Here is a 57,671-nt window from a genome sequence, read left to right as displayed (position 1 = left end):
TTATTAAATGGTGCTAAAGAATTAAAATTTTCAAAAGGAAGATTAAATCATACTTTACAAGAAATCGCAAAAAATACCCTAAAATCATTAAATTACAATATAAAAGAGACAATCATAGATCAAGGATATGATATAGAAGAAGAAATGCAAAAACTTATGTGGGCTGATGTTTGGATATATCAAATGCCTGCTTGGTGGATGGGCGAGCCTTGGATAGTTAAAAAATATATAGATGAAATTTATATACAAGGTAAGGATAAATTTTTTATAAATGATGGAAGAAGTAGTGCTAATCCTAGTATAAATTATGGCACGGGCGGATTATTGCAAAATAAAAAATATATGTTTTCTCTTACTTGGAATGCTCCTATTGAAGCTTTTACTTTAGAAAATGAATTTTTTGATGGAGTTGGTGTGGATATGGTGTATTTGCATTTACATAAAGTTCATCAATATATGAGAATGAGTGCTTTGCCTACTTTTATAGTAAATGATGTTTGTAAAAATCCAAAAATAGATGAATTTATAAAAAATTATGAAAAACATTTGCTTGAAAATTTTAAAGTTTAGAAATTTGGGATTTGATATTAGAAATCATTGATTTTTTAATATCAAATTCGCTTTGTATATTTTGTATAAAATTCTTTTTATGTTGTATTAATTCTGCAAAAATTTGCATATAATTTTTATAAATTTTTAAAACTACAGGCTTATTTAAAAATAATTCTTCAAACTCATATACATTAAGTTCGGTTAATACTCTTTGATAAACCTCGCTTGCTTTTGGATAATACAAACTAAATTCAGTACTATCAAGCTCGTAAAATTCTTTACTCGCATTCATTTTAGAACTAAAAAAAGCCAAAGCAAGTTTAGTAGCACTCTCATAATTTGCCAAAGCTTTTAAATTTAGTTTTTCTAAAAATAAATCAAGTTCAAGCTGACTTTTAAATAATAATTGTTTAAAATCCTTTAAAAAAAGCTCTTCACTAGCACTAGCAAAACTTCTAAAACTAGCAAATTCTTCTTCACTTTCTAACTCCTCTTCTTTTTGTAAATTTGAAAATTGAGCTTTAAAAAGTAAAATTTGCTCTTCTAAATTAGTAAAAAATAGCGAAAAATCATCTTTGATTTGACCAAATTCTAAAGCAATTTCATTTTTTAGCTTTTTAAATTCTTTATTCATTGCTTCAGAGTTATAAAACATAGCCAAAAACGCATCATCACTTGAAAGATATGGTGCTTTATAAGTTATTTTTTCATAAAGATTTTTCTTAAATAAACCCTTAGTTTCTTTATAATAACTACTATCTTTTTCTTTGATAAATTTTAAAATCTCTTGAGCAATTTTTTCCCCAACGAGCTTTAATTTATCTATACAATCATGGTTTAAAATTTTAATTTTTTGCTCTAATTCATTCACTTGAGAAGTTTGTAAAATAGTATCAAATTTAAATTCTAATTGCTTTAAAATATCTTCAAAAAAAGTATATTGTTTTAGCAGTATTTCACACAAATTAATCAATTTTTCTTTAACAAAAGCTTTTTTGATATACTCATAATCAAGCCCTTGTAAATACTCATACAACAAAGGTAAATTTGACTTTTGCAAATCAATCTTTGCTTCCTTGCATGAAATTGCTATGATTTTTTCAAAATACTTATCAAACACTAAATGTGCATAATTTAAGACATTTTCTAACTCATCTTGATTTAGCTTATCTTTTTGATTTAAAACACAAATTCCACCACGCTCTAAAAGTTTGGCGTTTGCTTTTATAGCGTCTTCTTCACTCTTTTTACCCGCATTATCAACCAAACTAAGCCAAATAGCACTATGCATAAAAGAAAGTTCTTTAAAAGTGGTTAGCGTATCAATATCATTAGCATTTAATCCTGGAGTATCTATAAGAGTGATATTTTTTAAAAGTTCAATAGGTGCAAAAAGATGTAAACTTTTAGTTTCTTTTAATTCGTTTCTTTGATCACTAAATTTAGAAAGTTCATCTATATCTACAATCTCATCACTACCATCTTCATACTCTACTCTTAAAAAATACTCTTTAGCATAACGCAAAAAAGTAGGTTTAAAAGTCACTGGCACCACACCTGTTGGTAAGCATTCTTTTTCTAAAATCAAATTTAAAAGCGTAGATTTACCGCTAGAAAACTGACCTATAATGGCTATGTTAATAGCTTTATTATAACTAGCTATAATCATTTCAAGCTCTTTAAAAAAATCATCACTTAAATGTAAACTTGGTTCTAAAAATGCATTTTTTATGGCAAGAATTTTACCCTTAAAACTATCATCAAAATTTTTACAATAAGCATTTTCATAAGCTTTTAAAAAATCATCAATCATATCATTTTGCATTTAAAAGCTCCGCTTTTAAAATTGTTAAACTATGTAATTTTGTATTATTTTTATCTAAAAGTTCTTTTGCATTTTGCTCATTTTGTTCCATTTGTAAAATAATATTTTTTAAATCTTTGATTTGTTCTTCTTGTTCTTTTTCATAAAGAGTTAATTTTAAATCTAAACTCTCAAAAAAATCTTTATTATTTTTTAGATCTTGAGCTATTTTTTCCACGCCAAAACTTTGTAATTTTTCTAAAATTTTATTTTCTAATATACTTTCTAATCTATAAATTTCTTTATTTTGCCCTATAGTTTCTAAAAGCTCTAGTTTTAATTTAACAAAAATTTCCCCACTAAAAATACTTTCTATTTTCGTCTCAACCTTGCTTTTAAAATCATCACAATTTTGTTCTAAAACATTTTTTAAAAAATCATATTTTACACTCAATGTATTTTTAATCTCATTAATTTTATACTCACTTTGGTGTTTTAACTCTCTTAAAAGATCAAAAATTCCATCTTTTAAAGTCGTATCAATAATGGTATTTAATCTTTGATTATTATTTTTAATTTTATTACTTTGATTATATTTTAACTCATCTATGAGTTTTTCTTTTAATTTCTTAGCTAGCAAATATAAAAGCGTTGATATTTCTTGAGTGTTTTCATTTTTTGTGTTAAAAATAGCATTTAACTCTGCTTTTACCTGCATTAATTTTTCTTTTTTTGCTTTAAAATCATTTATAATAGCTTGATTTTGCTTATCAAGCTCAAAGCTTTCATAATTTAACATTTTATTAGAAAATTTAATTTTTTCTTCTGTTTTTTCTAAATGCAATAATAATTCTTTTTTATAGGCACTTAAAGCGATTTTGTTTTTATCATATAAGCTTTTAATTATAAGCTCTTCTAGTGCTAAAATATTACTTTGTTCTAAATTTCCGCCTTTATTTTGATAAAAATCATTAGCTAATTTTGAAGAAATACATATAAATTCTACATTTTCTGCTAAATCTTGACTTGAATACTTTAATTTTAAATTTTCTTTGAGTTTATTTTTAGTATAGTTAATCACCTCTTGTAAGTCTTTTTGGCTAAGCAAATCAGCCTTAGTAAGCACAATCAAAAGCTTGCTTACCCTTGAAGTTAATAAACACTCTATAATAAAATCACAATCTTTTTGACTTAAACTTTGGGAAGCATTCATAAGATGGATTAAAAAATCAGCTTTGCTTATATAATCTTTTGTTAAAAGTTCTCTTTGGATAATCACATCATCAAGCCCAGGAGTATCGACTATACAAACATTGTCTTTTAAAAAATCAAGCATAGAATAAAGTTCTATTTTTTTAATAAGTGCTGAAATTTTGTTTTTTGCACTAGTGTAATTTTTTAATTCTTCAAATTTTATTTCTATATTTTTATTTTCTTTTTCAATATACGCATTTAGATTAAAATTTTGTTCTAATTGCTTTATAAGCTCTTTCATATCTTGACTATCTTTAGAACTTTTTAAAATATTTTGCCACTCTTTTTCATTCCAAAAACAAATATTAGCTTTTTGCTCTTTGCCGTATTTTAAAATGGTTAAATTCGCAGTCTCTGGGACATTAGACACTCCTAAAAAATCTTCTTTTAAAAGTGCGTTTAGCATGCTTGATTTTCCTGCATTTACCACACCCGTTACTGCGATAGAAAAATCAATATTACTAAATTTAATTAAAGCTTCTTGTAAAAGTTTTTGAATTTTTTCATCTTCGCAAAGATTTTGTAAATTTTGGTTGATATGATCTAGTGTTTGATGGGAATTTTTAAATTCTTGTTTATAATCTTTTTGCATAATCTTTTGCTTAGAAACAAAGGTATGCATTAAAGTATTATCAGTGATTTTTTGAAGTTTTTCTAAAGCTTTTAAAAGCTCATTTTTATCCAAAATTCCTAATTTCAAAGCATTAATAAAACAAACTTGTGCATATTGTATACCATAAAGATCTAAGCGTAAATTTAAACTTTTCATCAAATTTTTAAATTCATTCAAAGCACTAAATCTTTCATAGTTGCTAAGATTTGCACTTAAAATAATTGCTGCTTTTTGAGTATCAATCAAGCCTTCATCAAAAAGAGTATTTGTATCAAGATAGACACTATGATTTTGCCAAATTTGTTCTAGTAATACTTTTAAAGCCCCCTTTTCTTGGGGGCTAGGATTATTTGTTTCTTTGAGCGACAAGCTGTCTTCTCATATAAGCGATTTTGCTTTGTAAAGGTAGTTCTTTTGGACAATTATCCTCACATGCAAGCAAAGACATACATCCAAATACCCCATCATCATCACCTACTAATTCATAAAAATCTTCTATACTTCTGTGATCATGTGGATCTTGTAAATATCTAGCTGTTCTTAAAAGTCCAGTAGCTGCGATAAAATCAGGTCTCATCAGCTTAGTAGCACAAGAAGCAACACAAATTCCACACTCTATACAACGATCAAGCTCAAAAGTCTCATCAGCAACTTCTGGCTCAATACGCTCTTCAAGTTTAGAGATATCTGTTTCTTTTTCATTATGCACCCAGCTTTCAACGCGTTTGCACATACTATCAAACCACTCACCTGTATTAACACTTAAATCTTTTATATGTCTAAAAGCAGGTAATGGCATAAGCTCTATAACTCCATCTGGATAATCTTTTGTTAAAGTTTTACAAGCAAGTTTTGGCTTACCATTGATCATCATAGCACAGCTTCCGCAAATCCCTGCTCTACATACAAAATCAAAACTCAAATCTGCATCCATTTTTTCTCTAATTTGAGTTAAGCACACAAAAATTGTCATAAATGGAGTTTCTTCAAGCTCATAAGTAACAAAATGAGGCTTAGAAATTTTACTTAATGGATTATATTTAAATGCTCTTATTGTTAATTTTCTACTCATAATCAACTCCTATTCTTTGGTTTGGTGCTTTAAATTTAGCCTGCAATTCATAAGGCATTAAAGCATGTTGAATTTCATATCTTCCTTTACCTTCTGCTTCCATTTTCTCACGGATTGCATCAACTTCAGCTTGGCGTTTTTCGCTTAATGGATTTTCTATGATATTTCCTTTAGCACCATAACCTCTAAACGCAGGTGGAATTTCCATTTTCATAATGTCAAGATCTTCATACTCAACTCTTGGCATACTTTCACCTTCTACCCAGTAAGTATTTGTTCTTTTCATCCAATTTAAATCATCTCTTTTTGGATAATCTTCTCTATAATGAGCTCCTCTACTTTCTGTTCTTAAAAGTGCTCCATAAGCAACACATAAAGCAACTTTTAACATTCTTGGAACTCTGTAAGCTTCTTCAAGCTCTGGGTTTGCACATTTTAATTCTTTATCATGAACTTTCAAATCAAGTGATTTTTGATATAATTCTTCAAGCTCTTTAACAGCTTCTTCAAGGCCTTGACCTGTTCTAAAGATAGCTACTTTTTCCCACATAATATCTTTCATTCTATTTTTGATTTCAAATACATCATGTTTTCCTTCTTTACTTACAAGAGATTTTAAATAATCATATTCTTTAGAAAGGAAGGATTTAACTATATTTGTATCAATATCATTGCCATTTTCTTTGCAATATTGAGCAAAATAATCCCCTACTATCATACCTGCAACAACCGTTTCTGAACATGAATTTCCACCCAAGCGGTTAAATCCGTGCATATCCCAACAAGCTGCTTCACCGCAAGCAAATAAACCATTTAACCATTGACTCTCACCAGTTGGTTTTGTTCTAATACCACCCATTGAATAATGCTGCATAGGTAAAACCGGCGCCCAACCTTTTGGACCCTCATCAGCAGGATCAATACCATTAAATGTTTTACAAATATCTTGAACATCACGAAGATTTTTTTCAACATGAGCACGGCCAAGGATAGAAATATCAAGCCATAAATGATCACCATATGGGCTTTTTACGCCTTTTCCTTTTCTAATATGCTCCATCATTCTACGACTTACAACATCCCTACTTGCAAGTTCTTTTTTCTCAGGCTCATAATCAGGCATAAAGCGGTATCCATCAACATCTCTTAAAATACCACCATCACCTCTACAACCTTCAGTTAATAAAATTCCACTTGGCACGATTGGAGTTGGGTGAAATTGCACTGCTTCCATGTTTGAAAGTCTGCAAAGTCCAGTTTCTAAAGCAATAGCTGCTCCAGTTCCTTCACAAATTACTGCATTAGTAGTTTGCTTATAAATTCTACCATAACCGCCCGTTGCTATCATAGTTCCTCTAGCAACATAAGCAATTAATTCTCCATTAGTTAAATCTCTAGCAATAGCCCCTAAACATTTTTTACCATCATGGATCAATCTTACTGCTTCCATTCTATCAATGATTTTTACTTGATGTTTAATCGCTTCATTTGCCACACCATAAAGCATACAATGCCCTGTTGCATCAGCTATATAACAAGTTCTCCATTTTTTAGTTCCACCAAAGTCTCTTGCATTTATAAGACCATGTGCTTCTTCTTTTTCTTCTATAGTTGTTTTTTGTGCATTAATTACAACTGTTCTTGGACCTTTTGTAACCCTAGTCCAAGGCACACCCCAAGCAGCTAACTCACGCACTGCTTTTGGAGCAGTTTGTGCAAACATTCTTGCAACTTCTTGATCACAGCCCCAATCTGAACCTTTTACTGTGTCAGCAAAATGCACATCTTCATTATCACCTTCGCCTTTAATACTATTACCTAAACTTGCTTGCATACCACCTTGAACAGCAGCAGAGTGTGATCTTTTAACAGGACAAATACTTAATAAAGTTACACTTTGGCCACTTTTTGCAACTTCAATTGCTGCCCTAAGTCCAGCAAGACCCCCACCAATAACTAAAGCATCACTATATTGTATATTCATATTTAGCTCCATCATAAGTTTTTACTATTTGTGCTACAGAATTATTTTGATAATTATTTAAACCTATTTTTGCAAAAGCAGCTAAGCTTAATAATCCTAAAACTAAGAAGAAAATACTAATAAACCATTTTGCTTTTTTTAGTTTTTTACGACTTTCTTTAGCATCTTTTCCTTCAAACCAACCCCATTTTACACAAAGTCTATAAAGACCAATACTTCCATGCAATTCAACACTAATTAATAAAACAAGATAAAAAAGCCACATAAAATGACTAACAACTCTATCGCCTGACATATCAGCGCTAATTTTGTCTGCATTAGTAATAACAAAAATTAAATGTGCCGAACCTAGGAAAAACATAATAAATCCAGTTGCTGCTTGAACCCACCATAAAGAAGAGTCGCCATGATTCATATATTTTAAATGAGTTCTACAAATTTGGTATTGTCTAAAATTTATAGGAAATTTTCTCATTGCAAGGCCAGCATGCACGAAGAAAATTACCAAAACACAGGCAGCTAAAAAAGATGTAATATAACTCATAGCTGGACTATTGATGATAAATTTGAGTTCTAAAAAATGAACAACTGAATCAAAAAAATCATCACTAACCAAAATGGTAGAGACGAAAAACATATGTGCCCACATGAATAAACCTAAAATTAAGCCCGTTGCACTTTGGATATAGTCAAGTTTTGCTGGCATTTTACTTTTTTTGCCATCAATGCTCTTGCCTAAAAAACCTTCAATGAGTTGGCTCATATTTGCTCCTTTTATAAAATTGATAATTTTTTATATCAAAATAATTATAGAACTTTTATTCTTAAAAAAATAAAAAATTATAAATTTTTTTTAATATTTCTTAAATAAAAAGATAAAAATACTCCTAATATAAGCATTAATAAGCTTAGAATTTGCCCCATACTCATACCAAAAGCTATAAATCCTATGCCAAAATCAGGCTCCCTATAAAATTCACACACAAAACGCGCCAAAGCATATAAAATCGTATAATATGCAATTAATTCTCCATTGTATTTTTTATATTTTTTTATAAATAATAAAATTATAAATACAACCAAACCTTCCAAAAATGCTTCATAAAGTTGAGAAGGATGACGCAGTACTCCATCTATATAAATACCCCATGGAACATCAGTAATCCTACCAAATAATTCTTGATTTAAAAAATTTCCTATACGCCCAAAAATATAACCACATGGCACACTAATGGCAACTAAATCAAGATATTTCCATAAATTTTGTTTATGCTTTTTACAAAATAAATAACTAGCAATTAAAAATCCAAACACAGCACCATGATAACTCATACCTCTAATTCCTATAAATTCTCCATTATAAAAAGGATTAAAAATTTGCCAAGGATGTGTGATATACCATAGCGTGTTTGCATCATAAATTAAGATATAACCTAATCTTGCCCCTAAAATCACGCCTATTTCAACCCAAATAAAATAACTATCAAGCATGGCTTTGGAAATTCCCATATTATCTTTAATGGCATAGTATTTTGCTACCATTAAAGCTACCAATAAAGCCAAAACATACATAATGCCATACCAATGCACTTTTAAACCAAAAATTTCAAAAGCAACTACATCAAAATTTGCATAAATATTTTGCCAAAAATCCATAAAATACCTTTAGTAAAAAAACAAATAATATATCAAAAAATTGTTATAATTATAAAAAACGAAGGAATAATAATGAAAAAAATTTTATTATTTTTTAGCGTAATCTTATTTTTTAGCGCTTGCACAAGTAATCAAAAAACATATCATATATCAATGCCCAATTTTAAAAGTTCCATACAAACGCAAAATACAACAAACGAAAATGCACCAAAAGTTAAAATTAGTGGTATTGAGATTGTTAAAAATACTTTTTATAGCTCGTATTTTGAAGAATCAACATTAAATCAAAGAATAAACAAAAGCTTAGAATTACTAAAAAATCAACTTTTAAAAGACAGCAAAGCTTTGCTTGAAAATAAAGGATATATAGTTAGCGATGATAATCCTGATTATACCTTTCATCTAACCATTAATGCAAATTTGTATGAAGATAAGGTTTCAAGAAGTTCAAGTTTTGGTGGAAATAGTGTGGAATCTTCTTTCATGATGATTTTAGAATCTCATAGCAATTTGGTTAATTTACATCAAAACAATACATTTAACACCTCAACAAGTTCTACCAAACTAGATGAGCCTATTATTATTAATTACCCTATAAAAGGTGATGCTAGTTTAGAAACTTTTCGCCAAGTATATAGTGCCATACCTACACAAGTTAATGAAAGTATGGCAGCTAGTGCATTAAAAATCGATAAGGTATTTATAACTTTTTATAAAGAAATTACTACGAATTTAAATACTTCATTACCTCAAAATGAAAATTTAGACAATCAATTAGAGCCAAAAGAAGAAAAAATTATCCAAGAACAAGAAAAATCCAAAAACGAAACAACTCCATATCAAAACAACGAAGTTATCATTTTTGAATAATAGGTGCAAAAAATACATTAATTTTAAATTCAAGATTAATGTATTTTTTTTCTGATTTAAACTTTACAGGGGTAGTAATTTCTACTAAATTTTTATATTTTTGCAAATCATTTAAAAAAGAATAAAACGCTTGAGGATTTAGCATTTTTACCTGTGCATGAAATTGATATTTAAGATATTGAGATGATTTTTCTATGGGTATTGATTTTAACGACACATCTTCAAAATAATTTTTCATAAATTTTATAAAATCATCTTGTGAAAATTCTGTGTTAATTTGTGCTAAATTTTTAGCATTTGTATTTTTAAAATTTTGTATAGTTGTTTCTATAGCTTGTAGTTCATTTAAGGCTTTTATGTTTTGACTTTGCTGAACTACTAATCTTGAGTGTTCTAGTTTATAATCCCTTAAAAAAGGAACAATTAAAAATAAAATTAAAATAGCACAAAGTGCAATAAAAGAAAAAGAATAAATCAGTATTTTTAATACATCTGCTTCTTCAAGACTCTTATCATTTTTATTCATTGTTTTCCTCTAATGTAGTATTGATACTTACAAAGCGATACCAACCATTTTCTAGTTGATAATAACTTGTTTGCGAATTTGTAAATACACTCCTTAATGGAGCTTCTAATAATAAAGCAAATGTTTCTTTAGTTGGCGTCACACCCCTTATAGTTAAAGAATTATTTTCCAACACAACCTCATCTAAAGAAATATTTTTAGGAACCAAGGTAAAAAGATTTTTAATACTATTTAATAAAATTAAATTTTTACCATCTTCGTTTATTCTGCCTAATACCATCTCTGCTTGATTATTTTGCCTTGATAATTCTTTGTATTTATCTTTATTTATTTGAATTTGCTTTGTAATGTGTAATAATTCTTCTTTTTTATTATTTAGCTCAAACGCTGCATAGTAGCTTTTAAAAACAACCACTATAAATACAATCAAAATTAAAGAAATACTAATCATAGTAAAGTAAATCCAAATCCTTGTAAAAAGGTTAAATACAGGTTTTATCTTAGGCGTAATTAAGCTGTATTTCATAGTTTTAAATCCTTTACCATAAGTTCATTCATCAAATCAAGTGTATCAACAAGCTCTACTTTAGGTTTGATAAATAATTCATTTTCTATATAATCTAAAGAAGTATGACTAAAACTTTCTTCATCAAAGATTACCATTTCTTCTAAAAAAGTATTATCATATAAAGGATTATTATAAAATTCTTTTACACTTGAAATAATATATTCTATCATTTTCATATCTGAGCTAAACCCTTCTAAAGAATCTTGGACAATTTCTTCACTTTGCTCTTCTTCTATCTCATCAAGCTTATCAAGCTCTTGGCTCATTTCTTCTAAGCTTTTTAAATCATAATTTTCATCATTGTTTTCACTAGTACTTTCTTCGCTATTATCAAAAATTTCATTTTTTTCTTCATCTTCTATATCTAAATCATACTCTTCTTTAACATCATCATAAAAATCATCTTGATAATTTGAACTAGCAATGTTAAAATAACTTCCAAATAATATATTCTCACCCTTGCAAATAAGTATAGCTACAAATTCATGATATCTATATACATAAAGCCCTATTTTATCACTAAAACCTTGTTTTTGCATACAATAATAAAGTATGCAAAAAGGAGAATAAAGCAAATCAAGTCCACCAAAGGCATCGTATTCTTTTTCATAGATATCTAAATAAGTATTAGAAGCATACATTAAAGCATTATTAAAAGTGATACATTTTACATTAGTAGAATCAACACCAAATTTTGAAAGCTCTTTAAAATTAGTACTTGGAACAATCCCTTGAGCAATAGGTGTAAAAAAAGCACAAATATAATAAATCTGAAAATCTTTTGTTAAATTTTTTACATATTCTATAGCTTTTTCTTTATCTTCAAAACTTTTTTCAAAAGTATTAATAGCTTGGGATTTTTTCCATGTATGACATCTTATAATGTATTGTTTTTCATCATAACATATGCAAACTAAAAGTTGTAAAATGTATTTTCTAAAAAAAGATAACATCTGCTTATCCTTTGTCTAATTGACTTATCATATCAAATTTTTCTTTTATCAATACTTTAGCTTCTTCTAAATTTAAATTTTGTATTTTAATTTCTTCACTTAATCGATATTTTAAAGTTGAAAAAGGTTTAGGTAAAATCATTTTATCCCAACTTTTAAATTCCCAATATGAACTTGCTTCGTAATTTAATAAAAAAAGTGGAACATTTTTTTTCAAAGCTATCATTACAGAACCATCTGAAATACTATGATAAGGTCCCCTTGGTCCATCAGGGGTAATGATAACATCATCTCCTTGATCTAAAATTTTAAAAGATTGCTTAAGCAAAGTTAAAGCACCTTTACTTGTACTTCCTCTTAAAGTATTTAAGCCAAAAAGTGCGATATTTCTAGCAATAATTTCTCCATCTTTATGATGAGATATCATCACATAAGCTTTTTTTTCTTTAATACCCATTTTTTTATACGCAAAAGGCATTAGAGCAAGACGTCCATGCCAAAAAAGTATTACACAAGAATTTGGTGGTAATTTTTGCCCTAAATATTTTTTTTTACAAGTTAAAAAAATTAGCCATTGTAATAAATAAATTCCAAAAGCTATAAAATTAATTTTAAAGGATTTCACCATTTAACACCATACGCCTAGGATTGGTGATTTTCACTTTTTTCATTTGCCCTAATAATTCTTCACTACCTTTAACTTGAACTAAAAAATTATTATCACTTCTACCTGCTACAAAACCATCATTTCTTAACTCTTCAAACAAAACCTCAAATTCTTTATCTTTTTGTTTTGCAACAATTTCATCTAAAATTTCTGTATGTCTAGCTTGCAAAATGCTTAATCTTTTAGAAGCTATATCATCAGGAATTTGATTTGGCATAGTTGCAGCTTTTGTTAATGGCCTTTTGGAGTATTTAAAAGAAAACATTTGCTCAAAACGCACCTTTTCAAGTACATCCATGGTATCGTTAAAATTTTCATCACTCTCACCTGGAAAAGCAACTATAACATCAGTAGAAATACTTACATCTTTACACATAGAGCGGAGTTTTAAGGCTCTATCTAAATACCATTCTTTAGTATAACCGCGTTTCATAGCTTTTAAAATTTCACTTGAACCACTTTGCAAAGGCATATGCATGGACTTACACACTTTAGGATTTTTAGAAAAAACCTCTAAAAATCTATCATCCATATGCAATGGATGTGGGCTTGTAAAACGAATACGCTCTAAACCTTCGATTTCACTTAACTTTTCCAAAAGATCTGAAAAATTAATCTTTTCATGTGCATTAGAAAATCTTTTACCATAGTTATTAACATTTTGCCCTAGTAAAAAAATTTCTTTAGCCCCATTTAAAACTGCTTTTAAAGCTTCATTTTTAATAATCTCAAAAGGTATAGAAATTTCATCTCCTCTTGTGTGAGGCACTATACAATAAGTACAATGTTTATCACAACCTATAGAGATATTAATATAAGTTTTATAAAGACTATTTCTAAAATCTGCAAAAGCATAATTACTTTCATCAAAATCTATATCATTGCCTAAAAATTTAGGAGTATTAACAGCTTTTGTGATTTTAGAAACATTTCTAGCACCCAAAACAAAATCCACATTAGGAGCACGCTTAAAAATTTCATCTCCCAAATGTGAAGCAGTGCAACCGCAAACTCCTATCTTAGCTCCATTTTTTTTAATTTTTTCAAAACTTCCAACTTCTGAAAAAAGTTTATGCACTGGTTTTTCACGCACTGAGCAAGTATTAATTAAAATCAAATCTGCTTCTTTTGCATCTTGAGTTAATTCATAATTTTCTTTTTCTTTAAGTTCGGCTATCATGTGCTCAGAATCTCTAACATTCATAGCACAACCTAAAGTCTGGATAAAAAGTTTTTTACTCAAAGAATATGCACCTCATACATGAAATCTGCATCGTCTAAACCATATTTAATTGTTCTATGATATACGCATTTTCCTTTTTTTTCAAAATGCTCTACCAAGGCAATTAATTGTTTATGTGCATTGTCTTTATCAAAATAAAAAAATTTTTGACCTTCTTTATCTATAGCCTTTTCAATACTTTCTAAACTTATGCTTTTTGGCTTTTCATCAACAGAGGTTCTTGCTATTTTTAAATCCATATCATCATCCTCAAGTTTTTTTAATCTGAAATTATAACAAATTTTACTTTTAATTAAACTTATTAAAGATATAATTTTATTCTTCAAAATTTAAAAATCCAAAATTAAGGTTGTATTGTTATTATGGAAAAAATCACAGATATAATAGAATCCATTGCTAATGAGAAAAATTTGCAAATAGAAGATGTAAGAGAAAGAGTTAAAAAAGCACTTATTAACACTGCAAAAAAAATTTATGGTGATAAATATGAATTTTTTGTTGATTCAGGAAAAAATTTACAGCTTTACCAAAAAATCATTGTTGTAGCTGATAATGATGAAAGATTGGAAAATGAAAATGAACATTTTATCGCTCTAAGTAAAGCAAAAACTGAAGCAAAAGATGTAGAAGTTGGCGATGAGTTAACTTATGAATGTTCTTTAGAAAATTTAGGACGCACTGCAGCAAATATATTACATAAAGAATTAGAATACAACATACAAAAACTTTTAGAAGAAAAAATCTATGAAAAATACCAAAAAATGGTAGGGCATATGGTTTTTGGTAGTGTTGTAAGGGTAGATAATGAAGAAAATACTTATGTAGAAATTGATGAATTTCGCGCATATTTACCAAGAAAAAATCGTATCAAAGGTGAAAAATTTAAAGTAGGTGATGTGATTAAGGCTGTAATTAGACATGTTTATATTGATAAATCAGGTATGAGAATGGAACTTAGTAGAACTAGTCCTAAATTTTTAGAAGCTTTGTTAAAAGCTGAAGTTCCTGAAATCAAAGATGGTCTTATAAATATTTATGCAAGTGCAAGAATTCCAGGTGAAAGAGCAAAAATCATCTTGCAAGCTAATAGCCCAAGCGTTGATGCAGTTGGAGCAACCGTAGGCATAAAAGGAGTTAGGATTAATGCAGTAAGTAAAGAGTTAAAAAATGAAAATATTGATTGTATAGAGTATTCTAGTGAAATGGCAATTTTAATCACGAGAAGCTTAGCTCCTGCTATTATAAACTCAGTTAATATAGAAGATAAAAAAGCCATAGTAACACTAAATAGCGAGCAAAAAAGCAAAGCCATAGGAAAAAGCGGAATTAACATACGCTTAGCTAGTATGCTACTTGGTTATGAAATAGAATTAAACGAAGTAAATGCAAAAGACAAAACTAGCAATCAAGAAGAAGCATTTAAAAATCTTAAAGCCTTGTTTGGAGAAAATTAAAGTTGCTTACCGACGGTTTGTTCGGTAAGCTTTCTTTCTAAAACTAAATCCACTATAGGTTGCTCTCTTTTGTTAGCCTTTTGGCAGTGATTTTTGTCAAAAAAATCTGTGATTTTTATGACTATTTTAGCCCATCTTTTATCGCGTTCTCTCCAAGCATGAGATGATAAAGACTCCCAAGCATAGCCATTAAACAAAGTAGCATTAACAAAATGATCAAGTGCCCTCACACCTTGTCTAACCCTAGCAGGGTTTCCAAAGGTTCCTACTACAACTATAAAAAGATAACTAATCACTGCCAAAGGAACAATAGCACAAAGTAGTATGGTTCCTGCTAATTTTTCTTTCATTTTTGCCTTTTTATAAATCTTATATTCATACCATTAGCTGATCTTATAGTAAGTCTTCCTACAATATCAGGCACAAAATTCTCTTGTAATTCTAACTTATAAGTCCTTAAAATATTAGCTAAAATCAAAATTGCTTCTTGCATAGCAAAACCTTGACCTATACACACACGCTCTCCCATACCAAAAGGCATATAAGTGTCTTTTTTAATCTTACTTTTATCTTCATGGCGAGTTGGATCAAACTCATGTGGATTTTCCCAAAAATTATCATGCCTGTGAATGAGCCATGGAGCCACTACTACACCAGAACCTTTTTTTATAAGTTTATCTCTCATTTTGCTTTCATTTCTTGCTTCTCTAGCAAAAAATCCAACTGGTGGGTATAGTCTTAAACTTTCTTTAAATACATTTGTTAAATATTTCATCGCTTTAATATGTTCTATTTTAAACTCATCATTACCTGCAATTTGCATGATTTCTTCATAAGCTTTTTGCTGCTCTTTTGGCGAAATACTTAAAATATAAAGCGTCCAAGTTAGCGAACTTGCAGTAGTTTCATGGCCTGCTAAGAAAAGCATGGCAACTTGATCTAAAATTTCATTAAAAGAAAATCTCTCATTTGTATCTGCATCTACTACCATAAGTAATGAAGACAAAATATCTTCATATTTTCCTTGATCATTTATTGCATTATCATATCTTGGTTTTATAATATCTGATAAAACCTTGCGTATAACTCCACCTGCTTTAAGTCTTTTTCTTTCTCCTAAAAGATTTGAAAGCCAAGTTGGAAAGCGAAACATTCTTCGCATAGCAGTTTTAACGGTTTCTTCTTGCACAGTTACAAAAGCATCTAAAACAAGTTTACCTTTTTGTTCATCAAGTTTTGAAGACATGATAGTTCTAAAAATCACATCTGCAGTTACAAAAGTCATAGCCTCATCTACTTCTATAATCGCTTTATCTTCATATTTTGCAAATCTTGCCATCATGTCAGCAGCAGCTTCACTCATCAAATTAAAAACCTTAGAAATCCTTGTCATTTCAAAAGAAGGTCTTAAAAGTTCTCTTTGTTTTTCCCACACTCTATCGTTTGTAGTGAAAATACTTACACCTAAAAGTGGCTCTAAAAGCTCATGCAAGAGTTGGCTTTTTGGATATTCTCTAACCTCATCTATCATAATGCGTCTTACTTCTTTTGGATCATTTACTACATAAAGATCAAATCCAGGCATTTTAACTCTACCCATCATCATTTTATAACTACGATCATAAAGTCCATCAAGCCATGATCTTCTTTTTAATAAAAAAGTAGTTAGCGTGGAAGCTTTGTTTTTATAAGGTTTTGGATGAAATGGACATTGCCCCATGATGTTTACCTCCTATTTGATTTTTTCTTCTAGCTTATTTTTCCCTATAATAAATTCAAAAAAATTATACACTCCTTGAATTTGTGTAGCAAACAAATACAAAAAATGTGCTTTATATTTGTCTCTTTTGATTTTTTTATAATCTTGCTTTGTGTATAAGGTATGAAATTTAGCCGAAAGGTATCTTGGACTAAATTGTGCTTTTACTCCACTTGTGCGTATGAAATCAACCTGTGCAAAACAAGCCCCATCGATAATAGAAGTAAAATCATACCATATTAAATTTTTACTTCCTAAATACTCTAAATCTTTTTTAAAATCATAAGATATTTTTTGATAACTTACTAAAGGTATACATTCACCTAAGGTTAAAATTTTTAAATTTTTAAAAGAGATATTTTCTTTTTCACATTTTTTTAACACTTTAGCTAAAACATTTATACAAAGCACCGTTCCTACACTATGTGCACTTAAGATGAGTTCGTAGTTTTTATCATTTTCATTTTCTTTTAGTTTTTCAAAGATAACTCTAGCAAAATCATCCATTCTTAATTCAAGCTCACCTTGAGAATTTTTCTCCCAATTAGCACAAAAAGAGCAAATTCTAGCTATCCAAAAAACAGCTAATTTTTTTCCTAATCTATAAAGCATTTTTGGTAAAAACACTAAACACGCAATAAAAGCTAAAATGCCAAAAATTATATGAAAATTTTGCAAATAAAATAAACTTCCAAAAGCACAAAATAAAGTAAAAATCAAACTCAAAAGCACATAAAAAAATGGGTAATAACCTGTAATAAGCTGATAAGGGGATTCTTTACCAAATTTTATAAAAAGCCCTGTTATAATAAAAATTCTAAAAACATCATAACAATCACTCAAGGCGTCTTTAATGCCCTCTGACCAGTTTTTTTTAACTATATCATTCCAGCTTAAAAAAGTATAAGTAGTGTTTGTATGCGGAGTTTGAATTTGCCAAAAAACATATGTATTAACTTGAGCTTTTGATAAAGTATAATCATAATTTAAAAGTTCATTTTGTAAAGCTAAGTTTTTTTTAAACATAGCATAATAATGCCTATATCCTCTAGGATCATAACCAGCTATATAAAAAACATCTCTTTTTTGGCACATTTTATCCATCAAAATCCTAAACTAGTTTAAAATGAATTCAAAAATATATCTAAAGTTATTATCTTTGTCAAATGCTTAATTTAAAAGGTTTAATGGAGATTTTTACTCTGAAATTATCTATTAAATAATATTTTATAAAATGAATAAATTTTTATAAAAGAAAGAACTTGAATGGATATAGTTTTACTAGGTGGTAGCAATAGCGTAGTAAAAAACGGACTTAGAGTAGGTCTTGAAGATAAAGATATCACTTTGCATAATTATGCTTTAGGACTTAGTTCTTCTTTGCAAAATCTTTATGAGTTAATACGCCATAAACAAACTATACAAAAAAGTGATTTTCTCATCAGTGAATCAAATATTAATGATTACTTAAGCCCTATAAGTTTGAAAATTATACTTAGAAATATTGACTATTTTTACGAAGAACTTTATAAAGCAAACAAAACTACTATAGTGCTTATACTTCCTATACCAGCTTGCAATGATAAATCAAAAGCTATCAATGAAACACATAGAAAAAATTGTGCTTATTATGGTTTTAATGTAATTGATGTGGATGTGTATTTTCACCAAAATAACCTTTATGCTTTTAGCAAAAATTACAATTTTCATCCTATGCCACTTGCTATGCAAGAACTTGGTAAAAACATTATAAAAAATTTAAAAACTTTTAAGAAATCTAAAGAAAATATCCCATGCTCTAAAAGGAATTTTTTTATATACTTCCCTTCAAATTTTCCTAAAATATGCCATAAAAATTCCTTCTTTTGCGAAGAAATAAGAAGAATTAATTCTAAAGAAAAATTGATTTTTCCAAAAGAATTTATTGGTAATCAAATTTTAGGTATACATACTTGGAATCACACTAGCTCATCAACCCATGCTATATCATCTATAAGCATTGAGAACTCATCTTTTAAATTAGTAAAAAATTTTGGACTTATCAATACTTTTCAAGATATACAAAATGAAAAAGCAATTTGTGATGAGCAAACCTTTTTGTATGTTAATACGCAAATTATCAAGCAAAGCGAGGAAAGTTCAGGCTTAAGCATAGCAAATGAAAAAACACCAAGGCTTGATTATGTAGACTTAATAGGAATTTTACTTTTAGAAAATGATAATGATAAAAAGATTGAATGTAAAAATTATCTTACAAATACCCATGATTCTTTAATACCACCTATAGCATTTTATAAAGAATTAGCACTAGAATACCATGAACTAAAAAAACTTGATATGCAAATATGCAAACTTTTTTACAAAGTCAAAATCATAATCTTTTGCGTTTTTTAGACCACAAAGACTTAAAAAACGAATATGAGATATTTATTCATCAAAACAATAAACTTTATGGAGCTAGCTTAAGGATAAAAGAAAGGCTAAGCTATAAGCTTGGGGAAGCTATCATGAAAAATAGCAAAAGTTATTTAGATTGCTTTAAAATACCTTTTGAACTAAGAAAAATCAAAAAAGAGCATTTTAAAAATCAAAAATATCAAAAAAACCTACCGCCACTAAAAGCTTATGCAGACTATAAACACGCTCAAATAGCCAAAACTCACTTACCTTATCTTTTAGGCAATGCACTTTTACAAGCCTCAAGAACCCCTTTTAAAATAGGCTATTTAAGCTTACCTTTTAAACTAAAAAAGATTGCAAAAAACTATAAAAAGAAAATTTAATCTAAACTAGTATTTTTGAAAAAATTCCCATTAACTTGGGTTTTATATATCACATAATTTCTAAATTTAGCGTGTAAAACAGCATCAGGCTTATATGCCCTGCACTCTTTCCAAAAAGTATGCAAGCTTTTTTGATAAGTCAAACCTTCTATATCATAAAAGGCTTTACCCATTACCTTTAAGGGGCTATTGTGATATAAAGCAGAAAGTCCCACTGTGCTGTTTATAACAATGGTTCCTTTTGTATTGATTAAAAGTGTAGGCAAGTGTAAATCATGCACATATAAGATTCTACCCTCGACATTGTATTTTAAACTCAAATCTTTTATAAGCTTAGTATAGTCTCTATAACCACGATCCATAGGATGATGTTTAAAAATTAGATAAGACTTTACTTTAGCATGATTTGCAAAAGAAACAATCACTTCTTCTATAAATTTTTCTGTAGTTTTTTTATAATGATGTGAAAGTTGGGTATCATTATGCACTTGTAAAATAGCTAAAAAATACTTTTGCTTTAATGAAAGAATTTTTTCATTGATTGCTTTTTCAGTAATTTTGTATTTTTTCTTTCTGTATAAAGATAAAAACCAAGGTAAAAAGTCAAATAATTTTAAGCTTCTATGGTGTAAAGAATTATTAAAATACCAAGAAAACAAAGCAGCAAAAAGCCAGTATAAAAAAGAAGCAAAAGCCATATTTTTAAATGAGCCAGAAAAATTCTTTGTTTTGAAATCTTTGTTGAATTTATTTTGGTTTATATAAAATTCTTTTTCTCTTGGTAAAGTTGAGTTTGCATTCACTCCGCCTTTTTCAAAAGTAATGAAATTTGGTCTTATATAGCCTTCTTCAAAAATCCATACTTCAATACCCATTTGCTTGGCAACACTAATGGCGATTTCATGCACTTTTCTACAATCATTATACATAATGATAACTTGAATTTGCTTTTCTTCAAAAAGCTTTTGATAAAAGTCTTCAAGCTCGGCTAAACTTTTAGTATAATTAATGCTTTTAAAAGGATAAAAGAAAAAATCCCCGCCATTAAAATTTACTTTATAAACCTTAGCTTGTGGAATTTTTGTAGCAATTTTACGAAAAAATCCTCCCACAGGTCCTTGGAGCAATAAAACATTTTTTCCAGAAAATTTTTTTAATTTTTTACTTAAATTCATCTAATCAAAATAAATTCTACTAATCTTCGTATTTTTCTTAATATATAAATTCTAACATCCATAAACCAACGCAAATAAAACTTGGAAAAATAATCTTTTTGCATTTTTAGCATTATATCTAATGCAAGCTCAACTTCACATAAATTTTTGCTCTTTGGGTGAATGTATCTTGGATAAAGGATCAAAACTCCCGCAACTAACTCTTCTAAACTAAGCACTCTTGTACGTCTTGGGATTTCATGCAAATCTGTAGTCAAACCCCAACCTGCATAAAAAGGCTTACCATAAACTACTACTTTTTTACCACGCAAAAGAGCGTCAAATCCACTTGTAGAAGTTATGGTATGCACTTCATCGCATGCATTTATAGCACTATCTATGCTGACATTTTCTATAATTTCATCGCAGTATTTTAAAATAATGCTTTTATCTTTTAAGCCTTTGCGGTTGCCACTTAAAACATCAGGGTGGGGTTTAAAAACTATGAAGGCGTTTTCATTGGCCTTTCTTACGCTTTGTAGAAGTTTTAAGGTATCAAAACCGCCACCCCCTAAAATCATAGAAGCATCATCTTCTACTTGAGCGGGGATTAAAATGATTTTTTTGTTGGTATTAAAATTTAGCTTTTCATGTTTTAGGCCATTATACTTTGAAAATTTATTTTGCGTGATGGTGGTGATAAGCTTTTTAGCTCTTTGTTTTAAACTCTCATCAAATTCATGATTTTGCAAAATATCTTCTAAATCACTTGGTTTGCTTGGATCAACATACAAACCTTTGCAATCTACTATCAAAGAAAAAGGGCGCGTGAGATCTGAGCCCAAAAAAACTGAGCGTAAAAAGCCATCTTCTACTAGAAAAATTTCATTATTAAAATCTTTAGCTAGTAAAGTTTTATCATGCTTTTTACCCCAAATAAAAATTTTATCTTCAGGATTTAAATTCGCTTTATAAAGCCCGTCAAGTGAGTTTAAAAAAATGATTTTATTGTTTTTGGCTTTGAAAAAAGGTTTTATATATTCTCTTTTCCATTTAGAAAAACCTAAAAAATATAAAGTATTTGAATTAGCTTGTTCTATCTTTTTATATTTTACTAGAGTATGAATAGTATCAAAAATATCGCTTTTTTGGTTTAAATAAGGGTTAAAATACTCACTATATAAAATATAAGCAGCATAAAAGATTTCTTCTAAAGCTCTTTTTCTAAGCCTTCTTTTGCATACTTGTTTATCTTGCGTTAAACCCCAACCTGCATAAAAAGGCATGCCATAGCACACGCATTCTCGTCCCACCATCAAAGCTTCAAAGCCCATACCAGAAGTTTTAGTATAAACTTTTTTAAAATGACTTAGCAATTCTATGGGATTGTAATTTTCTTTTATAACTACACATTTACTTGGTAAATCTTGTGCGTTAAAATCACTTTGCTTTTTACCACTTAATACATCAGGATGAATTTTAATGTATATTTTAGCATTTGGATTTTCTTTGATAGCATCATTTATGATATCTTGAGTTGAAAAATTCTCAGCTAAGCCAAATTTAAGAGAAGCATCATTTGCTACTTGAGTGATGATTAATACGCGTTCTTCGTTTGTGCTAAAAAGCTCTTTTGGTATGCAAAGATTATTATTATACTTGCTAAGTTTTTCTTTTTTTATAAGTTCTATGGCTTTTTTTGCTTGCTTTAATTCTTCGGGGCTAAACTCATAAGTGTTTAGAATATTTTCAAGCTTAGATGGTGCAGTAGCATCATAGTAAATTCCCACATCATCTTTAACTATAGAAAAACTCGGACTATTTTCTACACCTAAATTTAGCGAGCGCAAAAAGCCATCCTCCAATAAAATCAAAGAACCATTAAATTTTTTATATAAAAAAGAAGCCCATCTGCCAGTACGTTTTCTTCCCCATCCTATAAAGTTTTTTTTGTAAAATATTTGAATAAAATTGTTTATATAAAAACAATAACCATTTAGCATTTTTTTATACCTATAGTATCTATAATTTGTTCTAATCTTTGCTTCCACGTATGATTTTTTGCGATAAATTCAACTCCTTTTTTCAACCTTATCTTATCATCTTCATTTAAACCATCTTTTTTAAACCTATATAACAAATCTTTTAATTCTTCCTCGGTTTGAAATGAATAACAATAATCTTTGAAATATTTTTCAACAGCTGGTGTGTGATTAGTAATAGCTACACCTCCACAAGCTATAATCTCTATAAGTCTTCTTGAAAACATAGTAGGGGAATTTTCTATAGTATTAACATTTAAAGAAATTAGATATTTTTTATATATCTCTGCTGTTTTTTTATACTCAACCGAAGGATAAATTTGCATGCCTTTAAAATTTGGATATCTATAGTTTATAGATTTTCTATCTGAATTTCTATCATAAATATCAAGATTATTAATCTTGGACGATAACTCAAACATCATATCTTGATAAAATCTTCTTTTTTCATGTATGTGTCTTGAGTAACTCCCAACAAAATTAGCTTTACTGGATATAAAATTAAATCCAGTAAAATTATGAAATTTGGATTGAACAGCAAAAGGTAAAACATCCACATAAGAATTTTTTCCTACATAAGATTTATACTTTGATATGCAATTTTCATCAACAGTAAAAACAAACTCAAATAACTTTGCACTATTGATAAATCTATCAAAATGTACATCATCTTCTTTGTTCCAAAATACCGTAGGAATATTTAACATTTTTGCAAAATTAACAAGCTTTTGTAATTTTCTATTATTTCTTCTTGGATAATCAGGGTATGAAGCGATTTTATATTTCCATTTATTTTTAAAGCCATGCCAAGCTGACTCAACAAATAAAAAATCAGGTTTCCAAAAATAAAATACTAACTTATAATTCAATGGAGTTATATTTTTTATAATTACTCCATCTTCTGCTTTTAAAGAGGCATAGGTTAATTCATCAGCAATTAAGGCTATTTTTAACATACTTACTCACACTGCAATATTTTTAATATAAATTATATATTATATTTTCTTAATTTCCATATCTCAGACAACATCTTAACATACCCACCCTTATACCAAGTTTTGTTAGCTTTTATAAGAGCTTGTCCTAGTTTATAAGAAAGATGATTTTTAAGTTTTAAGGCTTCTTGATAATCAGGATAATCTTCTAATGGAGGTAGTTTTAGGGAAGGATCTTTTTTTATTTTTTCTTGGTAGATTTTTTGTTCTTGTTTGTGTTTATCTTTGATGTAAGATAATACAAAAGGCATTCTTATATAACCTAGTATAGATTTAGAATTAACTATCATAGCTTGACCTAGTTTATAAGAGAGTTGATTTTGAATTCTTGTTTTGGTTGTGCCATATTTAGTTTGGAAGGATAGTTTCGATTGGATTTGATTAAGCTGAGATAATTTAAAGTTAATAATTTGTTCTTTTTCTTTTATGATTTCATTTTTCTTTTGAATAACATTAGTATTATCTTCAATAATTTTATTTTTTTTCTTAACAACATCGGCTACAAATTCTGCTATTTTATCCCAGTATTCTGGTTTCATTTCTTTAAGTTCATAATTTTCTTTATAATTACTCAAGTCTTTTTTTGGAAATAATCTTTCTTTGTGAGGAAAGAATTCCTTTCTTACCCATTCGTTTGATTCTTCAAAATAATCAAGATAAGATTGTATGATTTTTTTCGGTGGACAGAACTTTATAAATGGAGATTTGGAAATAAAATATCTATTATATAATTCCATAAATTCATTATAATTACTATTCTGATTATTTAAAGCTTTACAAAGCTCAACTCCTATTAAATCTAAACTTTCATTCTGTTTTAAAGGTACTGCAAAATTATCATCCCATTTTAAATCTATAGAATATATAAAATCTTTCAGCAAATCCCTTTGAAAAAATTCATTTTTATCAAAGAGTTTTACTATTAAATTTTTTTTACCAAAAATTTCAGAATACTTTTGGCACAACCATTTGTTATTAAAAATATATTGCCTATCATACTCCCAAGGATTAATAAAACAAGGTATAGAATAATAATTTGTTTTTATTAATTGTGTAGATAAAGATATTAAAAGATCACTGGTGCTTCTTAAATATAAGATTAAAATAATTCTATTAAAACCCAATTCTTTAAAAAATTTCTTTAAAATTTTTATATATTTAATATCATAAAAATGCCAAGTAATTCCTTCGGTAGAAAATATAAAGTCTCTTTTAGCTTGAAGAACTTCTTCTTTTAAGGCGTAAAATAATTTTAGTCTAGAACGATATTTTAAAATTCTCTCAAAACTAATTTTCTCCCAATTAGGATTATTTCTAAATTCAAAACAAAAATTAACAAGAACATTGTGTCTAGTATGAGATTCTATTGAATTTGCATAAATTGTGTTTTGTATTTCTAGTTTTTCTCGATTCAAATATAAAAAATCTTGTATAGAAGTTGTTCCTGTTTTCGGAGTTCCTATATGCACATAAGCAGTCATTTAATTCTCCCATTTAAAAATCTCAAAATCATATCTACATTCTCATTAAGATCTTCTTTTATTATGTGTATATGTGGATTTTTAGGTTTTTCATAAGGGCTATCTATACCTGTGAAATTTTTAATCTCTCCATTTCTTGCTTTTTTATAAAGTCCTTTTGGATCTCTTTTTTCACAAATTTCCAAAGGTGTATCAACAAATATTTCTATATATTCACCCTCATCTAAAAGATCTTTTATAAGCTTTCTATCTTTTTCAAAAGGTGATATAAAAGCACAAAGAACTATCATACCAGCATCTACAAAAAGCTTGCATACTTCTCCTATGCGTCTTATGTTTTCTACTCTTGAAGCTTCATCAAAACCCAAGTCTTTATTAAGTCCATGGCGGATATTATCTCCATCTAAAAGATAGGTATGAAAACCTTGCTCAAAAAGTTTTTTTTCAACCGCATTAGCCAAAGTAGATTTACCACTACCACTAAGTCCACTAAACCATAAAACACATGGTTTTTGATTTTTAAGTTTAGCTCTTTGAGTTTTTGTAATGCTACTTGTATGCCAAGTTAAATTTTTACTCATTTTTTTCCTTAAAAAATAAAAAATACCGGCGTTATAGTTAAAACAATAGCTGAATAAGTCAAAGAAACTATCCATCCTATTTTTATAAAATCAGTAGTTTTATACCCACAAATTGAACCTACCATCAAGTGAGTTTGATAACCATGTGGCATTAAAAATGCACAACTTGCCCCATAAGCAACCGCTAATATAAACGGAGTTGGATTAACTTCAAGTGCCAAAGCAGTACTATAAGCGATAGGAAAAGCCAAAGCTGCAGCAGCGTTATTGGTAATGATTTCAGTTAAAAGCAAAGTTAGAAGATAAATTCCCACAAAACTACCATATAATCCATACACCCCAAAAGTTCCTATAATAAACTCGGCCAAATCTTTAGCTAAACCACTATCAACTAAAACTTTAGTTATAGCTAAAGAAGATCCTACTATGATAAAAATTTCCAAAGGAAAGCGTCTTTTTACTTCATCAAAACTTATGATTTTAAATATAAATAAACAAGCTAAAAACACTAGCAATGCTTTAAGTAAAGACACTAATTCCAAAGCCGATAAAGCGATAATAGTTAAAAATACAAAAATCACTATAAAACTTTGGATGTTACTTAACTTTTGATTTTGCATGATATTTGAGATAATATAAAAGTTTTTATTGATATTATCTCTTGAGTGAAAATCCTTACCCGCGCTTAAAATAAGCCTATCTCCAACTTGCAATAAGCTTTGACCAATTTTTGAAATATTTTTTGAGCCTCTTTTTAGAGCCACAATCCCTGCATCAAATTTAGCTCTAAAGTTTGCTTCCTTAACACTTTTTCCTATCAAGTTTGACTCAGAATTTATAACAACATCTACCAAATTTAATGTTTCTAATTTCAAATCTTGCGAGCCAATTTGCAAGCCATCAAATTTTTTCAAAACTTCTAAATGTGTAATATCTCCACTAAAAACTAATACATCTTCTTCTTTAATAAGCTCACTATGACTAACAGGTGTGATAAGCTCATCTTTTCTTTGAATTTCAAGTAAAAACAAAAACTCTAAATTTCTTAAGCCATTTTCTTGTATAGTTTTTCCCACTAACGAGCTATTTTTCAATACTTTAGCATTGATTAAATACTCATTAATGACATTTTCTTTTTCTTTATACTCAGGCAATAAAAAGTTAAAAATTAAAAGCACTATAAGCACACCAATACTTATACAAAAACCCACTGCAAAAAAATCAAAAATCTTTAAACTTTGCAAGCCATTTTGCACTACAAAAGAATTGACTATCAAGTTAGTTGAAGTACCTATCAAAGTCATCGTTCCACCAACTATGGAAAAATATGAAAGTGGAATGAGTAGTTTAGAAGGAACTTGAAATTTGTTATTTTTTATAATACTCATAAAACTTGCCACTACTGCAGTATTATTTAAAAAAGCTGAAATACTAGCTGTAACAACTCCAAGCTTTAAAAGCGATAAATGATAATTTTTACCTATGATGAATTTAGAACACCAACTTATCACAACGCTTTTTTCTATAGCCAGTGAAACTAACAAAAGCAAAATAAGCACAATCAAAGATTCGCTCGTATAAGAGCTAAGCCAAGTGTTCAAATTTAAATACCCCAAAAGATAATAAAGCACAGCTACACTACCAAATAAAATAAAAGGTTTAATTTTATTACTAATTAACAAAATAAGCAAAATTAAAATACTTAATGCAACAATAATTTTCATATTTTTTTACATCCCCACTCAGGATAGTTTTTTCTAATGTAAGCATTAAGTTCTATTTCTGCTTGAGTGTAAATTCTACTCTTTTCTTCGCTTGCTAAAATTTCTTCTACCATACCCGCTGCTAAGGTTTCATTAGAGTATTTATCTATAATGATAAAGCTTCCTAAAGTTTTATTGTCCTTATAAGCTTTAAGGGCTGTTTTTTTATTAAGCTTTAAGGTGCATTTAGCAATATCATTGAGTTTTAATTCATCGCTTTGAAATTCTTTGAAAGTATTAATGTCTTTTTTAAAATCAATTTTTTCAAATACTACATTAGTAGTTAAATTAGCTATTTTGATAAGATAGTTTTCATTTAAATTAAACTTAACCTCACTCATCCATATTACCATAGCTTTAAAAGAATTTGAAATTTCTATGCTATGATTTTTAGAAGCTATTACATCGCCTCTTGAAATGTCTATCTCATCTTCTAAAGTTAAAGTTATAGCACTTGGAAAGCTAGTATTTTTAGCACTTTTAACTTTTTCATTTTTACTAGGTATATTTAGGCTTTTAATGCTAGGCGTGATAATTTGTTTTATTTTGCTTGTTTTTAAGGAAGGTAAAATCACAACTTTATCTTTAACATTTATACTACCACTAGCAATATTTCCACAAAAGCCTCTAAAATTTAAATGAGGGCGATTGACATATTGCACACTCATGATAAACTCATCACTCAAGCTAGTAGCAATAGGCAAAGTATCCAAAAGCTCAGATAAGGTTTTTCCACTATACCAAGGCATATTAATGCTTTTAAAAGCTATGTTATCTCCATCTAATGCACATATAGGAACAAAGTGGGTTTTAATACACTCATGATTTTTTAAGTATGGTAAAATTTCTTGATAATTTTTGCAGATTGTATTAAAAATTTCTTGATTATAATCAATCAAATCCATTTTATTAACAGCAATAATAAATTGTTTTATGCCAAGCAAACTCGCTATATAAGAATGCCTTTTAGTTTGAGTTAAAACCCCTTTTCTAGCATCTATAAGTATGATAGCAATATCAGCTGTGCTAGCACCTGTTGCCATGTTTCTAGTGTATTGTTCATGGCCTGGGGTATCTGCTATGATGAATTTTCTTTTTTCACTTGTGAAAAATCTATATGCTACATCTATAGTTATACCTTGCTCTCTCTCGCTTGCAAGACCATCTACTAAAAGCGCAAAATCAAGCTTTTTTCCTGCATTACCAAGCTTTTTACTATCTTTTTCTAAAGATAAAATTTGATCTTCAAAAAGCATTTTCGCATCATAAAGCATTCTACCTATAAGGGTAGATTTGCCATCATCTACACTACCACAAGTGATAAATCTACAAAGCTCTTTATTTTCATGTTCTTTTAGGTATTTTTCTACATTTGTTTTCATCAAAAATACCCCTCTTTTTTCTTTTTTTCCATACTTGCTTCTTCATCAGTGTCTATAAGTCTACCTTGTCTTTCACTTGTTTTAGAAAGCAAAAGTTCTTCGATGATTTCTAAGACATTGCTAGCACTTGAGTTTATAGCTCCAGTTAGTGGGTAGCAACCTAGGGTTCTAAAACGGACCAATTCTTCTTTAGCATTTTTAGCAAGTTCTTTTGGCATACGCTCATCATCGACTAAAATTTTAGCTCCCATGTACTCTACCACCGGTCGCTTTTTAGCAAAATAAAGACTTGGCAAAGGAATATTTTCTTTATAAATATACTGCCATATATCAAGCTCAGTCCAATTGCTAAGTGGAAAAACTCTTATGGATTCACCTTTTTTATGACGAGCGTTGTAAATATCCCATAATTCTGGGCGTTGATTTTTCGGATCCCATGAGTGGTTTTCATCACGAAAAGAATAAATTCTTTCTTTTGCACGCGATTTTTCTTCATCGCGTCTTGCACCACCAAATACTGCATCAAACTGATATAAATCAAGCATTTGTTTTAAACCTTGCGTTTTAGCAATATCTGTATGCATAGATGAGCCATGTGCAAATGGAGAAAGATTTAATTCTTTGATTTTAGGATTTTGATAAACTATAAGCTCCATGCCAAGCTCTTTGGCGCGTTTGTCTCTAAAATCTATCATCTCTTTAAATTTCCATGTAGTATCTACATGCACTAAAGGAAGTGGAGGTAAGCTTGGATAAAATGCTTTTTGTAAAAGATGAAGCATAACCGAACTATCTTTACCTATACTATAAAGCATAGCTGGTTTTTCAAATTCAGCTATCACCTCACGGATGATATGAATAGACTCTGATTCTAAATATTCTAAATAACCTATATAATATTCAAAATTTTTAAGGCAATATGTTTGAGTAATTTTATAATCCATGTTAATATAAAGTTCTTTATAATTATTTTATAACCAAATACTATCATTCATAAAATACAATTTTATAATTCTAATCTATCATATCTTTTAATTAAGAAACTAATAACAAAAAAAAGATTTAATATAAAAAATTTTCACTACTAAAACAATATAAAAGCTACAGTAAGCAAACTCTTCTTTTATGTCTAAAGAATCATTTCATTATACAATACTTTCGCTTAATATTTATTTATAAATTTTATCTAAAACCATGATCATAGACTATTGAATCATATATCTACTAATATTAACTTTTTAATAAAATCATCAAAACTCTTACATATCTTAATAAGCTAAATTTTACACATCTTACTCTAATATAAAAATTAATGGCAACATTTTGAATTTGCAATTTAATTTATTAATATATAAAATATTACTTTATAACCTATATAAATTTTCATAAAAATACACAATAATAATCAAAAAATTTTATTTTATAACAATTTTATTTAATATTATTAAACTTATAATCTCCAAAAAATTAATTTTCTATTGTATTTCCAAGTAATTAAATAATATTTCAATGGCTTTTTCATACTATATTGCTCTATAATATTTTTATCACAAAAATTATCATAATTTCAATGAAAAATTATACTATAGGTAATCATCTTTAGAATCAGCAACTTATCAATATATACATTATAAAACAACAAAGGACTTAAATAAATAATACTGTTATCACTATACTACAATTTAATATTATAATCCATCATCAGAATGATTATAGTAATAAACAATTCAAACATTAATATAATCATCAAAATAAAAAAATATTACATTAGATTCTTCTTTAAAATTTTTTTATTAAACATACTATATAAATTACATAAACTCATATTCACTTTATAATAATTTCAGATGTATTGTCAAAATTATAGCAATATTAACTTTTTATCAATTTTAATTATTATTACTAAAAAAGTAATTTTTCAAACATCTAAAACATACCGACGCAAGAATAATTTATCTTTATAATTCTTATAGTTTAAATCTGTTTTAGTGATTTAAGGTATACAACCATCTAAACAATTTTGTCACATATAAAACAATATAGATATCATACAAGTAAATCTTCTATAACCAATGTATTTTTCAAAAATATTTCATCAATTTTTAATAAAATATATTTTTGTTTATATTGAAGATAACCATATATATAACTCAAACTCTCTACCATTATACATCATTTATTTTGATAAAAATTTATAAAAAACATATTACAGACAAATTATATATCTCAAAACTTTAACAAATGATTTAATCTAACATTTTTATAGTGGAATATTTTACTGCTTATAGATAGCACAAAAATCAATAATTTTAGCAAAAACTTTTGTCATACTTAAATAAAACTATATACAAAACCATACCGATGGTTTTATTCCAATATTCCAAGAATAATCTACTTTTTAATATAAAGGTAAAAGTCTAAATCGTATTCTAATTTAAAAAGAAATAACACATTTTATAATATCATATATCTTTATTATACTATTGTTTTATATCAATATTTTTTATATTTTCATTATTTTATCTCATGCAAAAATCTTTCAATTTTTTTTATAGATTCATCTATAGAATAAAATAATCTATGTCCTTTTAAAGGGACAACTTCTAAAGAAATATTAATATTATTTTTTAAACATGTCTCAAAAAAATATTTTCCTTGTTCCTCTAAATAACCTTTGTAATCAAACCTAGACTGAATTATAAAAAATAAAGGATTGCACTCTGGTTTTTTTTTATCTAATAAATTTGTTAAATCATTATAAATAGAAATATTATTGCCAAAAATTGGCTGAAAATATTTAATCATTCCGCTATTTGAGTAAGTGCTACCTAAAAGTTTTATTTGAGGTATATTTGCAAATACAACATCTGCTTTCAATAAAATACCATGTAAAATAGCACCGTACCCTCCCATGCTAGAACCCCAAAAGACCATCTTTTTGATATTGTGTTTTTGTTTAATTGATAAAATTAATTGATGCAACAACTCCTTAACAAAAAAAATTCCATTTTCTCCAAGCCACCAAGAACCACAATTTTCAACACCAAAGTTATCAATAGGACACAATATATGATAGAATTCATTTTTATAATTACTGGGTTTAGAATTAAATGTATGTCCATGAAAAATAACCAATAAAGGTGCATCTTTACGCTTTGAAAGTGTAAATTTATAATACATTTTTTTATTATTCTTTTCAATATAAGCTATTTCTTTGTTTTTTAGTAAAGAAATATAATCCAACTGCCATTTAAACATTAACTTATTATAATGGAAAGCTTCCAATCCCCATTTATGCTGTGGGTCGGAATATATTATAGATTTTGGATATTCGATTACTTTTGTATTTGGCAGATTTTTTATAAAATAATTATACATTTTGTCTAAATCTGTATTTACCTTATCAATAAATTCTTGCGTATAATTTTTATTTAATATGCTTTCTTCTCCAACTTTTATCGTCCAATAAAATTTATTTAAAAATATCTTATCCTCTAGAGAATTCGTTTTAATAAAGTCAATAAATTTTTTAAAACCTTTTTTCCATAAACTCATTTTTTTTTCAGAAAATTGTTTTACTATTTGATACTGATTTGGCTTGTAAAGAGCTTTTTTATATTCATTACTCAATGTGTGGATATATTCATTAAAAACAGATAAATTTAACCTCTCATCAATTAAATCGATAAGTAAAACATCAAAATCACTATTAAGAATTTTTTTAAAGGTTGTTTTGCTCATGTCATTTAATACCATTTTTTGATGATACGGGGAAAGAATATTTTTAATAATTTTTTGATCAACATAAGGTTTTGAGGTAAAACTTGCAAAACTTGTTCTTGCTATATAACCTACAATCTGAAAATCTTTTTTATCAGCCAACTCAAATGGATCCTTAGAAGGACAACTACCAAGTATAAAAACTTTTATTGTTTTATTCATACAAAACATCCTTATTAATCGCTCAAAAAAATATCAAATTTAAAATCTTAAATCAACCAAGCAAAAATAATTTTATATTCATTAATTTTTATAATTAATAAAATCACTAGAATAAGTTAAATAAAAAACATTATCTAAACATATACCATTATGACAAAATTTCAAAACATTAACACTCTCTTTTGTATTTATTCTTCTGGATATATAATTTTCTTCTATATATACATTACTAATGTTATCTTGATATACTAAATGTAATATCTTATTTTGTCCTATGATTTTTACACATTTATTCAATTCATCAATTATAATTTTTTTATTTTTTGGAATAATAAAATTAGTTATATAAGAAACATCATTTTTTATAACTATACTTTCTAATTTTTTATTAAGTATTTTACACTTATCAATTATAGTAAAAATCAAATTATTCTTGTCATATTCTATACTTCTATAATTTTCGAAACCATCGAACATATAAGAATATCCTTCAAATCTATAAATATTTTCATTAGATAAATTATTAATATGAGTTTTTAAAGACCTGCTTAAATTTCTATGAGCTTTAAAATTATTTGGATAAGTTAAATTATGGGAAAAATGAGATCTTAAATATCTTCTAAACTCATCCTTTTCAGCATACTCATATAAACCGCTATCAACGAACCATTCTTCATTATCATAAAATAAAGTAAAACTTAAATCATCATCATGTCTATGATAATTACTTATATGTTTGCATTTAAAAACCAAATTTAATTTATTATCAAAGTCTTTTATAATTGCATATCCTGAATCATTTAAAAATAATAAATCTTTATCAGGTTTTACACCTTCTTTTCCATTACTTATCAAATATATATAATTTTCATATTCTTTACAATTATGCATTGACAATTTATTTAACAAAAGGTTATTTATCTTAAATATAGTAGTATCACCAATAAGGGGCAAATTTCCATTAAATTGAACAAAATATCCTAAAACTAAACAAGATTTTTTTAATAAATCTAATGGAAAATATATTTTAGTATTTTCTTTTTCATACTTATATCCAATATCTAAAGCTCTTAAAACCTGAGAAATACCATAAGATAAATAAGCTGGACTATTCTCTTTGTGACCACCATCATCACAAAAAGCAAATCTAAGTTCATCATTAATTCTATTTGTTGCAATATTTCTTATATCTAATACATTATTAACTTCTAAAAAAAAAGATGCTTCATATAAAGATAAGCTTTGATCTAATCCATGGTTTGTATTTTTAGAATAAAACTCATCTAATAAAAGCTTATTAACATCTATTGTTAAAATTTTTTGAAAAAGTAAAAATTCATCTTTACTTATACAACTTTTTATGATACTTAAAATTTTTGATATATTAGAAGCTCTTAATGCTGTAGCATGATCGTGGAATATCCAAGGATTATCTAATTTGTCATTGCAAGATAAATACCACGAATTTAAAATATCAAATATAATATCTTTTATATTTTTATCTTTTGTATCAATATAAAAATAAGCCAAATCTAATAAATATTCCATTTTATGCAATATAAAAATATAATTTGTATGATTATATGGATTATACGTCCAATCTATAGTATTAAAATTTATATCTTCATAATTAGCCAATCTTAAAATTTTGTTTTTAATTAAATACTGCAAATCATCTTTATTCATAATTTACTTCCTATAATTAAAATATCATTTTCTATTAATCCATATTTTCTATATCCTGCAATATCTTTAGAATTTACAATATCCACATGATAACCTATATTTTTCAATTTCTGTATAAAATCCTTACCATAAGTTCTGGTTGAATACCTTGGATTATAACCTATACTCCCATCATCTAATAATATTGTTTTTCCATCTGATAAATTCATAGGATAATCAAAACTTATTGCTTTCATCTTATCAAAATCAGCTCTATTATATCTTTCAATGGTTTTATCATCATATAAATCTCCAACCCAAAGTATTAATTTACCATTTTTAGATAATAATCTATACATTTCTTTCAAACATTTATCATCATCTAATACATGAATTAAAATACCTATACATATAATAATATCAAAATAATTATCCTTAAAAGGTATATTTTCCAATGGATACTTATACATAGAATCAGAAAATGGATCAGAAGTTATATAATTAACTTGATTTAATAATTTTAATTTATCATATACACACATAGCAGGACCTATGTGCAAAATATTTTTATCTTTCATAATATCTATATGTAAATTTCTTTTTAAATACAAATATTTAAATCTCATTCTCTCTAATGATCTACATTTTGGACAAATAGCATTTTTTCTATTTCTATATTCTTGAAAAGAAACTTTATTTTCACATATAGGACAAATATTTTCTCCATTATTATATTCTATGATATTTTTTGGGACAAAATCCTTCTCACTAACTAAACATTCTTCAATTTCTTCTTTTTTTAAATCTTCAAATAACACATTTTTAAATTCATTATTATCTGAAATATTCTTGCAAAAAATTTCAAATTCTTTAATCAAGTTATCATTAACTCCTATTGCATATCTATTGCCCGTAAATTTTAATTTCGATTTTAATCTTTCATCATTTCCTTTATACCATTTTATAAACGAAAAAGAATGTAACATTACTATTATATTTTCAAGACCATTAAATCTATGCGTATTCATTATATTTAACATATCGTTTGCATTTCCTTGGGCATTTAAATCTAACTTTGTAAGATAACCAAATAAAAAATTTGTAGTTACTGGAAATTCAATAATATTATTATATTTTGTTATTTTGTTAATAGAGTTATAAATTATATTCTGTTTATAAGAAACAAAAGCTGAAGAATCATATTTAAAGCCACAAATTTCTAATGCCTTAAAAGTGTCCATATTTATTTGGTATCCACCTCCTCTAAAAGATAATGGATATTTTCCAATAATATTAAATATAAAATTTTTGCCATAATTTAAAATATCAACTTGCTCATTTAAAGAATATTCTATTAAATTATTTTTCCATTTAGATGATGAATTTGCATGATAATGTAATCCAACTTCATGTCCTCTATCATTTATATCTTTAATTATTCTTTCAATAACTCCATTAAAATTTTTATGCTCATATATATTTACGAAAAATACACCTTTTAAACTATATTTTTCTAATATATCCATAATCAAATAAACACCGCATTGTTTTTCTAATCCTTCTCCTGTTAAAGCAAAAGGTATATTTTTAACATGCTGTTCTGTATCTATTGTTATAAAAAAATTTGTAGATTTTATTGAAGTTAAATCATTTTTATTAAAATTATTTATATATTTATTGGTTTGAATATTTTCTATATTTTTAATTTTATCATCCATAATAATAGTTTTATCATCACAAAAAGAAACAACACTATTAATCAAATTTTTATAAGAATAGTTTGAAAATTCAACAACCATAGGATAATCATACTTATTACAAAAAATTATTTTTTCATCAAAACATAATTTTCCAATTCTATAACTTTTATATCCACTCCACTTTAATTTATCACTATATTCTATATTATCATAATTTTTAACAAGTCTTTTAGTTTCATTTCTAATAAAATATAAACACGATTTTGGATAATTTTTTGTATTTCTCCAAGTACTAAATAATAAATAAGTTCTTCTAAATTTATTTGTTATAGTTATATACGAATTAACTTGAGAACCAATATTGCTACCTATGGAATCATCAAAAACAATTTTTTTATTTAAATTGAAAATCTTAGTAGGGCCATCTTGACATAATAAAAGCTCTTTATTTTTTACCATTAATTTATAATATAAACCACATGTAACTTCTTTGGAAATTTTTTTAATTTTTCCAAAAATACCAATTTGAGAAATAATTTTTATTATAGACTCTTTGTATTTTTTTATACTAACATATATATATGGTTTTAAATATGCTATAGAAAGTATTTTTACGTTTTCATCCAAAATTACATTTATTTTATTATTGACACTTATAGATAGTACAATTGATTGATTTTTATCACAACTATCAAATAAAAACAACCCTTGTTTTTTATTTATTTTAAGATATTCCTCTAAAATAGGATATTCATATGTATATATAACAACATTATTAAATATATCGATAATGTTATATAGATTCTCTTCATTTTTAGCAGAACAGTATAACTTGTTATTTAATTGCCATATAGATATACAATATAAATTAATCTTGTATTCTCTTGAATAATCCTCCAAAGAATTAATATTAATTTTATTACAATCGTATATCACAAACAATTTATTTCTCTTTACATAATAAATATGATTATCTATTATTTCTAAATAATCAATATCTTTTATTTGTATTTTAAAAATACTAATAATATCTTGTTTAAAAATTTTGCGTATATATTTCTTAGCACCATTAAACATTTTTTTCCTTTTTATTTTCTGTATTAATAAATTATATTATATCATTACTTATAAACAGTATAATTTAGACTAAAGTGTATTTGCTGCTTAAAATTACAAAATAGATTAAAACTAATAATATAGCATTCTTCTTTACTTTTGTTATTTTTTAAAACTACAATTTACATTAATTTTTAATATTTAAAATAAAATCTATATTAATAACAAAATACAACTTATTTTTTGCCTTTTTACATAGAAAATTTATAATATATCATGCACTATTATATACTTTTAAAATAGCCACAAATTACCAATAACATCTTATACTATCAAACATTTAAAAACACATCCACTGGTACAGGGAATTTAAAATAATTTTATATTACTATATCCAATTCTTTGGATATAGTAATATCTTTATCACATTGCTGTCTAACTCTTTTTGCAGTATTTGCGGATAATTTCATAAATTCATCTGGGTTTTTATATAAAAACTCGATTGCATCAGCTAATGCTTTTGTATTTTCAGGTTCTACTAAAATTCCACATTCATTGTCTACAAATTCTGGAATTGCTGCAATGTTATTAGTAATCGGAACTAAACCACTTGACATAGCTTCAATTCTCGATACACCTTGAGAATCCCATCTACTTGGATTTAAAAAAATACCATATTGTTTATGCAAATTTGATATTTCTTTTTGGGTTAGAAATCCTTTATGCAAGATAATATTTTTAAAATATTTCAAATCATTAGTTAATTCATCAAATAACACTCCATCGCCGGCTATAAAAAATTCCAAATCTTTAAAAAAATCTCTTTTGCTAAGCTCCAAAATAGCCTCAATACTTAAATCATTTGCATATTTTCTTGAGACAAAAGGGCTAATAGAAAGAATTTTTTTTCTATCATTTTGTGATTTAGGTAAATAATTAAACATTGAAGTATCTATAGGATTATATACGATGGTATATTTGCTAGAATCTAATGATATTTTTAAGTCCCCTAAACTTTCTTTTTTAAAATACTCACTTACAAAAATAAAATGCATATTTTTATAATTTGCATTGAAAATTTTTGTCCAAAATTTCACTCTTTGATCAGAAAGTTTTTTTTGTCTATGAATTTCTATTTCGCTATATCTTTCAAATTCAAATTCTCTTCTTTGCCAAATTTGAATTTCAGCACCATGAATCCAAACAGTAATTTTGATTTTATCTACAAATTTCTCCAAAACATTCCACATATTTTTATCTAAAAAATGAACCAAAATATGGTCATATTGTCCACTTGCCAAAGTTTCTTCTAAAACATCATTAGTGGCCATCATCACATCAATATCTTCAAATTCTCTACATTCATACTTTTGTGTATTGCTAAGCCTAAAAACATCAACCAAAACACCCTTTTCTTTATATGCCTTTATTCTTGAGTGTAAAAAGCCGTATTTGTATAAATCATCATAAGAAGGATACTGTTTAGTTAATACCAATTTTTTACTTCTAGAAAGAAGTGCAAAAGGCTGGGGATTTAGAAAATCTAAAATCAGATTGTCTATTTGAAATTTACCAGTGCCTTGAATACGCAAGCCAAAACGGATAAATTTACACTCTTTAGGTATAGCTAAAGTTTGAATATCTCCAGCTTTGTTAATACTATGAGAAATTTTTTGATAATTTTCATCTTGAAATTCAAAAACTGTTTTAAAATCTTCGTTTGAGAATATACCTTGGAGTAAAAATTGAGAATTTTTTACCATATTAAAAGTTTCTCTTGTAAAAGAATTTTTAAAATAAAAATATTTATGTATTTCACTAGGTAATTTTGATTCAATTATAAATTTACTTTTATCATCAAACAAAAATTTAATTTTAGAACTTATCGGTTTTTCTATATTATCATATATAAATTTAGCATCCATTTTAATCAAATCAGGAGTTTCATAAGTTTCCTTCAATACACCTTTAAAATTTGATGATATATTAAGATCTTTAATACTTATCCCAGAATACACTTTATCTATACTAGACACATATTCTTGTTGATTTTTAGTAAGTAAAACACCATTTTTACAATAATTAAAACAATCAATAGCAAACATATTTTCAATTTGATATGAAAATTCTTTATTAAGAAAAGCTGATAATAATCCTTTGTTGATATATTCTACTTTTACAAAAGATGAAGTAATAAAAAGTTGTTTTACTTTTTTATATTCGCAATCTTTGTTTTCTAAATATACCTCTCCATCGTTGAAATTATAAAAACTATATTTTCCAAAAGCATTAAAATTAGAATACTTTAGAGTTAAAGTTAGATCTAGTAAATAATTTTCATTATAATAATCTTTAATATCCATCATTCCAAAATAAGCTTGATATTTATCTTTTAAATATTCATATAATTTTTCTTGATCTGAAAAAAACCTATATTTTTCATCTTGAAGCTCTAGCCTCTCTTTGCTATATATTAATAACTCAATATCTTGGTTTTCTTTTTGAGAATAATAAATATCCAATGCCCTTGTATATTCCTCTTGCGAATTTATATGTATTAATATATAAAATTTATGCTTGGATTCAAATTGTTCTTTGTAAACAACAGAAGCTATAAAATTCAATCTATCTGTATAAGTATGTTCTTTCATCACTTTTCTTAAAGCATTTAATTTTATCTTCTTATAATACATCTCATCTTCACATACTAGTTTTAATTTATTTTTTAACTCATTCACATTATCAGATGATATTACTAAATCACCAAAAAAATTTCTTAAAGCTCTAGAGAAATTACTCACAACAAAAGTATTGCACGCTATAAGCTCAAAAGCTCTTCTAGCAAACATTGTTTGAGATTGCTTGACAGTGTTCATCGTTATCCCAAATTTATAACCTTTATATGCTTTTATAATCTCATTAAAAGGTAAATTCCCTATAATCATATCTTTATAACAATCTGGAAAAGTATAATGAGGATGAGGATTATTAAAATTTCTATCATAAATACTAATATTTTTATATGATTTTACTGCACTTATAAGATTTTCAAAATCTAATTGTCTTTGAGGATATCGTAAATAATACGACCCTGCAAAATTAAATTCATCTTTACGGTCAAATTCTTCTATGGGGTTATGTATTTTTGTTTGAGCTGCAAAAGGTAAACAATACACATCTTCATGACCAACATGAAATTTATATTTTGGAATACAATCAATATCAGTTGTAAAAACAAAATCAACAGAACAAGCTATCGCTAGAAAAGTATTAAAATGAACTGGATCTTCTTTGCTCCAAAATACAGTAGCAATATTATTTTCTTTACAATATTCTATAAGCTCTTGAAGTTCTGTGGAAAATCCTGAGATTTTTAACTTCCACAAAGAATCTTTTCCTTGCCAAGCTGATTCTATAAATAATAAATCAGGTTTAAATGTTGCAACTTCATTTTTCCAATTTCCTGGACTGAGTTGTAACAAATCGCACTCGTATTTAAAGGAAGTGTATGTGAATTCATCCATTATGCAAGCAATTTTTATTGATTTTAAGGTTTTAAATGTATATTTAAAAATTTGTTTTTTTTTAAATTTTATATTTTTCTTTAATTTTATATTTTCAACACTAATTGATTTTCTTCTCTGTCTTAGCTTAAATTTTCTGTATTCTTCAAGTAAATTATATGGAAGCATTAAAATATCTTTAATATTTTTAGACTTCACTATACGATTTCCTATTCTATATGACAATGTATTTTCTATCCTTTTTATTTCCTCATCTTTTTGTTTTAATTTTAGTTTATCTATAGATGCTTTGTGTAATACTTCCTTATAATTTTTTAATTCCTGCTCTAGTTGATACTTCTCTGACTGAATATTTTCAATTTTTTTATCTAATTCGCTCTTTTGTACCTCTAGCCTGTTTATTTCTTTATATAGTTCAACATTATTTTTAGATATCATTTCAACAATTTTAGAAATTTCAGTAGATATTTTTTTACTATAATTTAAGGATTGAGTCATTCGATACGATTCTAAAGTTTTATGAAAAGATATATTGGATAATATATCTTTATCTTTTAACTGTTCTTTTGGATAATATAGGTGTGTTGGGGTTGCGTTAAAAGTATTCCAATAAACATAGTCTAATTTTTCTAATATAACATTAATTTTTCTAAATTCAGCATTATTAATAGCTTCTATATATAAAAATGGTCTATGTTTTTTTATAGTATTGATCGCACCATTTAAAACTTTAGTTTCCATTCCTTCTACATCTATTTTTAATACAGAAATATCTTTTTCAAATTTTATATCATCAAGAGGATATAAAACAATATCACCAGAATCTTTAATTTTTAAAGATTGTCCACCTAAATTTTCAGCATTTAAATTATCTAAAATTGCTGTTTCTTTTTTATCTGATAGACCAAATTCATGCAGCTTTAATTTTCTAAATCCATTCAATTCTATACTTACTTTAAGTATGTTACACAGTTCTAAATTTGCTTCAAAAGCATATATATCAAAACCATGTGCTGCAAGATATAAAGAATGATTGCCTATATTGGATCCTATATCAACTATAATGGTATCTTTTTTTGCTTTTCCTAATATATCCTGCAACATTTCATATTCATAAGGAATCATTTCGTTGTAAATTTTTTTCTGTATATAGTCTATATCTTTACCTGGAAGATAAATTTTATAACTCACTTGATCACATTTTAATAAAACAACATCAGAACCTATTTCTTTCATGGATAAACCTTAAATATTAACAAAATCTATAAGTTTATCAGATTGCATACCAATAAACTCCTTGTGCTTAACTAATATCACAACAATATCTGCTTCATCCAATGCTTGTGTCAAAGAAACCAATTTTACATTTGCCTTATCTTGTAATTTTAATGGAAGTTGTTTTATATTTGGTTCTACAGCTAATATTTGATAATTTTCTTCGTTTGCAAGCTTAATAACTATATCCAAAGCCGGAGATTCTCTCAAATCATCAATATCTGGTTTAAACGCTAAACCTAAACAGGCAATTTTAGGTTGCAGTATGTCTTTTACTTTTTCTTTAATTTTTTGTATAACAAAATTTGGTTTATTATCGTTAACCTCTCTAGCTGTTTTTATCATTTTAGCTTCATTTGGATTTTGATGTACTATAAACCACGGATCCACTGCTATACAGTGCCCACCAACTCCACAACCTGGTTGTAAGATATTTACTCTAGGATGACGATTGGCAAGATTTATAAGCTCCCATACATTTATATCCAATTTGTCGCATAAAATAGATAATTCATTAGCAAAAGCTATATTTACATCTCTAAAAGAATTTTCTGTAAGTTTTGCCATTTCCGCTGTCCTAGCATTTGTTTTAATGCACTCACCTTGAACAAAAATTTTATACAAATTTATTGCATACTCCGTGCATTTTTGCGTCATACCTCCAATAATTCTATCATTTTCAACAAGTTCTCTTATAACTTGTCCAGGTAAAACCCTTTCTGGGCAATGAGCTATCTTGATATCGGATTCTTCACTGATCTGATGAGGAAAAGTCAAATCAGGTCTTTCATCTGCGAGCCATTTGGCCATTTGTTCTGTTGCTCCAACTGGGGATGTTGACTCTAAAACCACTAAATTTCCTTTTTTTAAAACCTTTGCTATTGATTTTGATGCTGCCTTAATGTAATCCAAATTAGGCTCATAATCTTCTCCTTTAAAAGGAGTTGGTACTGCAATGATAAAAGCATCTGCTTCACCAGGTAATGTTGCTGCTTTAAGATAACCATCTTTTACAACAGCATGTACCAAAATATCTAATTCGGGTTCAACTATATGAATTTTACCTTGATTTATAATATCTACTGCTTGTTGATTTATATCTACACCCAAAACTTTAACTTTTTTACTGGCAAAAACAGCTGCTGTGGGAAGTCCTATATATCCAAGACCTATTACGCACACTTTATTAAAATTATTCATCGTTATTTATCCTTTTCACTAGTACACTTATTATTTTATCACATGCATTTCCATCTCCATAAGGATTACTTGCCTTGCTCATTTTTTTATATTCATCTTCATCATCAATCAACTCTTGAGCTGCTTTGATAATACTACTTTTACAAGTACCCACTAACTTCACTGTTCCAGCTTCTATGGCTTCTGGTCTTTCTGTTGTTTCACGCATTACTAATATAGGTTTTCCAAGACTAGGTGCCTCTTCCTGTACGCCGCCAGAATCTGTAATGATAAAATAACAATTTGACATAAGATATATAAATTCCTCATATTTAAGAGGATTTATCAAGCAAACATTAGAAATATTTGATAGAAGTGTTTTTACAGGTTTTTGAACATTAGGATTTAGATGAACAGGGTAAACTATGTCAATATTTGGATTATTAATTGCTATAGTTTTTAATGCTTCACAAATTTGCAAAAAACCTTCACCAAAATTTTCTCTACGATGTCCTGTAACTAGAATAAATTTTCTACTATCACTTATTTTATATTTATTTTCAATAGAAGTTAAAATTTTTGTCTTAAATACCATATTATTTTTTATTTTTTCCGCCATATAAAATAATGCATCAATAACCGTATTGCCAGTCACAAAAATATTCTTTTTGTCCTTCCCTTCTTTTATAAGATTTTCAGCACTCTTAGCTGTTGGGGCAAAGTGAATATCTGATAAAACACCGACAATTTGTCTATTTGCCTCTTCTGGCCAAGGATTATAAAGATTATAAGTCCTTAACCCCGCTTCAATGTGTGCTACTTTTATTTTTTGATAAAAAGCCGCCAATGCTACAACACTTGCAGTAGTGGTATCCCCATGCACCAAAACAACATCTGGTCTAAAATCATTCAATATATTTTTCATACCACAAAGAATTTTAAATGTAATATCATATAAATCTTGATTTTCACTCATGATATTTAAATCATAATCTGGCTTAATATCAAAAACATCTAAAATTTGATCTAGCATTTGTCTGTGTTGTGCGGTCACACAAATTTTAAAATCTATATCATTTCTATTTTCCATTATTTTAACCAATGGAGCCATTTTTATAGCCTCTGGTCTTGTTCCAAAAACAACTAAAATCTTTCTCATTTTCTCCAACTTTTTTTAGTTTTTTAATGCATCATAAAAATTTAAACTTTCCCTATCGCATAAAGTTGTATGATGCCTACTATTTTTTCATTTTGTGTGACGACTATTTCTTTGATTTTATATTTTAGCATAAGCTCTTCTGCCTCACTTGCCATAGCACTTGCATCTATAGTTTTTGGACTATGGCTCATAATTTCCTTTGCCTTAAAATCAAATCTTGGTTTAGCATCAGCTTTTAAAGCCCTTCTTAAATCCCCATCAGTGATAATCCCAACTAGTTTTTCATTTTCTAATACTATACAAAGTCCTAATTTCCCACTAGTCATCACATCAACCAATTCATTAAAATCACTTTCAGGATGCACGATAGGCAATTTCTTTTTAACCATCAAGTCACTAACCCTAGTCAAAAGCTTCCTACCCAAACTCCCGCCTGGATGAAACAAAGCAAAATCATCAGGTTTAAATTTCCTAGCCTTCATCAAAGCCACAGCTATAGCATCTCCCATCGCTAAAGTAGCAGTAGTTGAAGACATAGGCGCAAGTTGAAGTGGGCATGCTTCTTTTTTAACCGCTATATTTAAAAACAAATCTGCTTGTTTGGCTAGAGTTGATTTTGCATTGCCTGCCATCACAATGAGTGGAATTTTTCTTCTTTTTATAGCAGGGATGATTTTTAAAACCTCTTCAGTTTCCCCTGAATTAGATATAACCAAAAGCACATCTTCACTTGTAAGCATACCAAGATCCCCATGCAATGCCTCACCTGGATGCATAAAAAAACTTGGCGTGCCTGTGCTAGCTAAGGTTGCAGCTATTTTTGCTCCTATATGGCCTGATTTGCCCATACCACTTATCACGCATCTACCTTTAATACCCAAAATAAGCGCGACGCTCTTGCTAAAATTCTCATCCAAATTCAAAGCAAGTTCCCTAACAGAACAAGCCTCTATTTCAAAAACTTCTTTAGCTATCTCAATCGCATCAAATTTTCCCATCATTTTCCTTATATATTTAATACCACATTCGTAGCTATAGCTATTTGATATAAAATTTGAGTTAGCATACTAAAGATTTGTAAATTCTGGCTATCTACTTTTGGTAAAACTAAAATGGAATCTCCTGCTTTGATATCTGCTGAGCTTCTACCACTATACTTGGTTGCTTTACCATTGGCATTAATCACCAAAACTCTTGATACATCAGCTCTATCGCTAAAACCACCCGCTAGATTGATATAATATCTTAATTTTTCTTTGTTCATATATACAAATGCACCTGGTATAGAAACTTCACCTTGAACTAAAACAAGATTGTTTTTACTAGGCACATTTATCACATCACCTTCTTCTAAGACTATAGAATTATAAGCTTTAACATTATCTATAACGATTTGTCCTTTTGGTTGAGCTTGCTTAGCACGCTCAATAAATTCTAAAATCGTCTTAGCTTGAGTAGCTCTAATGCTAGCTTGCTCAGCATTAACTGAAGAGCTTGTTAGAGCTAATGTTTCAAGCTCTTTAAGTTGGGCTTCTATGAGCTGTTTTTGAGTAGCAGCTACACTTTTTCTAAAAACTTGCAAAGCGTTTATATCAGATTGCTCATTTACTGCAATCATTTTAGCAACATCAGCTAAGGTTGTTCCTTTTTTTACCACAACTGAATGCAAACCACTATGCTCACCTTCTATACTAATGCTAATATTTTGCGCAGTATAATCAGGCCTAAATTCTATCTCATCTGCATTATGCAAATTTACATCTGAAAATTGTTTTTTACTATAAGCTTGCACATGAAGTTTATGATCTTCTCTGTAGCTTTTTACCACAGCATTAGTTACTATAGGCTTAGCTCCTGCAACTTTTGCTATATCTGCTAAATTTAAAATATCATTACTTAGCTCAAACCTAAAAGGCTTTTGCACATCCCCTTCTACAAAAACATATTTTTGCACACTACCCACTAAGATCACATCGCCCATTCTAAAAGGAAAAAGTTCAAGCTGTCCTTTAAGTAAAAAATCATACAAATCTACATGTTTTATAACTTTATTGTCTCTTAGAATTTGAATATCTCTAAAACTACCATATTCTAAATTTATACCTTTTGCTTTATCTAAATACTGAATAATAGAATCAGAGCTTAATCCTTGATAAAGTCCTGGTTGATTAACATTTCCTGTAACAAAAACTGAGACATTTTGATATATATCCATATCTGCATATACATAGACATTACTTTTATAAATTTTGTTTATAGCTTTTGTAATAACTTGCACTAAAGCACTATTTTTTACACCTAAAAGATTAATAGCACCAACCTTTGGTATAAAAATATTTCCTTGAGAATCCACTACAAGTGTTTGTATAAATTCCACTGCACCCCAAATTTTTATGTTAATTCTATCACCTACTGCTAATTTATAATCAGGATTATAAACATGTTGGGTAAATTTAGTAAAATTTCCATTGAATAAATGTGCACCAAAAACTTTAGCTGTCGGAGTTTGAGTTTGATTAAAATCACTTTGATTATTATCATAACTTGCAACTTGTGGTTCCATAGTAGGGCTAAGTGGTTGGTTTTGAATTTTAGCAATCTGAGAAACATCTACTGCAGAAAATAAAAATATAGGTAAAATCAAAAATAAAAATATCTTTTTCATTAGTATCTATGCTCCTCTATAATCATTTTGATAAATTTCACGATGCCAAAAATCAAAGACAAAATCATAAAAGCTGTGAGTATATTATACAAAGTTTCAGGATATTTTGCACTCTGAGGCAAACTTGGGCTTTGAACAATTACCACTTGTTTGATCTTTCTTAAAGCTTCTATCCTAGCACTCTCATAAGCTTTTAATGCAGCTGTATAAGCACTTTCTGCAAAACCTGTTTCTATAGTTAAATCTTGAAATTTAGCTGCAAGATCATTAAGCTTTTGAGAAGATTTTGGCGATGAAACTTTGGATTTTTCTTTTTGAAGTTGTTTTTTTAAAGCCGTAATTTCACTTTTTAAGGTCACAATTTGCGGAGCATTATCATTTATATAACTTTGCATCATTAAAAGTTCTGCTTCTTTAGTGGCTATTTTTGTTTCAAGTTCTCCTATAAGCTTTAGAGTTCCTTCTGCTTGCTTAAGTGGATCAAATACTCCATATTTGTTTTGAAATGCCAAAAGTTCATCTTTTGCTTTTTGGTATCTTTTCTTAAACTGCAATAACTCATCTTCGGCAAATTGCATTTGCTCTCTAGCAGCTTTATGTGAAATTTCATTGATAAATTTTTCACTTTCTTTAACTATAGTTGTGGCTATTAAATGTGCACTTTGAGCATCAAAACCTTCAACACTTACTCTTAAAATTCCGTTTGTGGAAGCATCTTGAACCACTTTAACACGATTTTGATAATACTTTAAAAAACTTTCTTGATCAGCTGATGGTGAAATACTATAAAAAAAGTCAAGTTTTTGTTTTTGATAAAGTTCTCGTATTTTAATTTTTTCTTCTAAAATATTTAGCATATCTAAAGAATGAATATATGATTTTAAATAATTAATATCCTCACTTGAAAAAGAATTATTCGTAAGCAAAGATGCAATTCCTGTAATAGCACCACTATCACCTGTAGTTGATTTAACACTTAAAACAGCCTCGCTCACATAACGATTTGCTGCTATAAAAACATAGTAAAAAACTACAAAAACCATTAAAATCAATACGATTTTAAAAGAATTTAAAATTTCTAGATTTTTAATTTTATTTAATATATCATTTTGCATTAATTTTTCCTTGATACACCGCTATACCCTCATCTACATCATCATATATTGTAGCTTGTCCATTTTGCATAAAGATAATTTTATCACACCATTGTTTAATTTCAGCTACATTATGCGAAACCATGATAACTTTTGAATTGCTTAATTTTTCTTTATAAATTTTAGAACTTTTTTCTCTAAATTTAGGATCTCCCACAGCACCTGCTTCATCAATTAAGTAATAATCAAAATCAAAAGCCATGCTTAAACCAAAAGAAATTCTAGCACTCATACCTGCTGAGTAAGTATTCATTGGTTCATCAAAAAATTTACCAAGCTCGGCAAAATCTTCTACAAATTTAACTTTTTCTTCCAAAGCTTTGCCTTTATAACCATATACTCTAGCAACAAAGCGTGCGTTGTCTCTTGCTGAGAGTCTATGCTGAAAAGCTCCTGCTAAACCTAAGGGCCAAGATAGTTTTTTATTAGTGATAATCTTACCCCTATCAGGAAGTAACGAACCACTTAATAACTTCATCAAAGTAGATTTTCCAGCTCCGTTGCGTCCCATTAAGCCTATGCTACAATTTTCAGGAAATTCAAAACTTAAATTTTTAAAAACATAATGTCTCCCGCCATTACGCAAAGGAAAGGATTTGGTTAAATTTACTAATTTTATCATCTTGTTGCTATCAACTTTTCTCTAGTAAAATAATAAAAAAACAATCCAATAAACAACACAACCCCCAAAAAAACAATGGGGTAATAATAATTATAATCATCAAGCAATGGATAATTTTCAAAAAAATTATACTTTAAAAGCTCCATTATATGCAAAAGCGGATTATAATATAATACATCTAAAATAGGCTTTGGAACTATCCATACAGGAAATACCACCAAGGCTGTCCAATATAAGATTATATTTACATAATTTAATGCCATTTTTAAAGGTTCAGCAAAATGTCCTGCTATAGCAAAACACATTCCCATAGCAAATCCAAACAACACAAGTAAAAAAAACGAAAACATCACCTCTAAAAAATGTTTAGGGATAACCTGCATATGCAAAAACCACCCAGCTAAAAACATCACACAAATAAAAATGGTAAAATAAATGCAAAATTCAAGCATAGATCTAGCGATAAAAACATGTATAGGGCGAATGGGTTTATAAGCAAAAAGAGCTAAATTTGCACTTATACCATTTAAAAGCTGTGTAATAATACTTCTAAACATAAAAAAAGGTATAATCCCTACTGCTAAAAACATAAAAATAGAAATACCCTCTGGCATGATTTGATGATGAAATTCTCTAATAGCTGCTACAATAGAGGTAATCACCAAAACCACCATCATAGGCTCTCCAATAACCCAAAAATAGCCCAAATATTTATTAATACCAAATCTTGTCTTTAACTCTCTAAAAAAAAGAGCATGTATGACATTGAACATATTTTTAGCAAATCCTTTTAGATTTTTTCAAAATTTTTATATTATACTTTTTATTCTTATATAATATTTAACAGAGGTAAAAATGAAAAGAAATTTCTTTATAGATTTAGAAAGTATTTTATATAATAAAGATATTTTTCAAAAAATTCAAAAATTTGAAATTTTTTATGAGAATTTTAAACTTAATTTATTTGAATTTGATCATTCTCACAAAGCTATCATTAAAGAAAATTCACAAGTTAAAATTCTTCATCCTATGAAAATAAGGCGTCCAAAAGAAGCAAATAGTGTTTTATCTTTAGCAAAAATTCTACATTCTGTTGCTCATATAGAATATAGTGCTATAAATTTAGCCCTAGATGCTAGCTATAGGTTTAAAAATTTACCCTTGCAGTTTTATCAAGATTGGCTTGAAGTAGCCGATGAAGAAATTAAACATTTTTTACTTTTAGAAAAAGCCTTAAACGAATTAGGTTTTAAATACGGAGATTTTTACGCTCATGATAACCTTGAAAAAGCCTTATTTTTAACTAAAGATAATCTTGCTCATAGAATGGGTATAGTTCATAGAGGACTTGAAGCAAAAGGACTTGATGCTAATCCTTTTGTTTTAGAAAAATTAAACACAACTAATCATCCTATAAAAAGTTTATTTAAAGAAATTTTTAATGTAATATTAAATGATGAAATAAAACATGTAAGTAAAGGTAATTTTTGGTGGAATTATGCAAAAGATGAAAAAGATAATTATTTAAAACTTTGCAAAAAATATAAAGAATTTAATCTTTTAGGAAAAATATATAACAAAGATGCTAGAATCCAAGCTGGTTTTAGTGAAAATGAACTTCAAGAACTAGATGATTTTTATAATAAAAATTAAAAATTTAATTCAAAAATTTCTTTAAAATCTCTAGCTACTAGTATATTTTTGTTATCAAGCAACAAAACTTTTGGCAATGCACGACTTAAAAACAAATATATACCCTCTGTAACACTATAAGCACCAATATTTTCAAAAACAATCAAATCGCCTATTTGAGGATTATCAAGCTGTTTTCTTCTAACTAACACATCTCCACTTGTACAAAGAGCACCGCAAATACAATAATCCTTTTCTTGTTTATAAGCATTACTATTTATCGATATATGACGCATAATAGGAATTTTCATTCCCATAATAGAACCATAATAATTAACATGATTTATCCCACCATCAAGCAAACAATAATCGCATTCTCCTGTATTTTTTACATCCAAAATATTAGCTAAGTAGTATCCACAATATTGAACCATAAATCTACCTAGCTCAATACGCATTTTAACTCTATCAAGATTTAATTCATCAAGTTTGGTTTTTAAAATACTTAGCGGCTTTAAAGTATCACTAAAATCATCATCTTCAAACATATTCACACTAAGTCCTGGAGCATACTCAATGATAAACTCATCCATTTTTATAATACTTGTAATTTCATTTTTTAAATCTAATAACAAATTCAGATCTTTTAATTGTAAATCTATTTTTTTACGCTGTGTACCAGCATAATAATGCAAACCACTAAACTTAATATTTTTATATTTATATAGTATATTTATGGCTTTTATAATATCCTTTTTACTCATACCAAATTGCGATCCAGCTGAAAGTCTTAACAATATACAAATTTTAATATCAAGATCTAGAGTACATTTATTTATGAGTTCTAGTTGACTTAAAGATTCTGCAGTAAAAGTTTTTACACCATATTTTAATGCAAGTACTATATCATCATATCCTTTTACAACACCAGAATATATAATTTGCGATGCTAGAATATTTAATTTTATACAAATTTGTAATTCTCCTGGAGAACAAACTTCTATTTTCTCAATATTTTTTGACATATAAGTAGTCAAAAATGGATTTGCCTTCATTGCAAAGCATAGTTCGTATTTATTATCTAAAATATCTTTCATAGCTTTGATACGACTTAAAAGAGCTTGAATATCAAATAAAAAACTTGGAGTGCCATGTTTTTTAGCAATATTTAACAATTCTTCATTTTTCATATATCATCTCCCTTAATTTAGCTCTATCAATTTTTCCATTTTTATTCAGTGGTAAATTTTCTAGTTTAAAAAATACTGATGGAAGCATATATGAGATTAATTGATTTTTAAGATATTGCATCAAATCATCAACACTAAGCACCCCGCTATAAAATAAATATATTTTCTCACGCTCATAAATAGCACAGGCTAGTTCAATACCTTTTATATCCATAGTCGCAATCTCTATATCTCCAAGTTCTATCCGGCGTCCTAAATGTTTAATTTGAAAGTCATTGCGCCCTTGAAATACTAATTCTCCTTGTTCGTTGTATTTTCCCATATCACCAGTTTTATAAATTCTCTCATAATATTTTAAATTTAAAGGATTTTGTATAAAGACTTCATTGGTGCGTTTGAAGTCTTTATAATATCCAAGTGCAACATTTGGCCCGCTAACACAAATTTCACCTATTTCATCTTTTTTCTTTACTTCATATGGCTTGCCATCATCATCAAAAGCTAATAAAAAAACTTTTTGTCCGCTAAAAGCGTTTCCAATGGGAGTATTTTTTTCTTTTTTATAATAATCTTTTTTTAGCTCATAAAAAGTGCAATTTCCAAGAATTTCACTTGGTCCATACAAATTTACAAATTCAGTTTTAGGTAGGTTTTTTTGCCATATATCTAGCTGATTTAATGGCATAACTTCACCACTAAAAAGAACTTTTTTTATACCTATGGGAGTGCAATACTTAAAAACTCTAAATGATGAAAGCAATGTTAAAGCACTTACAGCCCAAATTAATATACTTATTTTATATTGTATTAACAACTCTACTAATTTTACAGGAGATGTAAAAAGATATTTATCTATTAAAAAAACACTAGCTCCAAGATATACTGCGCTATAGATATCTTTTGAGCTTACATCAAAATCAAGTGGAGCTTGATTTGCAAATATATCATCGCTTGAAAATTTAAATTCATCAACAAACACAGGGACAAAATAAAGTACATTAGAATGAGTTTTAACCACGGCTTTTGGCAAACCTGTACTACCACTAGTAAATACTATATTAAGGATATCACAAGATAAATACTGACTTTGTATTTTCTCCAAAACATCATTTTGGATTTCATAATTTAATACCTTAACGATATCAACAATTTCTCTATTTGTAATCTTTGAAATACCATCAAAAAGCGTAGTATTAGTAAAAATAAATTTAGGTTCAATAATTTCAAGCATTTTTTCTATACGATTTTTAGGATGGTCAGTATCTATAAAGGCATAAGCAACCCTTGCCATCGCACAACCAAATATCATAGCAATACAATCAATATTCTTATTCATATAAATAGCTACAATAGAATTTGCTTTAGTTTCATGATGAAGCAAAAAACTCGCTATACGCTTAGATTTATCCAAAAGATCAGCATAGCTTATACTATCATTTTGAGTAAAAAAAGCTATTTTCTCAGGATGTAATTTTGCAGAATTTTCTAAATACCAAACTACATTATTTATCATTCTTAATATGCTCTACCATTGCCATTATTGCAGATATTGAGTTAAAATTTGATGATTCAATATATTGAGGTTTGATTTCTATGTCAAATTTAGCCTCTAACTCCATTATAATTTGCAATATATCAAAACTACTAATAATCCCATCACTAACTAAACTTTGATTTTCTTCAAAGTTTATTCCAGGTTTAATGCTTTGTAAAATTTCCAAAATATCATTCATCATCTTCTCCTAAATATAATTAACTTTTAAAATAAAATTATCATTTTCTAACCATATCGCATTTTAGCAAATCATATGCAACAGCAATATCCTCACAAATCATTCCACCGCTTGAAAAAACCATAGGTTTATTAGTCTGTAATAATTCCTTTTTTCGACCAGCTAAGATATCAAATATATCAATTATCTCATCTTTAGCACAACGCTTTTCTTTAACCAAATCTATAAATCTACTACCCAAGCTAGAAAATTTTGGATAAACCGGATATCCAAATTCTTCTAGATAACTTTCATACATTGCATAATTATCCGCTATTTTAATAGCTTCATTAATTAAAAAATCATCACTAAATTTCACAAAACTAAGACAAATTGTAAGTGAATTTTCTTTAAGCCATTTGGAGCGAATAATAGGCATATCAGCTAAAGTATCAAACTCAAAACCAGGATTTATGCTAATAATATCACTATTTTTAACCACTTCTTCGATACTATCAACCGCCAAAAATTTTACACTAGTATCATTTTTAAATTCTGAAATTAACTTAGCAACTCCTAACTCACTCTTTCCTTTAACTTTGATCTTTTTTACACTTGGATAAATTTGCAATATTCCTTGAATAAAAGCAGTATGTATGCGACCAGCACCTATGAGTCCTAACTCGTAAACATCTTTTTTAAGTAACTTTGCAGCATATAAACTTAACGCAGCAGTGCGGTAGGTAGTAATATCATTAGCAGGTAAAATAGCTAAAGGAAAACCTGTGTTAGGCTCGTTTAGAATAAGCGTATATGTCGTAGTTCCCTCTACTGCACCGCGTAAATTTGGTCCATGCCATTTAAGACCTGCTAAATTATATTCACCACCAAGCCATCCAGGCATTGCAATGTATGTATTTTTTTGTTTATCATCTCGTGCAAAGCTAATTCTCATACCATGTGAATTAGCATTTGAACCACCCATAGTGTAAGCTCCGGTACTCATTACTTTATACATATTTTCTATAGAATCTACACATTTATTTATATCTAATCTTTTTTTAATTTCACATTCACTAATATATTTTGTTTCCAAATTAACACCTCTTTAATTCAACCAAATGCGCAGCTTCTAAAATTTTAGCAATTCGTATGAGTTCTTTTAAATCGCATTTATTCTTTTTGGCAATTTGACTTAACAACTCATTATCTTTGCAATTAAAAGCATTGATAAATAATTTATCTTTATTATAATCTATCTCATCAATATTTTCTGCAAATAAATTTCCAGAAAAAAGTTTTTTAATTTTTAAGTCATTTTCATAAAAAAGCAATAATTCCAAGACAAGATCTATTGATTTTTCAAGGTTTAATAGATTTGCATTTTCTAAATTATCAAAACTGCTAGCATGATTTAAACATAAAATTTTTTCATTATTAAAATTTAATTTTCTACAAAAATAAACCATGCGAGTTTTAAATTCATTAAACATATGGCTATCACTTGTAAAAGTTTGAAAATCATACGCAGATGTATCATTTTTAATAGATATATACTCAATAATAGAGCTTAAACTCGGATTAATCTTATGTGATGTAGTTATACTTAATGGATTTTTACTAGCCAGATTATCTAAAAGCACAAGTAAGTGAATTTTTTCTTTGTTTTTATCAATACGGCTAAAATAACAATCAAATCCAACACTCTCAGGAGCAATTACTAATTTATATGAATAATATGTTTTTTTCTTACTCAAAGTTTCTATTATTTTTAAACCAGCAATCACACCGCTTAAACCATTGTTAAATTGATAAGGGCTTGATAGATTTGCACACAATAAAATACATTCATCACTTTGACCTTGAATTTCTAACTCACCAACTTTTAATTCTCCATAAGAAAATGAACTATCTATTTTCACTTTATATCTTGATTCTTTCAGACTTTGTCTTTGATTTTTTGTACAACACAAGCCCCAAGATCTTTCATAAGGCTTGCTAATACATACCACTTCATCATTGCTACTATTTTTTAAATCTAATACATGCAAATGCTTAAGTAATTCTTCATAAGTAACTTCACCATCAAATGGCAAAGAATAGCGCATAACATGTAAAGGATTTTGATCAGTGGAAAATACTAGTTCACCATTCATTTTGCAAAGATATGCTTCTTTGCATATCCATCTTTCAGGAACTATCCAATCAAAAGCTTTATACCCACTTGTAAATTTGTAAATTTTCATATTAGTATATATCGATTTTAATGCATAAAGAGTAGCATCATAACCATCGCTAACTACATCTCTTGGGAGATTATAAAGATTTTTAGCCAAACTTAAGATATTTGTATCTTTTAAGCTAATATCATAATCTTGAAAACCTGTTCGCTCTTTTTCTTTTTCAATCAAATCACATTCTGGACCTACAGCAGTTATCCATGGATCTTTACTAAATTGCTTAAATGCAAATTCTTTATAAATTTGAGCTTTAACGGAACTTACAAATCCTTTTCCAAGCGGTGCAGATTTAACTAATCCAGCCTCTATACATTTTTCCATTATTTTTTTAAAAGTAGGATAAGCATTAGAACAAAGTGGACGCACATTATATATCCAAGATATTCTTTGAATACGATCTTTATCTTTAATATCACCTATAAAAAATTTTTTATATCTATGTGGAACTTTAAATTCTTCCTCATAAGAATGTAAGATAGTTGCCCAACGCAACTCTACTCCTATACATAAAATCTTACCACCCATACGAGTAAAACGATCAAAAAATGAATTTTTACCAAATGAAGTATTGGCATAAATTTTAGTAATAGTTTCAGCTTGAGAACCTTTAGCAGCCACCGATAAAAATGGATCCAAACTACGATACACTCCATTTTGCTTCCAAAAATATTCACTAAATTGCCCCATAGTAGGACAAGGAGTAGTTTTTGGATCAAAAATTTCATTATTACCAAATGAATATGTAAATGTAGGAACAACTAATGTTCCATCTGCTATAATTTCCATTAAGGAATCCATAATAGAAGCAGAAAGTTCATCAGAGCTTTTCACACCTTCCATAATCACCCCTAAACGATCAAGCCCGCAATGAACCATAACCAAATCACCAGCATTAATATCTACACTATGTATAGCATTTACAAAATCAGATTTAGTATACACCCCCCCCAATCTAGCTTAAAACATTGAAAATATAAGCGTTTTTTAACTAAAAGAGTAATTATAATCTATAAAAACTTAAAATATTATTCTGATATTATACATTAGGTAAAAAGTATATTTATGAAGATGGTGGTTAGAGGCAGAATCGAACTGCCGACACGCAGATTTTCAGTCTGCTGCTCTACCGACTGAGCTATCCAACCATTAAATTGAAGTTGTAATTATACAATAGTTTTTTTAAAAAAAATTGAAATTATTCAGAAAAAGCTCCAAATTTGAATATTTTTTGCATTCTTATAGCTGCTAATTCTCGTTTGTCGTATTTTTCAAGTTCATTTATAGCATTTAAAACATAATCACTTAAATTTTTAATAGCATTTTCTTTATCTCTATGAGCTCCACTCATTGGTTCTTCGATAACATCATCTATTAAACCTTGATTTTTTAAATCATCTGCTGTAACTTTCATAGCTTTAGTTGCTGCCTCACTTTTTGAAGGATCATTCCATAAAATAGCCGCACATCCTTCTGGTGAAATCACAGAAAAAACAGAATTTTTCATCATGGCTAATTTATCTGCAACACCTATAGCTAAAGCACCTCCACTTCCACCTTCTCCTATAACTACTGCTATAGTGATAGTTTTTAGATTGCTAAGTTCATATAAATTTCTAGCTATAGCTTCACTCTGCCCACGCTCTTCTGCACCAATACCTGGATATGCACCCGGGGTATCAACCAAAAACAACACTGGTATATCAAATTTTTCAGCCATTTTAGCTACTCTTAAAGCCTTTCTATAGCCTTCAGGATGAGGCATACCAAAATTTCTATAAAGTTTTTCCTTTGTTCCTCTTC

General features: G+C 27.8%; 46 protein-coding genes and 1 tRNA gene (2 of these 47 only partly in view). 6 read left to right on the top strand and 41 right to left on the bottom strand.

Features of this window, described 5'->3' with window-relative positions; translation table 11 throughout:
* A protein-coding gene (locus tag CPEL_RS01725) for an NAD(P)H-dependent oxidoreductase (RefSeq protein WP_044598359.1) crosses the window boundary here: on the top strand, positions 1-570 show its 3' portion. Its footprint begins 15 nt before the window's first position; the window shows 570 of its 585 coding nt (coding positions 16-585); its start codon lies off the left edge, out of view; the stop codon is at positions 568-570.
* Here CPEL_RS01725 and CPEL_RS01720 read toward each other — a convergent pair.
* The 6 genes from CPEL_RS01720 to lgt form a co-directional block, all read right to left on the bottom strand.
* Positions 560-2,377: a dynamin family protein gene (locus tag CPEL_RS01720; protein WP_044598358.1), complete on the bottom strand. Its 1,818-nt coding sequence runs from the start codon at positions 2,375-2,377 to the stop codon at positions 560-562. The genes CPEL_RS01725 and CPEL_RS01720 overlap by 11 nt on opposite strands.
* Entirely contained in the window at positions 2,367-4,592 is a 2,226-nt protein-coding gene (locus CPEL_RS01715; protein WP_044598357.1) for a dynamin family protein, read from the bottom strand. Before CPEL_RS01715 ends, CPEL_RS01720 begins: the two co-directional genes overlap by 11 nt.
* A complete protein-coding gene (locus tag CPEL_RS01710) occupies positions 4,570-5,295 on the bottom strand; it encodes a fumarate reductase iron-sulfur subunit (protein WP_044598356.1) in 726 nt (241 codons plus the stop codon). The genes CPEL_RS01715 and CPEL_RS01710 overlap by 23 nt, the downstream gene beginning before the upstream one ends.
* Complete coding sequence (locus CPEL_RS01705; protein ID WP_044598355.1) at positions 5,288-7,279, bottom strand: fumarate reductase flavoprotein subunit; 1,992 nt, start codon at positions 7,277-7,279, stop codon at positions 5,288-5,290. The genes CPEL_RS01710 and CPEL_RS01705 overlap by 8 nt, the downstream gene beginning before the upstream one ends.
* The gene (locus CPEL_RS01700) at positions 7,263-8,042 is read right to left on the bottom strand and encodes a fumarate reductase cytochrome b subunit (protein ID WP_044598354.1); all 780 of its coding nucleotides are present in this window, start codon (positions 8,040-8,042) and stop codon (positions 7,263-7,265) included. The genes CPEL_RS01705 and CPEL_RS01700 overlap by 17 nt, the downstream gene beginning before the upstream one ends.
* A gap of 77 nt (positions 8,043-8,119) precedes the next feature.
* Entirely contained in the window at positions 8,120-8,935 is an 816-nt protein-coding gene (lgt, locus tag CPEL_RS01695) for a prolipoprotein diacylglyceryl transferase (RefSeq protein WP_044598353.1), read from the bottom strand.
* A gap of 72 nt (positions 8,936-9,007) precedes the next feature.
* On the opposite strand from lgt, the gene CPEL_RS01690 reads away from it, so the two are divergent.
* Positions 9,008-9,805, top strand: a complete 798-nt coding sequence (locus CPEL_RS01690; protein WP_044598352.1) for a hypothetical protein — start codon at positions 9,008-9,010, stop codon at positions 9,803-9,805.
* Here the strand turns inward: CPEL_RS01690 and CPEL_RS01685 are convergent.
* The 6 genes from CPEL_RS01685 to CPEL_RS01660 are packed head-to-tail and all read right to left on the bottom strand — an operon-like array spanning position 9,792 to position 14,001.
* A complete protein-coding gene (locus tag CPEL_RS01685) occupies positions 9,792-10,331 on the bottom strand; it encodes a hypothetical protein (RefSeq protein WP_044598351.1) in 540 nt (179 codons plus the stop codon). The genes CPEL_RS01690 and CPEL_RS01685 overlap by 14 nt on opposite strands.
* Positions 10,324-10,857 (bottom strand): hypothetical protein, encoded by a 534-nt coding sequence (locus CPEL_RS01680; protein WP_044598350.1) that lies wholly within the window; start codon positions 10,855-10,857, stop codon positions 10,324-10,326. Before CPEL_RS01680 ends, CPEL_RS01685 begins: the two co-directional genes overlap by 8 nt.
* The gene (locus CPEL_RS01675) at positions 10,854-11,852 is read right to left on the bottom strand and encodes a hypothetical protein (RefSeq protein WP_044598349.1); all 999 of its coding nucleotides are present in this window, start codon (positions 11,850-11,852) and stop codon (positions 10,854-10,856) included. The genes CPEL_RS01680 and CPEL_RS01675 overlap by 4 nt, the downstream gene beginning before the upstream one ends.
* Positions 11,853-11,856: 4 nt before the next feature.
* Positions 11,857-12,480 carry a lysophospholipid acyltransferase family protein gene (locus CPEL_RS01670; RefSeq protein WP_044598348.1) on the bottom strand — a complete coding sequence of 208 codons (624 nt, stop codon included), beginning with the start codon at positions 12,478-12,480 and terminating at the stop codon, positions 11,857-11,859.
* Positions 12,464-13,762, bottom strand: coding sequence for a tRNA (N6-isopentenyl adenosine(37)-C2)-methylthiotransferase MiaB (miaB, locus tag CPEL_RS01665; RefSeq protein WP_084083547.1), 1,299 nt, complete (start codon positions 13,760-13,762; stop codon positions 12,464-12,466). Before miaB ends, CPEL_RS01670 begins: the two co-directional genes overlap by 17 nt.
* A complete protein-coding gene (locus tag CPEL_RS01660; protein WP_044598347.1) occupies positions 13,759-14,001 on the bottom strand; it encodes an HP0268 family nuclease in 243 nt (80 codons plus the stop codon). Before CPEL_RS01660 ends, miaB begins: the two co-directional genes overlap by 4 nt.
* Positions 14,002-14,124: 123 nt before the next feature.
* On the opposite strand from CPEL_RS01660, the gene nusA reads away from it, so the two are divergent.
* Complete coding sequence (gene nusA, locus CPEL_RS01655; protein ID WP_044598346.1) at positions 14,125-15,216, top strand: transcription termination factor NusA; 1,092 nt, start codon at positions 14,125-14,127, stop codon at positions 15,214-15,216.
* Here nusA and CPEL_RS01650 read toward each other — a convergent pair.
* Genes CPEL_RS01650 through CPEL_RS01640 form a run of 3 tightly spaced genes read right to left on the bottom strand, consistent with a single transcriptional unit; the run spans position 15,213 to position 18,079 of the window.
* On the bottom strand, positions 15,213-15,566 hold the full coding sequence (locus tag CPEL_RS01650; protein ID WP_044598345.1) for a M14 family metallopeptidase: 354 nt from the start codon (positions 15,564-15,566) through the stop codon (positions 15,213-15,215). The two genes, nusA and CPEL_RS01650, sit on opposite strands and share 4 nt — an antisense overlap.
* The gene (locus CPEL_RS01645) at positions 15,563-16,936 is read right to left on the bottom strand and encodes a cytochrome P450 (RefSeq protein WP_044598344.1); all 1,374 of its coding nucleotides are present in this window, start codon (positions 16,934-16,936) and stop codon (positions 15,563-15,565) included. Before CPEL_RS01645 ends, CPEL_RS01650 begins: the two co-directional genes overlap by 4 nt.
* Positions 16,937-16,948: 12 nt before the next feature.
* Positions 16,949-18,079 (bottom strand): DUF829 domain-containing protein, encoded by a 1,131-nt coding sequence (locus tag CPEL_RS01640; RefSeq protein WP_084083546.1) that lies wholly within the window; start codon positions 18,077-18,079, stop codon positions 16,949-16,951.
* Between the two features lie 162 nt (positions 18,080-18,241).
* On the opposite strand from CPEL_RS01640, the gene CPEL_RS09435 reads away from it, so the two are divergent.
* Together CPEL_RS09435 and CPEL_RS01630 are read left to right on the top strand one after the other, a co-directional pair.
* Positions 18,242-19,369 carry an SGNH/GDSL hydrolase family protein gene (locus CPEL_RS09435; protein ID WP_044598343.1) on the top strand — a complete coding sequence of 376 codons (1,128 nt, stop codon included), beginning with the start codon at positions 18,242-18,244 and terminating at the stop codon, positions 19,367-19,369.
* A complete protein-coding gene (locus CPEL_RS01630) occupies positions 19,321-19,758 on the top strand; it encodes a hypothetical protein (protein ID WP_044598342.1) in 438 nt (145 codons plus the stop codon). The genes CPEL_RS09435 and CPEL_RS01630 overlap by 49 nt, the downstream gene beginning before the upstream one ends.
* Here the strand turns inward: CPEL_RS01630 and kpsS are convergent.
* The 19 genes from kpsS to kpsM all read right to left on the bottom strand — a co-directional run bounded on the left by kpsS (position 19,755) and on the right by kpsM (position 49,870).
* Positions 19,755-20,933, bottom strand: a complete 1,179-nt coding sequence (gene kpsS / locus CPEL_RS01625) for a capsule polysaccharide modification protein KpsS (protein ID WP_044598341.1) — start codon at positions 20,931-20,933, stop codon at positions 19,755-19,757. The two genes, CPEL_RS01630 and kpsS, sit on opposite strands and share 4 nt — an antisense overlap.
* The gene (locus CPEL_RS01620) at positions 20,930-22,915 is read right to left on the bottom strand and encodes a capsular polysaccharide export protein (RefSeq protein WP_044599475.1); all 1,986 of its coding nucleotides are present in this window, start codon (positions 22,913-22,915) and stop codon (positions 20,930-20,932) included. The genes kpsS and CPEL_RS01620 overlap by 4 nt, the downstream gene beginning before the upstream one ends.
* Positions 22,909-23,910, bottom strand: coding sequence for a CgeB family protein (locus CPEL_RS01615; RefSeq protein ID WP_044598340.1), 1,002 nt, complete (start codon positions 23,908-23,910; stop codon positions 22,909-22,911). The genes CPEL_RS01620 and CPEL_RS01615 overlap by 7 nt, the downstream gene beginning before the upstream one ends.
* A gap of 32 nt (positions 23,911-23,942) precedes the next feature.
* Complete coding sequence (locus tag CPEL_RS09495; RefSeq protein WP_049984557.1) at positions 23,943-25,430, bottom strand: hypothetical protein; 1,488 nt, start codon at positions 25,428-25,430, stop codon at positions 23,943-23,945.
* Positions 25,427-26,011, bottom strand: a complete 585-nt coding sequence (gene cysC, locus CPEL_RS01605) for an adenylyl-sulfate kinase (RefSeq protein WP_044598339.1) — start codon at positions 26,009-26,011, stop codon at positions 25,427-25,429. Before cysC ends, CPEL_RS09495 begins: the two co-directional genes overlap by 4 nt.
* An 8-nt stretch (positions 26,012-26,019) precedes the next feature.
* Positions 26,020-27,735, bottom strand: a complete 1,716-nt coding sequence (locus tag CPEL_RS01600; RefSeq protein WP_044598338.1) for an SLC13 family permease — start codon at positions 27,733-27,735, stop codon at positions 26,020-26,022.
* Positions 27,732-29,156 (bottom strand): sulfate adenylyltransferase subunit CysN, encoded by a 1,425-nt coding sequence (gene cysN / locus CPEL_RS01595; RefSeq protein ID WP_044598337.1) that lies wholly within the window; start codon positions 29,154-29,156, stop codon positions 27,732-27,734. Before cysN ends, CPEL_RS01600 begins: the two co-directional genes overlap by 4 nt.
* Positions 29,156-30,100: a sulfate adenylyltransferase subunit CysD gene (gene cysD, locus CPEL_RS01590; RefSeq protein ID WP_044598336.1), complete on the bottom strand. Its 945-nt coding sequence runs from the start codon at positions 30,098-30,100 to the stop codon at positions 29,156-29,158. Before cysD ends, cysN begins: the two co-directional genes overlap by 1 nt.
* A gap of 1,570 nt (positions 30,101-31,670) precedes the next feature.
* Positions 31,671-33,098 carry a DUF6270 domain-containing protein gene (locus tag CPEL_RS01585; RefSeq protein WP_044598335.1) on the bottom strand — a complete coding sequence of 476 codons (1,428 nt, stop codon included), beginning with the start codon at positions 33,096-33,098 and terminating at the stop codon, positions 31,671-31,673.
* An 81-nt stretch (positions 33,099-33,179) separates the two neighbouring features.
* A complete protein-coding gene (locus CPEL_RS01580) occupies positions 33,180-34,784 on the bottom strand; it encodes a heparinase II/III domain-containing protein (RefSeq protein ID WP_044598334.1) in 1,605 nt (534 codons plus the stop codon).
* Positions 34,781-37,540 (bottom strand): methyltransferase domain-containing protein, encoded by a 2,760-nt coding sequence (locus CPEL_RS01575; RefSeq protein WP_044598333.1) that lies wholly within the window; start codon positions 37,538-37,540, stop codon positions 34,781-34,783. Before CPEL_RS01575 ends, CPEL_RS01580 begins: the two co-directional genes overlap by 4 nt.
* 359 nt (positions 37,541-37,899) lie before the next feature.
* Positions 37,900-42,279: an FkbM family methyltransferase gene (locus CPEL_RS01570; protein WP_049984556.1), complete on the bottom strand. Its 4,380-nt coding sequence runs from the start codon at positions 42,277-42,279 to the stop codon at positions 37,900-37,902.
* 9 nt (positions 42,280-42,288) lie between these two features.
* On the bottom strand, positions 42,289-43,518 hold the full coding sequence (wecC, locus tag CPEL_RS01565; RefSeq protein ID WP_044598332.1) for a UDP-N-acetyl-D-mannosamine dehydrogenase: 1,230 nt from the start codon (positions 43,516-43,518) through the stop codon (positions 42,289-42,291).
* The gene (gene wecB, locus CPEL_RS01560; RefSeq protein WP_044598331.1) at positions 43,511-44,656 is read right to left on the bottom strand and encodes a non-hydrolyzing UDP-N-acetylglucosamine 2-epimerase; all 1,146 of its coding nucleotides are present in this window, start codon (positions 44,654-44,656) and stop codon (positions 43,511-43,513) included. The genes wecC and wecB overlap by 8 nt, the downstream gene beginning before the upstream one ends.
* A 41-nt stretch (positions 44,657-44,697) precedes the next feature.
* Positions 44,698-45,654 carry a KpsF/GutQ family sugar-phosphate isomerase gene (locus tag CPEL_RS01555; RefSeq protein ID WP_044598330.1) on the bottom strand — a complete coding sequence of 319 codons (957 nt, stop codon included), beginning with the start codon at positions 45,652-45,654 and terminating at the stop codon, positions 44,698-44,700.
* 8 nt (positions 45,655-45,662) lie between these two features.
* Positions 45,663-47,321, bottom strand: coding sequence for a capsular polysaccharide export system, periplasmic protein (locus tag CPEL_RS01550; RefSeq protein WP_044598329.1), 1,659 nt, complete (start codon positions 47,319-47,321; stop codon positions 45,663-45,665).
* Positions 47,321-48,436 carry a capsular polysaccharide export system, inner membrane protein gene (locus tag CPEL_RS01545; protein ID WP_044598328.1) on the bottom strand — a complete coding sequence of 372 codons (1,116 nt, stop codon included), beginning with the start codon at positions 48,434-48,436 and terminating at the stop codon, positions 47,321-47,323. The genes CPEL_RS01550 and CPEL_RS01545 overlap by 1 nt, the downstream gene beginning before the upstream one ends.
* Entirely contained in the window at positions 48,426-49,097 is a 672-nt protein-coding gene (locus CPEL_RS01540; protein WP_044598327.1) for a capsular polysaccharide export system, ATP-binding protein, read from the bottom strand. Before CPEL_RS01540 ends, CPEL_RS01545 begins: the two co-directional genes overlap by 11 nt.
* A complete protein-coding gene (gene kpsM / locus CPEL_RS01535) occupies positions 49,094-49,870 on the bottom strand; it encodes a capsule polysaccharide transporter KpsM (protein WP_044598326.1) in 777 nt (258 codons plus the stop codon). Before kpsM ends, CPEL_RS01540 begins: the two co-directional genes overlap by 4 nt.
* Positions 49,871-49,952: 82 nt before the next feature.
* Between kpsM and CPEL_RS01530 the strand changes: the two genes are divergently transcribed.
* Entirely contained in the window at positions 49,953-50,750 is a 798-nt protein-coding gene (locus CPEL_RS01530) for a ferritin-like domain-containing protein (RefSeq protein ID WP_044598325.1), read from the top strand.
* Here CPEL_RS01530 and CPEL_RS01525 read toward each other — a convergent pair.
* The 7 genes from CPEL_RS01525 to CPEL_RS01495 all read right to left on the bottom strand — a co-directional run.
* Positions 50,747-51,919 (bottom strand): ornithine/diaminopimelate decarboxylase, encoded by a 1,173-nt coding sequence (locus CPEL_RS01525; protein WP_044598324.1) that lies wholly within the window; start codon positions 51,917-51,919, stop codon positions 50,747-50,749. The genes CPEL_RS01530 and CPEL_RS01525 overlap by 4 nt on opposite strands.
* Positions 51,909-53,432 (bottom strand): AMP-binding protein, encoded by a 1,524-nt coding sequence (locus tag CPEL_RS01520; protein ID WP_049984555.1) that lies wholly within the window; start codon positions 53,430-53,432, stop codon positions 51,909-51,911. The genes CPEL_RS01525 and CPEL_RS01520 overlap by 11 nt, the downstream gene beginning before the upstream one ends.
* Positions 53,422-53,652, bottom strand: a complete 231-nt coding sequence (locus tag CPEL_RS01515) for an acyl carrier protein (RefSeq protein ID WP_044598323.1) — start codon at positions 53,650-53,652, stop codon at positions 53,422-53,424. Before CPEL_RS01515 ends, CPEL_RS01520 begins: the two co-directional genes overlap by 11 nt.
* A gap of 40 nt (positions 53,653-53,692) precedes the next feature.
* Positions 53,693-54,727 (bottom strand): ornithine cyclodeaminase, encoded by a 1,035-nt coding sequence (locus CPEL_RS01510; RefSeq protein ID WP_044598322.1) that lies wholly within the window; start codon positions 54,725-54,727, stop codon positions 53,693-53,695.
* A gap of 1 nt (position 54,728) precedes the next feature.
* Positions 54,729-56,813 carry a DUF4910 domain-containing protein gene (locus CPEL_RS01505; protein WP_148308763.1) on the bottom strand — a complete coding sequence of 695 codons (2,085 nt, stop codon included), beginning with the start codon at positions 56,811-56,813 and terminating at the stop codon, positions 54,729-54,731.
* Between the two features lie 127 nt (positions 56,814-56,940).
* A tRNA-Phe gene (locus CPEL_RS01500) sits at positions 56,941-57,016 on the bottom strand.
* A 50-nt stretch (positions 57,017-57,066) separates the two neighbouring features.
* Positions 57,067-57,671, bottom strand: the 3' portion of a protein-coding gene (locus CPEL_RS01495) for an acetyl-CoA carboxylase carboxyltransferase subunit alpha (RefSeq protein ID WP_044598320.1). 331 nt of this gene lie beyond the right edge of the window; 605 of the gene's 936 nt are visible here — the last part of the coding sequence; its start codon lies off the right edge, out of view — the gene reads right to left on this strand; it ends in the stop codon at positions 57,067-57,069.

It is taken from the genome of Campylobacter peloridis LMG 23910 (genome assembly GCF_000816785.1).
Taxonomy (GTDB): Bacteria; Campylobacterota; Campylobacteria; order Campylobacterales; family Campylobacteraceae; genus Campylobacter_D; species Campylobacter_D peloridis.
The sequence above is the reverse complement of the archived record's forward strand: the minus strand, read 5'-3'. Positions and strand labels throughout refer to the sequence as shown.

Bases quoted from the DNA above. Each gene is read 5' to 3' on its own strand.
- CPEL_RS01720 (WP_044598358.1), bottom strand. From the start codon at position 2,377: ATGCAAAATGATATGATTGATGATTTTTTAAAAGCTTATGAAAATGCT.
- CPEL_RS01710 (WP_044598356.1), bottom strand. From the start codon at position 5,295: ATGAGTAGAAAATTAACAATAAGAGCATTTAAATATAATCCATTAAGT.
- CPEL_RS01705 (WP_044598355.1), bottom strand. From the start codon at position 7,279: ATGAATATACAATATAGTGATGCTTTAGTTATTGGTGGGGGTCTTGCT.
- CPEL_RS01700 (WP_044598354.1), bottom strand. From the start codon at position 8,042: ATGAGCCAACTCATTGAAGGTTTTTTAGGCAAGAGCATTGATGGCAAA.
- lgt (WP_044598353.1), bottom strand. From the start codon at position 8,935: ATGGATTTTTGGCAAAATATTTATGCAAATTTTGATGTAGTTGCTTTT.
- CPEL_RS01690 (WP_044598352.1), top strand. From the start codon at position 9,008: ATGAAAAAAATTTTATTATTTTTTAGCGTAATCTTATTTTTTAGCGCT.
- CPEL_RS01685 (WP_044598351.1), bottom strand. From the start codon at position 10,331: ATGAATAAAAATGATAAGAGTCTTGAAGAAGCAGATGTATTAAAAATA.
- CPEL_RS01680 (WP_044598350.1), bottom strand. From the start codon at position 10,857: ATGAAATACAGCTTAATTACGCCTAAGATAAAACCTGTATTTAACCTT.
- CPEL_RS01675 (WP_044598349.1), bottom strand. From the start codon at position 11,852: ATGTTATCTTTTTTTAGAAAATACATTTTACAACTTTTAGTTTGCATA.
- CPEL_RS01670 (WP_044598348.1), bottom strand. From the start codon at position 12,480: ATGGTGAAATCCTTTAAAATTAATTTTATAGCTTTTGGAATTTATTTA.
- CPEL_RS01660 (WP_044598347.1), bottom strand. From the start codon at position 14,001: ATGGATTTAAAAATAGCAAGAACCTCTGTTGATGAAAAGCCAAAAAGC.
- nusA (WP_044598346.1), top strand. From the start codon at position 14,125: ATGGAAAAAATCACAGATATAATAGAATCCATTGCTAATGAGAAAAAT.
- CPEL_RS01650 (WP_044598345.1), bottom strand. From the start codon at position 15,566: ATGAAAGAAAAATTAGCAGGAACCATACTACTTTGTGCTATTGTTCCT.
- CPEL_RS01645 (WP_044598344.1), bottom strand. From the start codon at position 16,936: ATGGGGCAATGTCCATTTCATCCAAAACCTTATAAAAACAAAGCTTCC.
- CPEL_RS01640 (WP_084083546.1), bottom strand. From the start codon at position 18,079: ATGGATAAAATGTGCCAAAAAAGAGATGTTTTTTATATAGCTGGTTAT.
- CPEL_RS09435 (WP_044598343.1), top strand. From the start codon at position 18,242: ATGGATATAGTTTTACTAGGTGGTAGCAATAGCGTAGTAAAAAACGGA.
- CPEL_RS01630 (WP_044598342.1), top strand. From the start codon at position 19,321: ATGCAAACTTTTTTACAAAGTCAAAATCATAATCTTTTGCGTTTTTTA.
- kpsS (WP_044598341.1), bottom strand. From the start codon at position 20,933: ATGAATTTAAGTAAAAAATTAAAAAAATTTTCTGGAAAAAATGTTTTA.
- CPEL_RS01620 (WP_044599475.1), bottom strand. From the start codon at position 22,915: ATGCTAAATGGTTATTGTTTTTATATAAACAATTTTATTCAAATATTT.
- CPEL_RS01615 (WP_044598340.1), bottom strand. From the start codon at position 23,910: ATGTTAAAAATAGCCTTAATTGCTGATGAATTAACCTATGCCTCTTTA.
- CPEL_RS09495 (WP_049984557.1), bottom strand. From the start codon at position 25,430: ATGACTGCTTATGTGCATATAGGAACTCCGAAAACAGGAACAACTTCT.
- cysC (WP_044598339.1), bottom strand. From the start codon at position 26,011: ATGAGTAAAAATTTAACTTGGCATACAAGTAGCATTACAAAAACTCAA.
- CPEL_RS01600 (WP_044598338.1), bottom strand. From the start codon at position 27,735: ATGAAAATTATTGTTGCATTAAGTATTTTAATTTTGCTTATTTTGTTA.
- cysN (WP_044598337.1), bottom strand. From the start codon at position 29,156: ATGAAAACAAATGTAGAAAAATACCTAAAAGAACATGAAAATAAAGAG.
- cysD (WP_044598336.1), bottom strand. From the start codon at position 30,100: ATGGATTATAAAATTACTCAAACATATTGCCTTAAAAATTTTGAATAT.
- CPEL_RS01585 (WP_044598335.1), bottom strand. From the start codon at position 33,098: ATGAATAAAACAATAAAAGTTTTTATACTTGGTAGTTGTCCTTCTAAG.
- CPEL_RS01580 (WP_044598334.1), bottom strand. From the start codon at position 34,784: ATGAATAAAGATGATTTGCAGTATTTAATTAAAAACAAAATTTTAAGA.
- CPEL_RS01575 (WP_044598333.1), bottom strand. From the start codon at position 37,540: ATGTTTAATGGTGCTAAGAAATATATACGCAAAATTTTTAAACAAGAT.
- CPEL_RS01570 (WP_049984556.1), bottom strand. From the start codon at position 42,279: ATGAAAGAAATAGGTTCTGATGTTGTTTTATTAAAATGTGATCAAGTG.
- wecC (WP_044598332.1), bottom strand. From the start codon at position 43,518: ATGAATAATTTTAATAAAGTGTGCGTAATAGGTCTTGGATATATAGGA.
- wecB (WP_044598331.1), bottom strand. From the start codon at position 44,656: ATGAGAAAGATTTTAGTTGTTTTTGGAACAAGACCAGAGGCTATAAAA.
- CPEL_RS01555 (WP_044598330.1), bottom strand. From the start codon at position 45,654: ATGGGAAAATTTGATGCGATTGAGATAGCTAAAGAAGTTTTTGAAATA.
- CPEL_RS01550 (WP_044598329.1), bottom strand. From the start codon at position 47,321: ATGAAAAAGATATTTTTATTTTTGATTTTACCTATATTTTTATTTTCT.
- CPEL_RS01545 (WP_044598328.1), bottom strand. From the start codon at position 48,436: ATGCAAAATGATATATTAAATAAAATTAAAAATCTAGAAATTTTAAAT.
- CPEL_RS01540 (WP_044598327.1), bottom strand. From the start codon at position 49,097: ATGATAAAATTAGTAAATTTAACCAAATCCTTTCCTTTGCGTAATGGC.
- kpsM (WP_044598326.1), bottom strand. From the start codon at position 49,870: ATGTTCAATGTCATACATGCTCTTTTTTTTAGAGAGTTAAAGACAAGA.
- CPEL_RS01530 (WP_044598325.1), top strand. From the start codon at position 49,953: ATGAAAAGAAATTTCTTTATAGATTTAGAAAGTATTTTATATAATAAA.
- CPEL_RS01525 (WP_044598324.1), bottom strand. From the start codon at position 51,919: ATGAAAAATGAAGAATTGTTAAATATTGCTAAAAAACATGGCACTCCA.
- CPEL_RS01520 (WP_049984555.1), bottom strand. From the start codon at position 53,432: ATGATAAATAATGTAGTTTGGTATTTAGAAAATTCTGCAAAATTACAT.
- CPEL_RS01515 (WP_044598323.1), bottom strand. From the start codon at position 53,652: ATGAATGATATTTTGGAAATTTTACAAAGCATTAAACCTGGAATAAAC.